Below are 55,553 nucleotides of genomic sequence, written 5' to 3' on the forward strand. Positions count from 1 at the left end.
CCCTGAACTGACCACCACTCGGGTGGGCATGCCCGGCCCCTACACAGAAGATGCCTGCTCTTCAGAAAGAGGACTACCGTCCAGTGCAGCCAGCTGCCCCCTGACCCAGTCGATGGCTTCCTCTTCGCTCTCGCAGAAATGTACCCCTTGAAATGGCAGGCCGGCGAAGACCCTGCTCGCCAGATACTGTTTGAAGCCCCCTTCCATCACCACCGCCAGAAAGGCGCAGCCGTTGGCGATGCACCAGTCAAACTGGCTGCGGAATCGGGCAAGCACCTCGGGCCCGGCGGCCTCAAACTCGGTCGCTATCTCGACGATGCCCCAAGGGGCCTGACTCAGGCCGGCGATCCGCCGACTGAATTCGGCCTCGTAGGCCATGGCCCCCGCCAGGTTGAACGCGCCAATCGGACGACAGAGCAGCACCCGTTCCCGCTGCTGCAACTCGAATTGACCGTGCGGTTGCAAATACACAACAACTTCCTCCTGGAGTTTCCGGTGCACCATTCACCCTTTCACTATGCCACAGACAAGCAATAACGTAATCAATCAACACTGTAATGATTACGACAATTATGATGTTAATCATATGATTAGAATTAACTTTGGCAGACATATTCGGCGGCAAAACGTCAATCCCTGACCGGCCAGCCGTGTTTTATTGCAGTTAACAAAACGTTGCTGCTATCATCCGCGCCAGCAAACCTTCCACCAGCTGCAACCTTTACCCCGACCGCAAGGATCAGAGATGAAAAACCACGACGCGAGTCATTACCAGCGGATCTGGCGCTGGCACTTCTATGCGGGGCTCTTCGTCGCGCCCTTCCTGATCCTGCTCTCCCTCACCGGCATGGTGTATCTGTTCAAGCCCCAGCTCGACAATCTCATGTATCCGGAGCTGATGAAGGTCGAGCCGTCGGCTCAGGCTCTGAGTGCAGACCAGCTGCTGGCCAAGGCGGTGATCGCCATGCCGGACGCCAGCCTGCGCAAATACTTTCCCCCGCTAGCCCCGGATGCGAGTGCCCAGATAGTGGTCGATCGCCAGGGCAGTGAGCTGACCCTCTTCATGGATCCCGCCAGCGGCGCCCTGCTCGGCACCATGGACAACAAGTGGAATCTGCAGGCGGTGGCGCGGGCCCTGCACGCCGAGCTGATGATAGGCACCACGGGAGACAGGCTGATCGAGCTGGCCGCCGGTTGGGGCATAGTGCTGCTCATCAGCGGCCTCTACCTGTGGTGGCCGCGCAAGGGGCCTGGCGTCGGCGGCATCCTCTGGCCCAGGGCGGGTCAGAAGGGACGACTCTGGTGGCGGGACCTGCACGCGGTGGTCGGCTTCTGGGGAGCCGGCTTCCTGCTGTTGCTGCTCTTGAGCGGCATGACCTGGACAGGCTTCTGGGGGGATCAGTTCGCCAACCTCTGGAATCGCTTCCCGGCCGCCATGTGGAACGAGGTGCCAAAATCGGCGCCGCTGGCCCGCAGCCTCAACCATGCCCATGAGCAGACGGTACCCTGGGCCATGGAGAGCACCCCCATGCCGAGCTCCCAACCCGCCACCGAGGGTCACGATCACAGCGCCATGGGTCACGGTGGCCACGAGGGCATGGTGATGGCCAGCCACCGCATCCCGCTGCAGCAGGTTGTCGACATCGCCAGCGAGCGCAAGGTCACCCCGGGTTACAGCATCACGCCGCCCTCGGGGGAAACCGGTGTCTACACCATAGCGATCTTTGCCGACGATCCGCGCAACGACGCCACCCTGCACATCGATCAATACAGCGGCAAGGTACTGGCGGATGTTCGCTGGCAGGACTACGGCCCGGTCGCCAAGGTGGTGGAGACAGGCGTCATGCTGCACATGGGCAAGATGTACGGCTGGCTCCACCAGCTCGTCATGTTCCTCATCTGCCTCATGGTGCTGTTGAGCGCCCTGAGCGGGCTCTGGATCTGGTGGAGCCGCCGCCCACAGGGTCGCCTCGCGGCCCCGCCGCTGCCCGCCAAGCTGCCCCCCATGCGTGGCGCCATCGCCGTGCTGGTGCTGCTCGGCATCGCATTCCCTCTGGTGGGGGCCTCCATGGTGGTCATCTGGCTGCTGGATACCCTGATCTTCTCCCGCCGTCCGGCGGGGATGACCCAGGCTGGCTGATCCTTCGGGCAGCATACTCATCAGCCAAGCAAATAAAGAAAGGGCTCCCATCGGGAGCCCTTATCGTTTCATCCCATCCTATTCTTCGGCCTCAACTATTCTGCCTCAATCAGGCGGACGATCTTGCTGGCCTTCTCGAAGTGGTCGAGTTCATGGGTCTGGATCCACCAGGTGGCCGCCTCCATCAAGAGCACGGGATCCTCATTCTTGTTGGCAAAGAAGGCGTAGAAGGAGACGCCCACCCCCTCCCCCTTCTGGGCGATTTTCTTCTGGCAGACCCGGATCATCTTCTCTCTCAGCGATGCACGCATGGGTGGACACTCCTCACTCCTGGGTCTGCAGAAAACCGGCGCGCAACTCGTCGATGGGCAGGTAGCGACCGATGATCACCAGCCGGGACTGCGGCACCTCATCCCCCCAGGGGGAGCCGTAGTCGAAGCCCACCACCCTGTGTATCCCCTGCACGATGAGGCGACGAGGTTCGCCGGCGATGGCCAGCACCCCCTTGTAACGCAGCATGTCGTTGCCGTGCCGCTCCACGCAGGACGCCATAAAGGTGCCGATCTTTTTCAAATCCAGCTCGCCCCCCTCGAACAACTGGGCCGAGATGGCGTCGTGCCAGGAGAGGGGCCGGGCCGAGAGCGGCGAGAAGGCCTCGAAACCCTGACTACTGCCCCGCACTATGCGCAGGCCAGAGCTCAGACCGAGCTCGTCGCTCAGGGTGAAGGCGTCCAGATCCAGCCAGAGCGCGGCCGGGCACTCCCCCTGCACGATGTCGAGGATCTGCGCCCTGGGATTGATCCCGTGGATGCGGGCGATGGCAGCCTGCTTGGTCGCCTCGTCCACCCGGTCCGTCTTGGTGAGCAGGATGCGATCCGCGAAGCCGAGCTGGGCCGCCGCCACCGGGTGTTCGTCCAGCTGGCGACCGATGTGCTCGCAATCCGCCAGAGTCACCACGGCATCCAGGCGCAGCGCGTCCCGCAACCCTTCTTCCACGAAGAAGGTCTGGATGATGGGGGCGGGATCGGCGAGCCCTGTGGTCTCGACGATCAGCCGCTCAAAGCTAAGCTCCCCCGCCGCCCGCCGGACCAGCAGATCGGCCAGGGCCGCGCCGAACTCCCCGCGCACGCTGCAACAGACGCAGCCATTGCTGAGCTCCACCACGCTGACTCCGGATCCCCCCTCCAGCAGGGCGCCGTCGATATTGGCGGCGCCGAACTCGTTCTCGAGGATGGCCACCGAGGCGTCGGCGTGATGGCGCAGATAGTGGTTGAGCAGGGTGGTCTTGCCGGCGCCGAGAAAACCGGTCAGCAGGGTGACCGCTACAGCCTGGGTCATGGTGGGAGTCCTGTGGTGAGGGAATAAGTAGCAGTGCCCGCTATCGCTCGCTGGCACCTAGAAAACCTATCAGTAAAGGGTGACCGCTACAGCCTGGGTCATGGTGGAAATCCTGTGGTAAGGGAATAAGTAACAGTGCCCGCTATCGCTCACTGGCACAGAGAAAATCTATCAGTAAAGGGTGACCGCCACAGCCTGCATCAGGGTGAGAGTCCTGGGATGGGAAGTCGTAAAACCTTAGCAGCAGCGCCCGCCATTCTTGCCGCCGTAGCGGGCATCCTGGCGTTCGCGAAAGAACTCGTCGTGGCTCATGGGGGTCTGCTCCGGATGGGTCAGCCGCATGTGCTGCACATAGTTGTCGTAATCGGGCACCCCCACCATGAGTCTGGCGGTCTGCCCCAGGTATTTGCCCGCCTTGGCCAGGGTATCGAACATGCTTGCTCCTTGTTCGCGATAAGGGCCGGCACCCCGGGGTGCCGGCCTGTCGAGTTACTTGAGGCTGGGGGCCAGATCACCGTCGTCGTCAGACTCGGACTGGGCCGCCCCCTTGCCCGCCGGCATCGGCTGGTAGGGCGTCTCGTTGGCGGTCGGCTGCGGGTTCTTCAGGGCCTTCATGGCCGTCTTCAGGGAGAAGAAGGCGAGGATCACCACCACCGCCATGAAGAACAGGGTCAGCCCCGCATCCAGCCGGTTGTTGAACACCAACTGGGCCAGCTGGGATTCGGTGTACTGGGCCGGAATGGTGCCGCTGTCGATCATGGCCTGGAACTTGTTGGCGATGGCCAGGAAGCCGAGCTTGGGATTGTCGCTGAAGGTCTTCTCCCAACCCGCCGACAGGGTGCAGATGAGCAGCCAGCTGGTGGGCAGCAGCGCCACCCAGGCGTAGGCCTGGCGCTTCATCTTCACCAGCACCACGGCGCACAGCATCAGTGCCATCCCCGCCAACATCTGGTTGGCGATGCCAAACAGCGGCCACAGGGTGTTGATGCCACCGAGGGGATCCACCACCCCCTGATGCAGGAAGTAACCCCAGGCCAGCACGCACAGGGCGGTGGCCAGCAGGTTGGCCGGCAGGGAGTCGGTGCGTTTCAGGGACGGGGAGATGACCCCCATCAGATCCTGCAGCATGAAGCGCGCGGCCCGGGTACCCGCATCTACCGCGGTGAGGATGAACAGGGCCTCGAACAGGATGGCGAAGTGGTACCAGAAGGCGACATTCATCAGGCCGCCGAGGGCACCGTGCAGTATGTAGGCCATGCCCACCGCCAGGGTCGGGGCGCCGCCGGCACGGGAGATGATGCTCTGCTCGCCCACCTCGCTGGCGATGCGGGTCAGGGTATCCGGGGTGATCTGGAAGCCCCAGCCGCTCACCACGGCGGCGGCGGAGGCCACCACGTCTGCGGTGCCCGCCGGTGCCAGCACCGCCATAGGGCTGTTCATGGCGAAGTAGACGCCCGGATCGATGACGCAGGCGGAGACCAGGGCCATGATGGCGACGAAGGACTCCATCAGCATGCCGCCGTAACCGATGAAGCAGGCCTGGTTCTCGTTGGCCAGCATCTTGGGGGTGGTACCAGAGGAGATGAGCGCGTGGAAGCCGGAGACGGCGCCACAGGCGATGGTGATGAACAGGAAGGGGAAGAGATCCCCGGCCCAGACCGGACCAGTGCCGTCCACGAACTGGGTCAACGCCGGCATCTGCAGGGTCGGCTGGGTCACCAGTATGCCGATGGCGAGGCCGACTATGGTGCCGATCTTGAGGAAGGTGGAGAGGTAGTCCCGCGGTGCCAGCAGCAGCCAGACCGGCAAGACGGAGGCGACGAAGCCGTAACCCACCAGCATCCAGGTCAGTTGCACCCCATCGAAGTCGAAGTAGGGGGCCCAGGTCTCGCTCTCGGCCACCCAGCCGCCGGAGACGATGGCGAAGATGAGGCACACCAGGCCTATGATGGAGACCTCACCGATGCGACCCGGCCTCAGGTAACGGGTGTAGATCCCCATGAAGATGGCGAGCGGTATGGTGAAGGCCACCGTGTAGGTGCCCCAGGGGCTGTGGGCGAGCGCCTTGACCACTATCATCGCCAGCACCGCCAGGATGATCACCATGATCATGAAGGTGGCCACCAGGGCGATGACCCCGGCCGTCGGCCCCATCTCCGACTTGATCAGCTCGCCGAGGGAACGACCGTCCCGACGGGTGGAGACGAACAGCACCATGAAGTCCTGCACCGCCCCCGCCAGCACCACCCCGGCCAGCAGCCAGAGCATGCCGGGCAGATAGCCCATCTGGGCCGCCAGCACCGGGCCCACCAAGGGGCCGGCGCCGGCGATGGCGGCAAAGTGGTGCCCGAACAGCACCTTCTTGTCGGTCGGCACATAGTCCAGACCGTCGTTGTGACGCACCGCCGGGGTCATGCGGCTGCTGTCCACCGCCAGCACCCGCTTGGCGATGAAGAGGCCGTAGTAGCGATAGGCGATCAGATAGACGCACACCGCTGCCACCACTATCCAGAGCGCGTTGATCTGTTCACCCCGATTGAGGGCGATATAGCCGAGGGAGCAGGCACCGGCCAGCGCCAGCAACCCCCATCCCAGATGTTTCCCTAACTTGTCCATTCAGTGCTCCCTCCATGGATTTTTTACACAAGCAGCCAGATACGGTTACATCTCTATAGCAATCGAGTGGGTGCCACAATCGGGCTCCGTCACAACTCCTGAGCCTGCCGCGGGAATTTCTCAATATTGCCGACCGGATCACGGCGAAGGGGATGAGGGCTGCACGGATGAGACTGAATGGATTGATAAAAACGACAAAAACGCCCATAAAAAAGGCCCCTCGCGGGGCCTCTTGTCGATCACCACTCAGGAGAGGGCGAGACCGATGGAGAGCAGCAGGCTGTAGAGGAAGGCGCTGATGGCGGTCTTCTTGAGGGCGCCGGTCAACACCTCCCCATCGAAGCTCAGCCGCAGGGTGCGGGCGGCATCGGTGAGGGGCTTCAAGGCGGGCAGGAAGATCCAGGGCCAGAGGCCGGCCTGCTGCGTCAGCAGGAAGGCGACGGTGGCCAGCAGCGCCGCCCCCAGCAGGGCCCAGTGGTAGGCGATGGCGCGGTTGCGACCGAGGCGCACCGCCAGGGTGATCTTGCCGCTGGCGGCGTCTGTCTCTATGTCCCGCACGTTGTTGATGTTGAGCACGGCGGTCGCCAGCAGGCCGCAGGCGGTGGCGGGCAACAGCAGATCCCACTGCAGGGTGTGGGTGAAGAGGTAGTAGGAGCCGAGCACCCCCAGCAAACCGAAGAACAGGAAGACGGAGATGTCGCCGAAACCACGATAGCCATAGGGGGTCTTGCCCACCGTGTAGGTGATGGCCGCGATGATGGCGGCCCCCCCCAGCAGGACGAACAGCAGTATCTGCTGCCAGGCCTCGCCGAAGGCACAGGCCAGCAGGGCGAGGCCGCTGACGATGGCTGCCAGCGCCGTCAGCCCCATGGCGATGCACATCTGCTTGCGGGTGATGAGGCCGGAGACCACGGCACGCTGGGGGCCGATGCGCTCGCCGTTGTCGGCGCCGGAGACCGCATCCCCATAGTCGTTGGCCAGGTTGGAGAGGATCTGCAGCAGGATGGCGGTCAACAGGGAGAGGCCCATGATGGCGCCATCGAAGGCACCCCGGCTGGCGGCCAGCCCCGACCCCAACAAGATGGAGGAACAGGCGAGGGGCAGTGTTCGCAAACGCGCCGCCAACAGCCAAACAGAGAAGGTATTTGTCATATTGTGATGGCCAAACAATCAGATATTGATCGTGTTAAGGGTTATCGAACCGGATTTCGGTATACTTGGGCTCCGTGGGGGTTTTGGGCTCCCTCGGGCAATTTACATGGAAGAATGGGCAGATAATATATAGGAAATCATCGCCCTTTGGCATCAACCTGCGCCATCCTCCCCCCGGAGCGATCGCCACTATCCGGCTCAGACAAGACATCCATGTTGGCCCAGACCCATATCAAGCAACAGCTGGACGCCCTGCGTCACGGCACTGTCAGCGGCTTCGTGCGGTTGCGCGTGGCGGTCGAGGTACAATCCTTCCTGGGCTGGCTGGCGGCGCAGACCCTCTATCCCCGCATCTACTGGCAGGCACGCAGCCCCCAGAGCCCGGAGTATGTGGCCCTCGGCTGTATCCACGAGCTGACCCGCCCCCAGGACATCCGCCGGGTCTGCGACAGCATCGACGGCGGCAGCGATGACAGCCCCCGCTACTATGGCGGTCTGGCGTTCGATCCCGCTCAGCCCGGCTGGCCTGGGTTCGGCCCCTGCCGCTTCGTGTTGCCGCGCATCGAGCTGGTGCGCCGGGGGGAATGTGTCAGCCTCTGCCTGAACCTCTGGTTGCCGACACGGGATGAGGTCGGCGCATTCGATGCCGAGCTGCGGGCCGCCGGATCGGCCCTCGATGCCCTGCTGCCGGAAGCCCCCCTGCCACCCCTTGGCAAACGGGCCTGGCAGCGGCAGGATTGCCCCTCACCGGCCCTGTGGCAACAGCTGGTCGAGACCGTCACCAGCCCGGCCTCCCAGGCCCACACCCCCAAGGTGGTGCTCTCCCGTGAGAGCAGCCTGGATCAGGCAGACGCCAGCCAGGCCCCCCTCTCCCCCTGGTCCCTGCTGGCCCAGTGGGCAGGTCAGGCCCAGGAGTGCTTCCACTTCGGCTTCCAGTTCAGCCCGGAGCAGAGCTTCATCTCCTGCTCCCCCGAGCGCCTCTATCGCCGGGAAGGCCGCCACCTCTTCACCGAGGCGCTCGCGGGCACCATTCGCCGCTCCGGGGATGCCGCCACCGATGAGCGGCTGGCGGCGGAGCTCCTGGCCGACAGCAAGAACCGGCTGGAGAATCGGCTGGTTCATGCGGACATCCTCAGCCGGCTTGCGCCCCTCACCAGCAATGCCAGCCTGACCGAGCCGCGCATCCTCAAGCTGCGGCTCTTGCAGCACCTCAAGTGCGACATCGAGGCCGAGCTCGGCCCCGGGGTGTGTGACTGGCAGTTGCTGGACGCCCTGCATCCCACCCCGGCGGTGGGGGGGGCGCCGCGCGAGTCGGCGCTCGCCTTTATCCGCGAACATGAGCCTTACAAACGGGGCTGGTACGCCGGGGCCTGCGGTATGCTGAGCCGGGAGACCTCGGAGTTCGCCGTCGCCATCCGCAGCGCCCTGGTGCAGGAGCAGAGCCTCCGCCTGTTTGCCGGCGCCGGCATAGTGGCGGGCTCCGAGCCCGCCGCCGAGTGGGCCGAGCTCGACAACAAGATAGCCAACGTGCTCTCCCTGCTGGGATAGCCTTTCTCATCGATTCCTCACTGCGAGAGCCCTATGTCTGCCAGCCAAGTGTCTGAGCACCGAGTGTTTGCCAGCCAGCACGCCACCTTCAACCACGTCTGGTCTTCCCTCCTGCTGGAGGAGCTCTATCGTCTCGGCGTGCGGGACATCACCCTGGCCTCCGGCTCCCGATCGGCCCCCCTCACCATGGCCGCCGCCGCCCACCCGGGCTTTCGCCGCCACCTGCATTTCGACGAGCGGGGTCTCGGCTTCATGGCGCTCGGCCTCGCCAAGGGCACGGGCCGACCGGTCGCCGTGATCATGACCTCGGGCACGGCGGTGGCGAACCTCTGGCCCGCGGTGGCCGAGGCCCAGCTGACCGGGGTGCCCCTCATCATTCTCTCGGCCGACCGGCCGCCCGAGCTCATCGACAACGGCGCCAACCAGGCCATCAATCAGCAGGGGATCTTCGGCCACTACCCCGTCTATCAACTCAATCTGCCGAGTCCGACCCAGACCATTCCCGCCGCCTTCGTGCTGAGCTCGGTGGATCAGGCGCTGGCCCAGCAGGCGCGCACTCCCGGCCCCGTGCACTTCAACTGCATGTACCCGGAGCCCCTCTACCCCGGTGATACCTATCAGGAGTTCGGCGACTACCTGGCGCCCCTCGGCGACTGGCTCCGCTCGGGCGAGCCCTGGAGCCCCTGGCAGCTGGGGGAGCCAGCCTGCCCCGTCCAGAGCGACTGGGCCGAGCTGAGAGGCAAGCGCGGCGTCATCGTCGCGGGCCGCATCCAGGATCCCGTGCAGGGCAAGGCGGTGGCCGAGTTGGCGGAGCGTCTCGGCTGGCCGCTGCTGGCGGATCTGCAGAGCCAGATCCGCTTCGATGAACGCAACCTCATCCACATGGATCTCGCCCTGCAAAACAGCTGCTTCGTGAGCGAGCTGGCCCGCGCCGAGGTGCTGCTGCAATTCGGCGCCCGCCTCGTCTCCAAGCGCCTCGGCCAGTTCATCAAACAGCACCCCTGGCAGGATTACTGGCTGGTGGATCCGCAGCCGGCGCGCCTGGATCCTGACTACCGGCTGCGCCGCCGCCTGCTGTGCGAGCCCACCGCCTTCGTCACCGCCCACCCCGTTCATGAGAGAGGGACAGAGACGCAGCAACCCTGGCACAGACTGCGGGAGCGCCACCAAGGGGCCAGCCAGCAGATCCACGCCGCCTGCGATCGCTTCTCCGAGCTCGGAGTCTGCCACCGCCTGAACCGGCTCATCGAAGGCCAGCTGTTCGTGGGCAACAGCATGCCAGCCCGGCTGATGGACATGCTCGGCGAGACCGGCAAGGGACCGAGCCGGGTGATGACCAATCGCGGTGCCTCCGGCATCGATGGCCTCATCGCCACGGCCTATGGTTTCGCCCAATCGCGCGAGGAGCCTACCACCCTGCTGCTCGGGGACTTGAGCGCCCTGCACGATCTCAACAGCCTGGCCCTGCTCGGCAAGGGGAGCCAGCCCCTGGTGGTGATCCTGCTCAACAACGACGGCGGCAGCATCTTCCGCATGCTGCCGGTGCCCACCGGCGATCGGCTGCTGGAGACCTACTACTGCCTGCCCCACGGCCTGCACTTCGAGCACGCCGCCGCCATGTTCGGCCTCCAGTACCGGGCACCGACCACCCTGGCCGAGTTCGAGCAAAATTACGCGCAGGCCCTGGAAAAGGGCGTAACTCTGATTGAAATCAAGGTGCCGAGCCAGGAAGTGGCCGAGGATCTGAAGACTCTGGGAAATGTGATTCGTGGTCACTGACATCGAGTCTTTCAGTGACGGCGAAGTGACCGAGGATCCAAAAACAGTGGGAAATGCGACGCGTGACTTCTAATCCAGACAATCGCGCAGTGCCGCTGGTACTGCTGCACGGTCTGCTCGGCGATGGTCGGGACTGGCAGGGGGTGATCGACGCCCTGCCCGGGATCGAATGCCACGCCCTGGATCTGCCCGGTCACGGCCGCAACCGCTCACATCGGGTCAGCGGCTTCGACGAGGCCAACGCCTGGCTCTGTGGCGAGCTCGCGGCTCGCGGCATCCGCCGCTACCGGCTGGCGGGCTACTCCCTCGGTGGACGGCTGGCGCTCTATCACGCCAGCCAGGCCCCCGCCGGGCTGCAGGCCCTGCTGCTGGAGAACTGCCACCCCGGCCTGCCCGCCGCCGAGCGAGCCGCCCGCATCGCCCACGACGAGATCTGGGCCCGCCGCTTCGAGGACGGACCCCTGGCCGAGGTGCTGGCGGACTGGTATCGCCAGCCGGTGTTCGCGGATCTCGACGAGAATGGACGGGCACGGCAGATCGCCAGACGCCTCGGCAATGATGGCCGGGCCGTGGCCGCCATGCTGCGGGCCACGTCGCTGGGCAAGCAGCCGGATCTCGCCCCCTGGCTCAGGACCGCCGCGAGGGCCGCCCCCCCCTTGCCGGTGACCTGGATCTCCGGCAGCCGGGATCAAAAATTCCACAGCCTGGCTTGCCAGCTGGTGGAGCAGGGTTGCAATATCAATCACTTGGCGCTGGATGGCGGCCATAATCTGCACGCCGACCAACCCGAACGCTTCGCCGCCTGCCTGCATGACTGGCACGGCAGCACCTGAGCCGGCCGCCCCGTCCGGCCATGAACCATCCCGGCCTGCCCCCGCGGGCCGACCAACAACAAGAGAGTGCACATGATTGAAGCAATGACGGAAGCGGAACTCTACGCTCCTATCGAATGGCAGGACTGTTCTGCCGGTTACGAGGACATCCTCTATCACAAGTCCCAGGATGGCATTGCCAAGATCACCATCAACCGTCCCCAGGTGCGCAACGCCTTCCGTCCCCGCACCGTCAAGGAGATGCTGCAGGCCCTGGCCGATGCGCGCTACGACGATCGGGTCGGCACCATCATACTCACCGGTTTCGGCGAGAAGGCGTTCTGCGCCGGTGGCGACCAGAAGATCCGCGGCGACTACGGTGGATACCGGGATGACGAAGGCACCCATCACCTCAACGTGCTGGACTTCCAGCGCGACATCCGCACCTGCCCCAAGCCCGTGGTGGCCATGGTGGCGGGCTACGCGGTCGGTGGCGGCCACGTGCTGCACATGATGTGCGACCTGACCATAGCGGCGGACAACGCCCAGTTCGGCCAGACCGGCCCGAAGGTCGGTTCCTTCGACGGCGGCTGGGGCGCCTCCTACATGGCCCGCATCGTCGGCCAGAAGAAGGCCCGCGAGATCTGGTTCCTGTGCCGCATGTACGACGCCCAGCAAGCCCTCGACATGGGTCTGGTCAACACCGTCGTGCCCCTGGCCGAGCTGGAGCGCGAAACCGTGCGCTGGTGCCGCGAGATGTTGCAGAACAGCCCCATGGCCCTGCGCTGCCTGAAGGCTGCCCTGAACGCCGACTGCGACGGCCAGGCCGGCTTGCAGGAGCTGGCTGGCAATGCCACCATGCTGTTCTACATGACCGAAGAGGGTCAGGAAGGGCGCAACGCGTTCAACGAGAAACGCCGTCCCGACTTCTCCAAATACAAGCGGAACCCCTGATGACACTCGCCCTCTATCGCTACCATCTGCCTTTTACCCAGCCTCTGACCTTTCACGGCAAGGTGGAGGCGGCGCGCGAGGGCTTGCTGGTGCGCATCAACGACGGCTGGGGGGAGATAGCCCCCCTGCCCGGTTTCTCCAGGGAGACCCTGGCCGAGGCACAGACCGAGGCCATCGCCTGCCTGACGCAACTGGCGAGGGGTGAAACCATTGCCCCCCGCCTGCCCTCGGTGCAATTTGGTCTGGACTGCGCCCGGCGCCAGTGGCCCGCACAGACCGCCAGCTTGCCCGAGCCCTATCCCCTCATACAGGGCTCCCCCCAGGAGCTGCTCAAGAACTGGAAGCTGTGGCTGCACGAGACCCCGCTCAAGGCCAAGCTGAAGGTGGCCCGCTACCCCATGCGGGATGAACTCGCGCTGATCCGCCTGCTGCTGGACAGACGCCCCAATCTCAAGCTGGTGCTGGATGCGAACCAGGGCTGGACCCGCGAGGAGGCCTGGGCCTTCTGCGGCCATCTGGACGCGAACCGGATCGAATACCTGGAAGATCCCTGTGCCCGCTTCGACGACATCGCCTTCGTGGCCGCCCGCACCAACATGCCGGTGGCCCTGGACGAGCTGCTGAGCCAGGGGGAAACCTGGCAACCCATCCCCCAGCTCAAGGCCCTGGTACTCAAACCCATGTTGCTGGGCAGCCTGGCCAACAGCGAGGCCCTGGTGGCCAAGGCCCGGGATCTGAGGCTCAAGGTGATCGTCTCCTCCTGCTTCGAGTCCGGCGTCGGCCTCGGCCAGCTCGCCCGCCTCGCAGGCGAATGGGCGCCGGATCAGGCGCCGGGCCTGGACACCCGCCGCTGGCTGACCGGGGATCTGCTGGACAAGCAGGGCCAGCCCGATCTGGCACAGCTCAAGCCCCTGTTCCACCGTGATTGAGGCCCAATCACCCGCTATCGGTCAGGCCACCGAGTCCTGCCCGGTCCGCCACTGGGCCCTGATGGCACCAGAGCGGATCGCCATCCACGCCCCCACGCCGCAGGGGCGCCCCCTCGACTACCGGCAGCTGGATCTGAGGCTAAACGCCCTCTGCCGGCAGCTGGAGTCTGCGGGCCTGCAGGCCGGAGACAGGCTGGCCGCCGTGGTACGCGGGGCCGAGGCAGACGTGCTGCTGGCCTGGGCCTGCATTCGCAGCCAGATCGTCTTCTGTCCCCTCAACCCCGCCTTCCCCCTGCCAAAACAAGCCGAGCTGGCAAGCCAGCTCGCCGTCGCCGCCTTCTGGTCCGAGACCGCGATCCCGGACGGTCCCTGGCAAGGGCTGAGGCTGGATTTCGGGGCCGAGCTGGACCAGGGTCAGCGCCCCCTGCCTCTGGCCCCCGAACAGCCGAGCAACATGATCCTCACCTCGGGATCGAGCGGTACCCCCAAGGCCGTGGTGCACCGCCTCGCCAACCATCTGGCATCCGCCAGGGGCTCAGGCGCCCTCATTCCTCTGGATGAGGCGTGCGGCTGGCTGCTCTCGTTGCCGCTGTTTCACGTCGGCGGCTACGCCATCCTGTTCAGAGTCTTCCTGGCGGGGGCGGCCCTGGTGCTGGACGACCGCAGCCGACCCCTCAAGGAGCGGCTGGAGCAGCAGCCCATCACCCACCTCTCCCTGGTGCCGACCCAGCTCTGGCGCCTGCTGGCCCAGGGCTTCGACCCAACCCGCACCCGGTTGCGGGAGCTGCTGCTCGGCGGCGCCGCCATCCCGGAGCCTCTGGTGAGCCGACTCCGCGCCCTGGGCCTCACCCCCAAGGTGAGCTACGGGTTGTCGGAGATGGGCAGCCAGGTCTGCACCGGCCAGCCCGCCGGCGCCGGCGTGGTGGGTCGCCCCCTGCCCGGACGGGAGATCTGCATCCAACAGGGGGAGATCTGCGTGCGCGGCGCCACCCTGTTCGCCGGCTACTTCAAGGCGGGCGAGCTGGAGCGGCCGCTGGACGCCGAGGGCTGGTTCCACACCCGGGACAAGGGTCATCTCACCCCGGACGGGGCACTGGTGGTGGAGGGGCGGCTCGACAACCTCTTCATCTCGGGGGGGGAGAACATCCAGCCGGAGACCATAGAGCAGCGGCTGGTGGATCACCCCGCCGTGGCCCAGGCGCTGGTGGTCCCCATCCCGGACGAGCAGTGGGGCCAGCGCCCCGCCGCCTTTGTCGACTGGCACGGGGAGGCCCTTCCTCCTGCCGAACTGGCGGCCTGGATCAGGCAGTCACTGCCCGGCTTCATGGTGCCGGATCGCTGGCTGCCCTGGCCGGATCTCGGCGGCAACCTCAAACCCTCCCGCACCCGGCTCGCCACCCTGGCCGCCGCATCCTGACCGCCCTGGTCGGGCGCGCCTTCCCCACCCCCGGTACGGGCCTCTCTCTGATGCTTACCCCCATATAGGGATAAGTCCTTGCTATCAATGCGGTCCCTAATGGGGCTGACTTTGCCATCTTGCATGTGAAAGGGATCATTGCCCCAGCCCAACTGGCCAATTGATATTCCTTTGGAGCCCACTACCCTCTCCGATCCCCCACACCCATTCATCCACCAAAGGGATCACCATGAACCACCTGGGTACCCGGCTGCTGTTGTTGGCAGCCCCAAGCCTGCTCGCCACCTCGGCGCTGGCCAACTACAGCGCCGACTGGCGGCACTACCAACTGAACGGCGAATCGAGCCGCCAGCTCGGAGACAGGATCACCGAAGTCACCTATGAGCTGGGCGCCCGCGACGCCGGCGCCCCCTATCAGCAGCTGAGGGTCTATCGCCGCTTCGACTGGCAGGCGGCCGATCTCGCCCCCCTGGCCGAACAGCAGTGCGGTGAGCCCAGGGTACGGGTCGAGCAGGGCTGGCAGATCCGCTATCTCAGCTGCGAAGAGGTCGTGCCGATGGGCAAGGCGGTGCCGGCCAGCAGCTATGACTTCGGCTATGGCCTGAAACAGGGGCGCTGGGAGCCCCTGGCGGGCACGCCGACCGCTCCGCGTCCGGATCACCTGCCCCTGGCGGAGCGGATCGTTCTGGGGCACAGCGAACGGGAGCTGGATCGCTGCGAGCTCAATGCCGAGGGTCGCTGCGCCGAGTCATCCTGGCAATATCAGCCGCAGAACTGGCAACAGCTGAGTGTGCTGGAGGAGACCCCCAACGAGCGGGATGGCCGACTCGAGCAGATCTTCTTCCGCCTGCAACCCGTGGCGGGCAGTCAGGCCGCCAGCCAGGTACGTGAGCTGCACGTCTGGCGCCAGTACAGCTGGCTGCTGGACGAGGCGAAAACCCAGCAGGAGTGCGACGAGCCCCAGACCCGCCAGGAGGGGGACAAGACCATCAGTTACCGGGTCTGCCGCCAGACCCTGCCCGCCGGCAGCGAGGTGCAGGTGGTCTTGAAAGACACCGGTTATCAATACCCGGTCGGGGGGAGCGAGTGGCAGGCCCTGCCGGAGACGGCCGAGTGGCAGGAGAGCCGGACTCTCAATCGTCCCATCATACTGGCCAGCAAGGAGGAGCAGCTCGACTGCCGCCGCGCCGATGGCCGGGCCTGCTCCGAGCCGGATCTGCCGGGTACCGAGCTGCTGGACGCCGAAGCGGCCAAGATAGTGCAGGATGCCAGCGGCCAGCCCGCCCCGGTGTGGCTGGAGAACTACGGCCACGACGACACCAAGCTGCTGGCGGTCTCCCGCGGCATCCAGAGCCTGCTGGCGGCCAATCAGCCGGCCCATCCGGCCATGAAGCTGCTGCTGGAGTACGTGCGCGCCCACAACTATCACAACTACGGCAAGCACAGGGAGGATGGCCCCGCCGCCGCCGAGGCCCTGGCCGAGGCGCTGACCGCCCTCGGGGCCCATCCCCTGCTCTATCCCGAGCAGGCGAGCGATGAGGTGGGGGCCGTCATCGGTGCCTGGAGCATCGCCCTGCACGGCCAGTTCAGGAGCCCGGCGGTGCAGAGCCGGTTCGGCACCCTGCTCGGCCAGTTCAACCAGATGCTGGCCTACAGCACCCGCCACGCCGGCGAGATCAACGGCCGCCACCCCTGGGCGACCGGCCTGTTCGATCTGCTGAACTTCATCGACTTCGCCAGCGACTACGCCACCCCCTTCGCCGCCGACTTCCGCCAGCAGGACGATGAACTGCGCAAGCAGTTGCACGCCATCGGCATGAGCGAGCTCGCCCTCTGGCAAGGACGGGACGGCGCCGATCTCTTCCTGCTCAACAACGTGCTGGACGCCTACACCCGCCTCTACCGGGTTGCCCGCTACACCCGCCCGGACGAGGCAGAAGCCTATCGCAAGCAGCTGGATGACTCCGTCATCGCCCAGATCCGTCACCACGGCCTGATCCCGGGGGGCAGCCAGAGCCCGGCGCTGCTGGAGGACATGTCCCTGACCCTCTCCACCTACTACCTGACCTACACGGATCGCACCAGCGAGGCCTGCATCAGCGGTGACTTCGCCGGCCTGTGCACCCCCATACGGGTGGAGGACGTGCTGCCGTTCGAGCACACCTGCTCCCCCACCCTGCGCCTGCGGGCCCAGGATCTGACCATGAACCAGGCGGAGGGGATCTGCCGTGAGCTCGGCGCCGAGGAGCAGCAGTTCCACCAGCAGATGCAGACCGGTGGCCAGCCGGTGGCGGACGATCTCAACGAGGCCCTGGAGCTGGTGATCTTCGACTCCTCCGCCGACTGGAAACGCTACGGCAGCGCCCTGTTTGGCGGCGTCTCCACCGACAACGGCGGCATCTACATCGAGGGGGATCCGGCGCGCCCAGGCAACCAGGCCCGTTTCTTCGCCTATGAGGCGGAGTGGAAACGCCCCGCCTTCCAGGTGTGGAACCTGCGTCACGAGTACGTCCACTACCTGGACGGCCGCTTCAACCAGTACGGCAGCTTCGGTCACTACCCCCTCAACCGCACCACCTGGTGGTCGGAAGGGCTGGCTGAGTTCATCGCCCACGGCCAGTGCTTCGCCCGCGGCCTGGACAACGTCGCCGCCCGCCCGGCGGGCGAGCGCCCCAGCCTCGCCGAGATCCTGCACCTGGATTACGACAAGGGGGGCGAGATGGTCTACTCCTGGTCCTATACGGTGCACCGCTTCCTGAACGAGACCGGCCGCGGCGCCAGCTGGCTGGCCATGGCCCAGGCCCTGCGCAACCAGGACCAGGCTCAGGCGATGGGGGCCTTCGAGGGTGAGCTGGACAACCTGATCGCCAGCGACAGCGAGGCCTATCAGGACTGGCTGGCAGGTGAACTGCTGCCCTGGTGGGAGGCCAACAAGGACTCCGAGGCCTGTCAGGGCAACGACTCAGCCCACTGAGTCTCCTCCTTGCCACCACAGGGGCGGCCATGCCGCCCCTGAATTTTCCCGCCAAGCCCCCTTCCTGCCAGCGACAGTCTCTGCCCGAGTGACATCCTTCGGGGCCATCAAGCCTGACGCCGGCAGCCAACTTGTAATAGAATGGCTCCCTGTCATCCCTTACTTCAGACCCGAATCGCACCGCGCATGAAGAAGTTTGCCAAGATCCTGCTCGCCTGCCTCTGCCTGCTGCTGGCCGCCGCCGCCGCGCTGCTGGGCTACAGCGAGTGGACCGTCTCGGACGCCCGTCACTACACCTATGACGACGTCGACGCCGTGCCCTACAACAGGGTCGCCGTGGTGCTCGGCACCTCCAAATACCTGATCGGGGGCAGCCCGAACCACTACTTCAAATACAGGATCAAGGCCGCCGCCGAGCTCTACAACAACGGCAAGGTGGACTACATCCTGGTCTCCGGCGACAACGCCACCGTGCAGTACAACGAGCCGCGCCAGATGCGGCGGGCCCTGATCCAGGCCGGCATTCCCGCCAGCGCCATCTACAGCGACTACGCGGGCTTTCGCACCCTGGACTCCGTGGTGCGGGCCAAGGAGGTGTTCGGCCAGTCCCGCTTCACCGTGGTCTCCCAGGCCTTCCACAACGAGCGCGCCATCTTCATCGCCCGCCACTTCGGCATAGACGCGGTCGGCTTCAACGCCCTGGATCCCAGCGCCTATCAGGGGATCCGCACCCGGGTACGGGAAGTGTTCGCCCGCCTGATGGGGCTGCTCGATCTCTATGTGCTGGACAAGGGCCCCAAGTTCCTCGGCGAGCCCATCGTCATCGGCGGCCCCATCCCCTGCCAGGCCCTGAGCACCCTGGGCGCCAGCCAGCCCTGCCTGCCCATTCCCGCGGCCAAGACGCCGGCCACGCCCGCGAAGCCATCTCAACCCATGCCCAGCGCGGCGGTAGCGACCTCGGCCAGTGCGGCCGTCACCACCCTGACCCCGGCCGCCTCCGCCAGCAGTGCGGCGGCCCCCACCAGTGCCGACGCGGCGACCGACTGAGTTCGGCGACGAAACATAAAAAAGAGACCCGCCAATTGGCGGGTCTCTTTTTTCATCCGTGACGGAATCACCTATGCCAGCGCCTGCTGGTAGCGACGCGCCACCTCGGCCCAATCCACGACGTTGTAGAAGGCGGCGATGTAGTCGGGACGCTTGTTCTGATACTTGAGGTAGTAGGCGTGCTCCCACACATCCAGCCCCAGGATGGGGGTGTTGCCCTGCATCAATGGGCTGTCCTGGTTCGCACTGCTCTCCACCTGCAACTTGCCGGCCTTGTCCACCACCAGCCAGGCCCAGCCACTGCCGAAGCGGCTCAGGGCCGCCTGGGTGAAGACCTGCTTGAAGGCATCCAGCCCCCCCAGATCCCGCTCTATGGCGGCCGCCAGGGCACCGCTCGGCACGCCGCCCCCCTGCGGGCTCATCACCAGCCAGAACAGGCTGTGGTTGGCGTGACCGCCGCCGTGGTTGCGCACCGCCCCCTGGATCTTGGCCGGCAGGCTGTCGAAACGGGCCAGCAACTCCTCCACCGGCAAGGCGGCGAGTTCGGGGGCCCCTTCCAGGGCGACGTTCAGGTTGGTGATGTAGGTCTGATGATGGCGACTGTGGTGGATCTCCATGGTCAGGGCATCGATATGGGGCTCGAGGGCATCGTAGGCGTAGGCAAGGGCGGGCAGGGTATGGCTCATGTTCGTCTCTCTTATCGGGTTAATGCAGTCGGGAAGCCGGCTCGGCCTGGCACAGGCATTGGCCGAGGCAGCGTTGAATGCCGTCGTGGCTACCGTGCCTGCGCACGAAGGCGAGCAGCTCGGTACGGGTGTTGTGGCTATGGCGCTGGGCGGAGGTGCGCAGGGACTGGGAGCAGGCCGGTGACTGGCTGGTGGCCAGCAGGCAGTCGTGAATATGGCACAAGAGATCCGCGGCCCTGTCCGGCAACGTCATGGCGATCAGCAGATCCGCCATGTTGTGATGGGCCACCACCAGGGCCGCCACCGCCTCGTCGGCATCCGGCCAGAAGGAGAACTGCTGGCGGGCCAGCCAGAGCGCCTGCTGGTAGCAGTCGAGGGCCTTGGCATGTTCTCCCGCATCGAAATGGCGGTTGCCGCACAGGGTCTGCTGCTTCCAGTGCGCCATGCTGTTGTCCGCGTCACTCGCGCCGACCCATCCCTTCACCCAGCTTGCTGTCATGCCTTGAACACCGAAATGATAATAATTATTATTTAACTTATTTGAGGGGGGAACACAAGGGATAGATTTGCCACTTCCTTCTGCCCATATGGGTAGTGTTTTACCGAGATGGCCGGTTTAGTGACCGCACCCACAGATACATTCGAGTTCAGCGACCATGCTGATGGGCACTGGCATGAGGCCGGTGGCTGCCAAGGGCAGTCTGTCGATACAAGGATGATGCAGATGAAAAAATGGCTTCTGGCGCTGCTCTGCGCCCTGCCCCTGCTGGCCCAGGGGGCCGGCTACACCCAGACCCGTTATCCCATAGTGCTGGTGCACGGGTTATTCGGCTTCGACAAGTTGCTCGGGGTCGATTACTTCTACGGCATCCCCCAGGCGCTGAGCCGGGACGGCGCCAGAGTCTACGTGGCCCAGGTCTCCGCCACCCAGAGTTCCGAGCTGCGCGGTGAGCAGCTGCTCAAGCAGGTGCAGCAGGTACTCGCCATCACGGGGGCGGAGAAGGTGAATCTCATCGGCCACTCCCACGGCGGCCCCACCATCCGTTACGTGGCCTCGGTCGCCCCCGAGCTGGTCGCCTCCGCCACCAGCGTGGGGGGTGTCAACCAGGGATCCGAGATAGCGGATCTGGTGCGCACCAGCGTCAAACCCGGCTCGGCGGCCGAGCAGCTGGCGGTGGCGGCGGCCTCGGCCCTGTCCGGAGTCATCTCCTTGCTCTCGGGGGGCAGCAGCCTGCCCCAGGATCCCCTCAAGGCCCTCGATGCCCTCACCAGCGCCGGCGCCCAGCGCTTCAACCAACGCTATCCGGAGGGACTGCCCGGCCAGTATTGCGGCGAGGGGCCGCTGCGGGCCGCCAACGGGGTCTACTACTTCTCCTGGAGCGGGCGCGGCAACATGACCAACATCCTGGATCCCGTGGATCCCACCCTGGCGCTGACCGGCACCTTCTTCAAGGAGCCCAACGACGGCCTGGTGGGGGTGTGTAGCAGTCACCTCGGCAAGGTCATCGGCACGGGCTACCGGATGAACCACCTGGACGAGGTGAACCAGTCCTTCGGCATCCACCACCTGTTCGAGACGGATCCCCTCACCCTCTATCGCCAGCACGCCAACCGCCTGCAGGGGTTGGGGCTATGAAGCGGGGGACGCTGATGCTGGGAGTGCTCGGCCCCACCCTGCTGCTGGCGGGGCTGGCCCTGTGGCCTGAGCCTGAACCCAGCCTCTCGGCCGCCCCCGAGCGCGGGGCCCTGCGCCATCAGCTGGCCCAGCGCATCGAGCAGGGAGAGACGGGCGAGGGGGACGCGCTGATGCGCCGATATCAGGGCTTCCTCGCGGCAGAGGGCAGCCTGACGGTGCCGGCGGATCCCGGCCTCGCCAGCCTGCAGCTGTTGTTCGACGAGCGCGAGCAGCTGCGCCAGCAGAGTTTCACCCCGGCCGAGCAGGATCAGCTGTTTGCCGAAGACCGGCTGATGGAGCAATGGACCCTGCGCCGCAAGGCGCTGGCGGAGGCAAGCGATGCCGACAAGCCGGGGCTGGCCACAGAGCTCGAGCTCTGGCTGGCGGAGCAGCCCCAGTGGTTCAGGGATGCCGACACCAATGGCCGTCTGCTCGGGGATCTGCAACAGCTGGAGCGGCTCCCCGAAACGGAGCGGGCGGCCCTGTTGCAGGAGCGGCTCGGGCAGGAGGCCACGGATCGCCTGCATCAGTTGGATCAGAGCCGGCAGGCGTTCGATCGGCAGTTGGCGGGTTATCTGGGGGAGCTGACCCCCCTTTCCCTCGATGAGAGGCTGGGACAGCAGCAGGAGATACTGGCCAAATGGTTCCAGCCAGAGCAATGGAAAAGGGTGGAGGCACTGACCAGGATAAGGCTCGGCGAAACCCCATAGGCAGGCACGGCGCGCTGCCTGTGACCAGAAACCCCGCGGGGGATATGAACGACAAGGGGGCCCAGGCCCCCTTGTCATTTGTCGGCCGCCTTATTGCGGTTTGTTGGCGGCGGGCATGGGCTGCCAGGTGAGGCGGGTCACCTGGGTGCCCTGCAGCTCGCAGGTGAAGCAGAGATCCTGCCACCCCTTCTCCTGGCGCAGGGAGACCTCCCCCTTCACCCCCGCTTCGCTCACCTTGATCTTCTGCGACTCGACTTCCACCTTGTCGCCCTCGGCCAGCGCCATCAGCTTGCTGCTGCACAGCCACTGGGCCAGCTCGGCCCCCTTCAGCTTGACGCCCCCCTTGGCGGCCTTCTGCTCAGCCTGACTCGGCACGAACAGCTGGCTCAGCTCGGCGGCCCGCTTGGTGAGCCACTCCTGACGCTGCTGCATGCTCATCTTGCTGACGAATTCCGCCGGTTGGCCCTTCTCATCCAGCCACTGGGTCAGGGAGCCCGCGTCGTCGAAGGCGAACTGGGCGGCGGGTTCCTTCACCCCGAACAGCTTGCCGCCCTTGAAATAGTAGCGGCTCTCCCCCTCCAGCTGGCCCAGCTCGTTCATGATGGGCACGGCTATGATGACGGGCTGGCCGTCGATCCAGGCCTTGATGTCCACTCCGTCGTGGCTGAACAGCCGGGTGTCGAGGGCACTCTCGGCCCCCTTCTCCATCAGGGTGAACTGTTCGGCCAGGGAGGCCGCGAGTGCAGGCAGGGAGCAGAGTCCCAGCGTAAGAGCGATCAGGGTATTGCGCATAAGTGTCCTGTGATGGCCAGGGGCCTTGGGTTAACGCTCTATCAACCAGGCCTTGAGTCCCTCTCTGTGCCGCTCGTCGAGCGGCCGGGACTGGCGGGTCTGGTAGTTGAAATGGATCAGGGTCGTCTCGCCGGTGACGGCCAGCTCCCCCTCTTGCCAGGCTTCCTGCCACAGGGTGAAGGAGCTGGTGCCGATGCGGCGCACCCCTGTCTTGATGGTCACCGGCTGGCCATAGAACAGCTCCCGTTTGAACTGCACCTCGTAGCCCGCGATGATCAGATGCCAGTCGCGCACGTCCAGCTCGGGAGAGAAGAGGCGGAACAGGGGATCCCGGGCCGACTCGAACCAGACCGCCGGCACTGTGTTGTTGATGTGGCCGAGGGCATCTGTCTCTTGAAAACGGGGTTGGATCTGCATTTCCAGCATGACTATTCGACTCCTTGTCGTTGGACCGGGCACAGGCTAGCGCGCCCGGGGTTGTGACTCAAGTCTGCCGGTGCCCCGCTGGGATCAGGCTCCCTTTTCTTACCCCTTCGTACTCTGCTCGGGTTTTAACCAGGCGCTGCGAAAATCGAACCAGCCGAGGGCCGTCATGCGCACCCCGTGCACCCCGACCCGGCTCTCCAGCTCCAGCCAGTGGTGAAACAGGGGCACGAAGCGGCCCTGTCGCTGCACCTCGGCCAGCAGGGCACGGGGGCCGGGCTCCACACCGCAGGCGCGCCACTGCGTCAGACCCTGCCACAGGCCCTGCTGGCCCGCCCACACCCGGCGCAGCAGAGGGGTGCCCTGCAGCCAGGCGTAGGGGGCGAAAGCCTGCTCGTGCTCCAGATTCAGGGTACCGAGCCAGAGATCCACGTCCTCATCCACCCCGCTCACCCAGCGGTCGTAATCCAGGGTGCGCACCTCCAGCGCGATCCCCTGCTCGGCCAGCAGGCTGGCCATGGCACGGCCACATTCGTTGAACTCCAGGTGCTGGCTGAAGCAGGCCAGCACCAGCTGGGTCGGCAACTCGGCCGGTTCGGGGCCGGGGTCGGCCTGGGCCTCCCGCCAGTGGGGCAGGAGGCCCAGGGCGCTGGTCCAGCCCCGCTGCAGCTCGGGGGCGACCCGTGCCATCAGGGCGATGGGGTTGAGCCGCTTGGCCAGCCACTGGCGCAGGGCCGGATCCTGCAGGGGGGCTGATCTGTCGTCCTGCAGCAGGAAGTAGCAGCCGGATTCCAGCTCGGATTCGCCCCACATGGTGCCGAGCTCCGGGCTGTCGCTGCCCAGCTGAAGATGGCTCTCCAGCCGCTCCGCCAGCTCCGGCAGCATCCAGATGTCGATCTCGTCCAGCAGGGCGCGCAGGCCGAAGTAGTCGTCGAAGGCGCTCAGGCACAGGTGCAGGGGGTCGTTCTCCGTCACCCGGTAGGGGCCCGTGCCCACGGGCTGCAGGGGGAATCCAGGCTCCCCCTTGAGCTCCCTCGGCAACACGGCCGCCACGGGTTCCGCCAGCAGATGGGGCAGCCAGGGATCCGGGCTGTCCAGATGCAGGTCCAGGGTGCGGGGCCAGGGGCTCTCCAGCCGCACCAGATGGGCGAACAGGGGGCGATCCCGCAGGGCCTGCAGGCTGTCGATCACGTCCTCCATCCCCAGCTCGCGGCCGTGGTGAAAGCGCACCGCCGGCCTCAGGTAGAAGCGCCAGTGGCAGGGGGAGAGGCACTCCCAGTGGTGGGCCAGATCTCCCTCGATTTCCCCATTTTCCTCATTTCGCCGGGTCAGTCCGTTGAAGATCTGCCGGCTCAGGTGCACCTCGGATCGGCGCAACGGCGCCGTGGGCAGCAGATGGGGCAACGGCCTGTAGTAGGGCACCCGCAGGATCTGGCGCCCTGCCCGGGTGGCCTGGCCGAGCTGCTCGATGAGCAGCGGGCTGAGCAGATCCAGCCTCTCCTCCGCCACCCGAACCGCCTGGGCCAGCAGCCCCTGCTGCAGCAGCTCCCGCAGCCGGCGCCGGATCAGCCCCTCCTGATTGTCGAGCAGGGTCAGCCGGGAGCGACGCCCCCGCCCCGCCTCGGCGGACCAGCTGAGCCAGCCCTGCTCCTGCATGCGTCTCAGCAAGAGGCGGGCGTTGCGCGGGGTGCAGCACAAGAGCTCGGCCACCTCGGCGAGGCTTATCTCCCGCTCGTCGGAACCCAGCTGCTGGGCGAGTCGTTGAAACTGCTGATAGAGGCGAGTACTGGGCATAAAAGAGGAAATCCATGGCAATGAAGTCGTCAGTTTTTACTTCCTCATTTTAGCCCAATACTGATGCCGAACATGAGCACAACCTCACAGGAGCACCATCATGAGCCAGGCATCTTCCCCCAAACCGAACCGGATCCAGCAAACCCTGCGCCGCTACTTCCAGCGGATCCTGCCGCGCCCACTGCCGCTGATCGAGGATCCCATGAGCCAGCTCAACCGCCTGATGCAGTGGGATATGACCCAGATAGACGATAGAGAGTACCGCCGCCGCCTCTGAGGCGGCCCGGGATCGGGGCCGGATCACATCGCCAGCAGAAGCAATAGCTTTGCCGGATCTGCCTGTTTACAACCGGGCAGAGGCTGTTAGATTGGACGTCTATCCATCTATAACAACGGCAACGTGAAACATCCAACAAGGAGTGTGTGATGAAAGATGCGACCCTGGCCCTGCACCACGGCTTTTCCAGCGACCCCACCACCAAGGCGGTGGCCGTGCCCATCTACCAGACGGTGGCCTACGAGTTCGACAGCGCCCAGCACGGGGCGGATCTGTTCAACCTGGCGGTGCCCGGCAACATCTACACCCGCATCATGAACCCCACCAACGACGTGCTGGAACAGCGCCTCGCCGCCCTGGAGGGGGGCATAGCCGGGCTGGTGGTGTCGGCGGGCTCCGCCGCCATCACCTACGCCATCCAGGCGCTGACCGCAGCCGGGGACAACATCGTCTCCACCCCCCAGCTCTACGGTGGCACCTACACCTTGTTCGCCCACATGCTGCCGAGCTTCGGGGTCGAGGTGCGCTTCGCCAAGGATGACAGCGCCGAGGCCATCGCCGCCCTCATCGACGACAAGACCAAGGCGGTCTACTGCGAGAGCATCGGCAACCCGGCGGGCAACATCGTCGATCTGGCGGCCTTCGCCCGGGTGGCCCACGCCCGCGGCGTGCCCCTCATCGTCGACAACACGGTCGCCACCCCGGTGCTGTGCAAGCCCATAGAGCACGGTGCCGACATAGTGGTGCACAGCCTCACCAAGTACGTGGGGGGCCACGGTAATTCCCTCGGCGGCGTCATCGTCGACTCGGGCAAGTTCCCCTGGGCGGATCACGCCGAGCGCTTCCCCCAGCTCACCCGGCCAGAGCCCTCCTACCACGGGGTGGTCTATACCGAGGCCTTCGGCCCGGCGGCCTTTATCGGCCGGGTGCGCACGGTGCCGCTGCGCAATACAGGCGCGGCGCTCGCCCCCATGAACGCCTTCCTGCTGCTGCAGGGGCTGGAGACCCTGAGCCTGCGCATGGAGCGCCACGTGGACAACGCCCTGCGGGTCGCCCATCACCTTAAAGGTCACCCCAAGGTGGCCTGGGTCAGCTATGCCGGTCTGCCGGGCCACCCTCACTACCCGCTGGCTGAGCAATACATGAAGGGCCGTCCCTCGGCCATCCTCTCCTTTGGCCTGAAGGAAGGGTACGAGGCGGGGGTGCGCTTCTACGATGCCCTCAGGATCTTCAAGCGGCTGGTCAACATCGGCGATGCCAAGTCCCTGGCCTGCCATCCCGCCTCCACCACCCACCGTCAGCTCGGCGAGGAGGAGCAGGCCAAGGCCGGGGTGAAACCCGAGATGATCCGGCTGTCGGTGGGGATCGAGGCCATCGAGGACATACTCGCGGATCTGGATCAGGCCCTGGAGGCCTGAGGCCAGTTTCCCCCAACAGTTACCCAGCAAAACGCCCCGAACTCGGGGCGTTTTCTATTGGAGCTGGAGCGACAGATCCGGCGGCGGCTCTCGGGATCCTCGGTCGGCTCCCGCCACTCAGCAAGCGTGGGAGAGGATCCTCGCCACCTTGTCGGGATCGATATCCTGGCGCTCCCCCGGCGCCGTCAGGCCGAAGCGCCTTGTCGATGAGCAGACCTCAGCAGGCGTGGGAGAGGATCCTGGCTACCTTGTCGGGATCGATATCCTGATGCTCCCCGAGGGCTGTCAGGCCGAAGCGTTTGAGGTTGGAGCAGATGCCCGGGATGCAGCGCGCGTCCAGCCCATAGTCGGCGAGCCGGGTGCCCACCCCCATCTGCTGGAAGAACTGCTCGGTACGGATGATCGCCTCCTCGATGCGCAGCGCCTTGTCCTCCCGGCTGGAGTGCCAGACCCGCTCGGCGAACTGGGCCAGCTTCTCCTGCTTCTGGGCAGCCTGCTCGCGCAGCAGAGAGGGCAGCACCACCGCCAGGCTCTGGGCGTGATCCAGCCCGTGCAAGGCGGTGAGCTGATGGCCGATGGCATGGGTGGACCAGTCCTGGGGCACACCGCGGCCGATGAGGCCGTTCAGCGCCAGGCTGGCGGCCCACATCAGGTTCGCCCGCACCTGGTAGTCGGTGGGGTCCACCAGCGCCCTGGGGCCGTTATCCACCAGCACCTGCAGCAGGCCCTCCGCCAGCCGGTCCTGCACCTCGCCGCCCACCGGGAAGGTGAGGTACTGCTCGGTGATGTGGACGAAGGCATCCACCACGCCGTTACCGATCTGGCGCACCGGCAGGCTGTAGGTGGTGGTGGGATCCAGCACGGCGAACTGCGGCAGCACCAGCGGGCTCATGAAGGAGAGCTTGGCCTCCCCCCGGCTCACCACGGCGGCGGGATTGCTCTCGGAGCCCGTGGCGGGCAGGGTCAGCACGCAGCCGAGGGGCAGCGCCGCTGAGACCTCGGCCTTGTGCAGCAGCATGTCCCAGGGATCCTCCCCCTCGAAGCGGGCGGCGGCGGCCACGAACTTGGTACCATCCACCACGGAGCCGCCCCCCACCGCCAGCAAGAAGTCGATGTCCTCGCGCTTCACCAGGGCCACCGCCTCCATCAGCTGATCGTACTGGGGGTTGGCACCGATACCGGGGAACTCCTGCCAGTCCATCCCAGCCAGGGCATCACACAGCTGCTGATAGACCCCGTTCTGCTTGATGCTGCCACCCCCGTAGAGCACCAGCAGGCGACTGCCCGCCGGAATGAGCTCTGGCAGGCTGGCTATCTGGCCCTCCCCGAAACAGACGCGGGTCGGATTGGCATATTGGAAGTTGTACACGGCAGAGCCCTCGGTTGAATGCATGCAGGGGGATTGTGCGCCCCCGGACGGGCGAGGTCAAAAAACGGGAACACCCTGCCAAATTGAGGGGAACCACGCGAAGGGGATGGTACTCAGGTGTGACTTTGCTATGGTGGTAACGGGAAGCGGCCACCCGGCCCTTGCCATCGTCGGCTCATCGCTGCCACTTCGCCATCGGGGCGCACCATTTTCTGGTCACAGGATCTTTATGATGAAACTGAAACACGCTTGGATTGCTGGTCTGCTCACCCTCTCGTCGGTCTCCCTCGTGCAGGCCGCCGTGGTCACCACCAATGTGGCCGTCACCCCCGGGGAGGCGAGCCTGGCGGAGGAGGTCACCGCCAAGGCGACGGTCACCGCCATCGACCTGGCCACCCGCAAGGTCAGCCTGAAGAATGCCGAGGGCAAGCCCTTCGATCTGGTCGCCGGGGAAGAGGTCACCAACCTGCAGAACATCAAGGTGGGGGACGTGGTGGCGCTGCGCTACCTGCAGCTGCTGGATCTGGAGCTGCTCAAGGGCACCGCCGGGGTGCGCAAACGCCTGGTGGAGGTGGAGGGCAGCAAGGCCGCCGCCGGGGATCAACCGGGGGCCGGAGCCGGCATGCAGGTGACCATCTACGCCGACGTCATCGAGGTCGACAAGGCGACCCAGACCATCAAGGTGAAGGGGGTGGACAAGACCCTCACCGTCAAGGTGAACGACCCGGCCCAGTTTGCCCTGATCGCCAAGGGGGATCAGATCAAGGCGGTCCAGACCACGGCCATAGGCATCGGGATTGAGCCGGAGAAAAAATAAGGCGCTGGCGGTTCAACCAAGAGAGGGAGGGGTTTCCCCTCCCTCTCATCTCACCGGTCCGGACGGGCAATCTCTTGCCTCCATGACACAGAAGATTGCCGTTTGGGTCATAACCCCCTAGGCGGTCGTCACTTCCGATTTATTGCCGGTGAGTTTCTCCATGGCCGCCTTGAGCATGGCATCACGTTGCTCGGTCAGGGCCTTGGTCTGGGCCTCCCGTTCCTCGCTCGACAGCTGCTTGTTGCCGGCCACCTCTTTAAGCTGGCTCTCGAGATCGTCAAATTTCTTGCGATCGAAGCCCAGGGCCTTGTCCACCAGCTGCTGCACCACCGCATTATTGGCGCTGCCACTCTGGCTCGCGTTCTTGCCGCTCCTGGCCAGATGTTCATAGGTCAGCACCTGCTGCGCCTTGCCGGTCATCACCTGGCTGGAGAGGCTGACCTGCTGATCCCAGCCGCCCCCCTGCGGGCTGTCGCTGGCGCTGAGGGTGGCCAGGGCCCGTTGCTGGGACGCGCTCTGGGCGAGTTGCTGACCATAGGGTTTGATATCCATGAGGGCTCCAAGCTGTCTGCCGGTCTTGCCGGCCTTCGGGGAGGCTTCCCCGTCATGGCCAGAGACCAGCAAGGAGCAGGCCAACTTGTTCGAGTCCCCGCCATCTGCCGTTTTCACTCTTGATGAGCTGCTGTTTACACTGCCTTTGCCTGCCAGCACCACAGATGTTACCACCTCCTCCCAGTTTTACCGAAGGAAGTGCAAGAATGAACCGCAGATCACAAAACAAACAACCACAGAGGCATACCATGCCAGCGCACAATACGGTCAGGACGCGGTATTGTGGATGAAGTGTTTGCAATATCAATAAGATGCAGACCAATCTACCGGCATCCCCAGGTTGCCGCCCAAGGCCTGCGGCAAGCCCCATCTCATCACCCTGCCTGACTCACACTCACTATCAGCTTCGGGCACCCCAATGAAAAGACACACCTTGAGTCTCCTCTCCGCCACCCTGCTCAGCCTGCTCGGCACCAGCGCCGACGCCTGCACCGGCCTCATCGTCGGCAAGGGCGCCAGCGCCGATGGCAGCATCATGATCGCCAGAAACGAGGACTTCGGCGTCAACAACTGGAACAAGCACCTGGTCTTCCACCCCGCCCAGCAGAACGAGGGCAAGCAGTGGAAACTCGGCAACGGGCTCGAGGTGCCCATGCCAAAGGCCTTCCTCGCCTACTCCGCCATCCGTGACTGGGATGCCGCCACCAGCGATCCCGCCGGTAAGTACTACGAGGAGCGCGGCATCAACGAGGCCAACGTCGCCATCTCGGCCACCACCAGCGCCGAGGTCAACGAACGGGCCCAGAAGGCCGATCCGCTGATCGAGACCGGGGTCATCGAGGCCGTCATCCCCACCCTGATCCTGCCCCAGGCGAGGAGTGCGAAGGAGGGGGTCGAGCTGCTCGGCCGCTACGTGGAGACCCATGGCGCCGGTGAGGGCAACAGCCTCTATCTGGCAGACGTGAACGAGGCCTGGCTGATGGAGATTGGATCTGGCCACCACTGGATCGCGGTGCGGGTACCGGATGACAGCTATGCCATGGTGGCCAACGGCCTGCGCATTCACGGGGTGAACCTGGACGACGCCGATGTGCTGCACTCCCCCAAATTGCTGGAGTTCGTGCGCGAACACAAACTGCTGGATAACGCCGATCCGAAAGATTTCAACTTTGCCAAGGCGTTCGGGGTCATCGCCGATCCCTACAACGTGGACAGGGAGTGGCTCGGCCAGCAGCTGCTGAGCGCCTCCCACAAGCAAGCCACCCGTCAGGCGCAATACCCCCTGTTCATGAAGCCGGACGCCCCCATCGCCGTGCCGGACGTCACCAAACTGCTGAGCGCCACCTATCAAGGCACGCCCCTCGATGGCAAGGCGGAGCGGCCCATTCGCATCGACCGGCAGCTCGAGTCCCACATCATCCAGCTGCGCAAGGAGATGCCAAAAGAGCTGCAGGGCCTCATCTGGCAGAGCTACGGCGTGCTGGCCGAGTCGGTGATGATGCCCCTCTACAACACTCTGGAGTCCTATCCCCTGCCCTATCGCAGCGGCAGTGACAGCTACTCCGACGACTCCGCCTACTGGCAGTTCCGCAGCCTGACCGCGCTCGCCAACACCAACCCGGACAAGTACCTGCCGCTGCTGCGCGGGGTCTGGGACAAGGAGAGCCAGAAGCTCTATCAGGAGGTGGCGGTGCTGGACAAAACCCTCAAGCAGACCTACGCCAGCGACAAGGCCACGGCGCTGGGGCTGGCATCGGATTACTCCTACGGCCAGCTGGAGCAGAACTATCAGCTGGCCAAAGAGCTGCGCTACAAGCTGATGACGGATCTCACCAAGAGCAGCGAGAAAAAGTACTCGGAGGCGGAATTCAAGAAGATCATGAGCCTGTAGCTCAAAACTTCAGCATAAAAAAGAGGCACCCCAGGGTGCCTCTTTTCATCTCGGCAATGAACCAGCCCTCAGCGACGGCTGATGTGGAGCGGACCGAAGGTCTGGGCCACCGGCATGATCTCTATGCTGTTGATGTTGACGTGGGCGGGCTGCTGGCTGACCCAGAGCACTGTGCCTGCTATGTCTTCCGGCTGGATGGCCTGCACCCCCTGATAGACGATCGCCGCCTTGGCGTCGTCGCCGTGGAAGCGCACGTTGGAGAACTCGGTGCCACCGCACAGGCCCGGCTCCACGTTGGTGACGCGGATGGCGGTGCCCGCCAGATCCGCGCGCAGGTTCAGGCTGAACTGCTTCACGAACGCCTTGGTGGCGCCGTAGACGTTGCCGCCCGGATAGGGATAGGTGCCGGCGATGGAGCCGATATTCACCACGTGGCCGCGGTTGCGTTCCACCATGCCCGGCAGCAGCAAACGAGTGAGCAGGGTCAGGCCGCTGATGTTGGTGGCGATCATCTGCTCCCAATCCTCCAGATCCGCCTTGTGGGCGGGCTCGAGCCCGAGCGCCAGCCCGGCGTTGTTGACCAGCAGATCCACTTCTGACCAAGCGGCGGGCAGGCCAGCGATGGCGGCCTTGGTGGCGGCTTTGTCCTGTACGTCGAACACCAGGGGCAGGAACGCCTCACCGAGCTCCTCGGCCAGGGCGGCCAGCCGGTCGGCGCGCCGACCCGTACCGATCACCTTGTAGCCCGAGTTCACCAGCAGGCGACTGATGGCCTCACCAAAACCGGACGAGGCGCCCGTTACCATTGCAATCATCTGAACCTCCATTGTCATCTATCTTGTTGATAGCTAAAAGTAATTCAATTATCTCGTCCAGGATCAGCGAACCGTCGCCAGAGAAACGCCAGCAGGTGCAGCCCGAACAGGCCCGAGCCCCCAAGGGCGAACAGCAGGGCGGTGAGGGCATTGACCGAGGCATCGGCCCCCAGCCACCACCAGGCCAGCCAGCCGACCAGGCCAATGGCGAAGGTCTGGCCGGCGCAGACCGGGCAGCGGCCCAGCCTGGCGCGGATGGCGGTGGCGAGGCAGTCATCACAGCTCATGCCCGATCCCGCTTCGCGGGCCGCAGTGACAACACCAGCCGGTGTGCATGCTGGCCCGGCCCGTAATAGTCCGGCAGCCTGAGCCGGGAGCGAAATCCCAACCCATGGTAGAGGGCACCGGCCTCGGTATTGGCATCGGATACCTCGAGGCGGATGGCCCCCCAGCCTGCGGCCCTCCCCTCGGCGATCACCTGCTCCAGCAGGCGGCGAGCCCAGCCCTGGCGGCGCACCGTCCAGCGGATGGCGAGGGTCTGGATGGTGAGCCTGTCCCAGCCCCTGTGCTCCAGCACGCACAGATAGCCCATCAGCTGGGCCTTGTCGTCTTCCAGCAGCAGGGTACGGCCCCTGGCCTGATTGAGCAGATAGTGCCAGCGGCTGCGGCCAAAGGCGACCTCGGGGGGAAAACAGTAGCGCTCCAGCCGGGTGATGGCGCCCAGATCGTCGGGTTGGGCGGCACGTAGGGTCAACAAGGCGTGTCCTCGTTCGGTTATTTATCCTCAGCACCAAAAATGCGACTTGTATCACAAGTTACCAAGGCAGATAGTAGGCACTGTAACCTCTTGTTTCCCCTCGCGCCATTGTCGTGCTTGTCGGTGCATCGAAGCCCACTGGGGAGACTGCCATCCGGGCAGTCCTTTTTGTGGAGCCGAAAATATGAGTACCTATGTCATCGTCGAGGAGTTGGGCGACTGGCCCTGCCATGCCGACTACCTGCTGACCGCCCGCACCTACCTGCAGCACGGCCTGCCCACCACGGGGGGGCGTCCCCGCATCATCAACCTCTGTCGCAGCCTGGAACACCTGAGCGCCGGCTACTACTGCTCCCTGCTGGCCCAGGCCCGCAGCCACCACTGCCTGCCCGGCTTGCAGGCCATCAGCCAGCTGCAACCCCAGCAGCCGCCGGCCAAGCTGTGGCGCAAGCTGCAGGGCTGGCTGAGCCGCCAGAGCGAGGACAGGATCCGGGTACGCGCCATCTTCGGCCAGTGCGAGCAGAGCGAATTGGCGGGGCTGGCCCGCTACTACTACGGCCTGAGCCAGTTGCCGCTGCAGGAGCTGACCCTCAAGCGCGGCCGCCACGGCTGGTCGGTGCGCCAGCAGCAGAGCCTGTCACCGCTTGAGCTGAGCCAGGGCGAGAAGGAGCTGATGCTGCAACACGCCCAGGCCCTGGTGGGGGCCAGCGACGAGGAGCAGGCGGCGCCGCTCTACCAGCTCGCCATCCTGGTGGATCCCAACGATGGCCGTGCCAGCAGCGACGAGCTGGCCCTGGGCCGCTTCATCCAGGCCGCCGCAGCCCAGGGGATCCGGGCCGAGATCCTGGCCCCCTCGGCCATAGAGCGGCTGCCGGAATTCGACACCCTCTGGCTGAGATCCGAGACGGCGGTGGGCCACTACACCTTCGAGTTCGCCCGCCGCGCCGAGCAGCTCAAGATGCCAGTGATCGACAGCTCCCGCGCCATCCTCGCCTGCAGCAACAAGCTCTATCTCTACGAGCTGATGGTGCGCAGCGGCGTGCCCATGCCCCCGACCATGGTGGTGACCCGCCGCGGTCGCCACCATGTGGACGAGCTGGTGCAGCGGCTCGGTCTGCCGCTGATGGTGAAGGTCCCCGACGGCGCCCAGGGGCGGGATCTCGCCATGGCGAGTGACGAGCAGCAGCTCGCCCGCCTGCTGGACGAGGGGCTGGGTCGCTCCGCCCTGCTGCTGGTGCAGAGCCGGATCCCCGCCGAGTTCGACTGGCGCATCGGCTTCCTCGACGGCTCGCCGCTGTTCGCCTGCCGCCGCTTCCGCCCGGAGCCCGGCAACCGGATCCGCCGCCGCAAGCACCCCCTCGACCTGAGCCGCATCGAGGCGCTCCCCCTGAACGAGGTGCCGGAGCGGGTGCTGCAGACCGCCCGTCGCGCCGTCCATCAGCTCGGCAACGGCCTGTTCGGGGTGGACCTGCGCCAGCAGGGGCGAGACTGCGTCTTGCTGGAAATCATCGACAATCCCTGGATACGTGGCGATATTGAAGACAAGGAGGCGAAGGACCTCTATGAGCGCCTGGCCAGGGCCTTCCGGCAACGACTGGAGAACCGGGGGCAGGGCACGGCCGGATAACAAGATCGAATGCAGAGGTGAACATGATGACAACGCAGTGGTGGGACATAGCGCCCCTCGGCTGGGAGAACATCCTGGCCTGTCTGGTGTGCGGCGGTCTGGTGGGGCTGGAGCGCCAGCTCCACGGCAAGCCGGTCGGCATTCGCACCTCCTCCCTCATCGTGCTCGGCACTTACTGTTTCCTCGCCATCGGCGCCGCCGTCAGCACGGTAGCCGCCGATCAGGCCCGGGTGCTGGGCCAGCTCATCACCGGCATCGGCTTTCTCGGTGCCGGCGTCATGATGACCCGGGATGGCCAGGTATTGGGAGTCACCTCGGCCGCCACCATCTGGATGCTGGCGGCCCTCGGCGCCCTCATCGGCATAGGATTGCTGCACCAGGCCCTGCTGCTCACCGGCGTCACCCTGGGGATCCTGGTGGGAGTTCACTACCTGGAGACCAGCTTCAAGAGCCTGCGCCGCGGCGTGCACGACAGGCTGGAGAGCTGGCGCAACGGCAATGGCCATCCCCCTGCCGGCAACCACAGGGACGAACTCGGCAGCGGCATCGAGAAGTAGCAATGCCTCGAAGTCGGATCAAAAAGGGCTCCCATGGGAGCCCTTTTTGATGCCTGATACCCCCCGTTATTGCAGCAGCAGGAAGCGACCCGTCAGAGGCGGCAACTCGACCGTCACGCTGCTGCCGCCGATGCTCAGGCTCTCGCCGCTTTGCAAGTCCAGCAGGGCGCTACCGCTGCGCAGCTTGCCGACCGGCAGGCTGTAGCTCTGGGGCGTGCTGGAGACGTTGAGCAGATAGACGATCTGCTCGGCAGAGGTCTGCTTGATGTCCCCGTAGACGCTGCCGTCTGCCACCAGCTTGACCCGTTCCCCCTGATAGAGGGCGGGGTGAGCGGCACGCAGGGCCAGCAGCCTGCCGAGCCAGGCCTTGAGATCCGCCTGCTCGCCGCTCGGTACGAAGCCGGTGACGCCCGGTACCTTGCCATCGCTGCGGGCCACGTGATCGTCGCACAACCCCTGGGCCGCACAGTCGCCGCTCACCGCCTTGGCGAAGCCCGGTACCTCGTCGCCGAACTCCTCCCCGTAATAGAGGGTGATGGGACCGGAGCGGGCCGCGAGGAAGCTCAGGGCCGCCTTGTGGCGCAGCCAGTAACCCGCCGGGTCGAAGTCGCCGCGCTCCAGCAGGTCGCCGAAGCGCACCAGATCGTGGTTGCCCAGCATCAGGTTCGGCATGGCGTGGTTCGGGTAGTTCTCCACCTTGTTCCAGCTGGCATCGAGTACGCTGGCCCCCTGCCCACCCTTGCCGGATTCCTCCACCGCCAGGGCCTGCACCAGGCCGTAGCGCAGGGGGAAATCGAACGCAGAGGGGAGCGCCGGCTTGTCGCTCGGGCCATAGGCCTCATTGCGGATCTCGTCCGCCCCCTTCCACACCTCGCCCACAAGGTAGCCCAGGGTACCCCACTGCTGGCCGGCGGCCTTGCGGGCCGCGCTCGCCTGCTCCACCTCGGTGCGGATGGCGCGCCAGTCGTCCAGACCCAGCTGATAGGCCTGATCGAGACGCCAGCCGTCGATGCCGTACTGCTCGATCCAGTGACGGGCCACCTCCCTGAAGTAGGCGAGGCTCTCGGGCTTGCCGTAATCCACCAGCTGGCCGGGATAGCCGGCGCCGCCGCTCTTGAGGGCTGGCAGACGCCCCTCGGGAGAGGGCTTGCTCACCCCCACTTTATTTACGTGGCCGAACACACCGTCGAGCAGGACATAGAGGCCCCGCTTGTGGGCCTCGTCCACCAGGGTCTTGAGCTCGGCATTAGTGCCGAAGTTGGGGTCGACGTTGAAGAAGTCACAGGCGAAGTAACCGGTGGCGTCCAGCCTGTCGTCCCCCCCCTGACCGGCGCAGGAGTCGAATACCGGGGTCAGCCAGAGGGCGTTGACGTTGAGACTCTTGATGTGGTCCAGGCTCTGGATGATCCCCTGCAGATCGCCGTTGTGCCGGGAGGGGCCATAGCCGACCCCGTAGTTGGCACCGCCGTTCCCGTCGACGAAGGATTCCACCATCACCTGATAGATCCTCAGGTTGCAGGCGGCCAGATCCGTGCCATAGCAGGCCCGGGCGGCCGCAGGCGGAGGTGAATTGACCACGGGCGGCTGGGTCTCGGCATTGGAACCGCCGCCGCCACTGCCGCACGCGGAGAGGAGCAAGGCTGCCCCCAATAGAGCGCCATGGCGCAACTTTCCCTGTTTCATTGTTATCTTCCCGCTGTGGAGGTGCAGGCGCAGGGTGCGCCGTACTGCTGCCATAATAACCAACGTGCAGAAGGGGGTCTGTGACTGAAAACGTTATCTGGTTCAGCGTGTTAGCACAGCCGGTTCAATGCAGGTTGCGGCTGTTGAACGCCTCACGCTCGTCGATGGGGGTGATGAGGTGATAGACCTCGTGGGCGGCCAGCACGCAACCGCCCGGCCAGGCCAGCTGATGGCGGTCGTTGATGAAGACCCGGGCACAGCGCCGTTCGGTGGTCAGGGTGGCGAACAGGGGCTGGTCGCGCCAGGGGGTCAGATCCAGCGCCCCCGTGGTGCCGTCGGAGAGCACCACGAACAGGCACCACCCCTGCAGATACTCCACATCCAGAAAGACCGGCATGATCTCGGCTCCATTCGAGAGATACCGGCGCCATTATAGAGAAGCCAGCCCCCGGCTTGGTGATGGCAGTCACATTTCAATCAGCCGTTTATACCGTCGACTCACCAGGAAATGACGGTAAAACAGCGAGATGGCTCCCCGATACACATTTTTCCTGCCCCCGGCCGCAACCTTCCCAAGGGGCCGATGTCATAGTTTTGCAACACAATAAAAAGTGGCCCCGGATGGGCTCTAAAAACAGGCTTTTTTCAGGAAAAACAATGACAAGGATAAGGAATTGGATGGGACCTTTTTGGCCCATAGCCGTGTTTTCGGCGATCGCGCTAATCGCCCTCTCCGCGAGCCGGATAGGCCTGGGACTCTGGCAGCAGGAGCGGGTTGACGCCGTCGACGGCTGGTCACAGCTGTTGCTGCAAGGCCTGAGGGTCGATTTCGCTACCCTCTGCTGGGTGTGGGGCGTGCCCGCCGTCTTCACCCTGCTGCTGGCCGGCCCCCACGCCCTCGGTCGGCTCTGGATGCAGTTGATCCGGGTCTGGCTGACCCTGGGACTCTGGCTGATGCTGTTCCTCGAGATCTCCACCCCCTCCTTCATCACCGAATACGGGGTACGTCCCAACCGTCTCTACGTCGAATACCTCATCTACCCGAAAGAGGTGCTCGCCATGCTGTGGGCCGGGCGCAAGGGAGAGCTGCTGCTCGCCCTGGTGTTCAGCACAGGCGTACTGGCCGGCGGTTGGTGGCTCGGCGGCCGCCTGATACGGGATCTCAGCTTCCCGCGCTGGTACTGGCGGCCCGCCTTCGCCCTGCTGATCCTGGCCGTCGGCTTCCTCGGCGCCCGCTCCAGCCTGGGCCATCGCGCCCTCAACCCCGCCATGGTGGCCTTCGCCAGCGATCCCCTGATCAACGCCCTGGTGGTCAACTCCTCCTACTCCCTCTTCTTCGCCATCAAGCAGATGGGGGCCGAGGAGAATGCCGGCGAGCTCTACGGTGAGCTGCCCCGGGAGCGGATCCTGGAACTAGTGCGTGAGGAGAGCGGCCGTCCGAGCCAGGACTTCAGCTCTGAGACCCTGCCGAGCCAGAGCTTCAACGAGGCCAGCCATACCGGCAAGCCGAAGAACCTGGTGATCCTGCTGCAGGAGAGCCTGGGGGCCCAGTTCGTCGGCTCCCTCGGCGGTCTGCCCCTCACCCCCAATATCGATGCCCTGTCGAAGGAGGGCTGGGCCTTCAACCAGCTCTATGCCACCGGTACCCGCTCGGTACGCGGCATCGAAGCGGTGCTCACCGGCTTCACGCCGACGCCGGCCCAGGCCGTGGTCAAGCTCGGCAAGAGCCAGACCAACTTCTTCACCATCGCGGACTTGCTCAAGCAACGGGGCTACAACACCAGCTTCATCTACGGCGGCGAGAGCCACTTCGACAACATGCGCAGCTTCTTCCTCGGCAACGGCTTCAGCCACATCGTCGAGCAGAAGGACTTCGAGAACCCTGTGTTCGAGGGCTCATGGGGTGCCTCGGACGAAGATCTGATGACCAAGGCGGACGAGACCTTCCGGGCCTTGAGCAAGGCGGGCAAGCCCTTCTTCAGCCTGGTGTTCAGCTCGAGCAACCACGACCCCTTCGAGTTCCCGGACGGGCGCATCGAACTCTTTGAGCAGCCCAAGCAAACCCGCAACAACGCCGCCAAGTATGCGGATTACGCCGTCGGCGAGTTCTTCAAGAAGGCACGCCAATCGGATTACTGGAAGGACACCCTGTTCCTGGTCATCGCCGATCACGACAGCCGGGTCGGTGGCGCCAGCCTGGTACCCATCCCCCGCTTCCACATCCCCGGGGTCATCGTCGGTGAGGGCATAGCCCCCCGCCAGGATCCGCGCATCGTGAGCCAGATAGACATGGCGCCGACCCTGCTCTCCCTGATGGGGATAAGTGCCGACTACCCCATGCTGGGCAAGGATCTGACCCGGATGCCGGCGGACTGGCCGGGGCGCGCCCTCATGCAGTACGACAAGAACTTCGCCCTCATGCGGGGCAGGGACGTGGTGATACTGCAGCCGGAGCGGGATGCGGAGGGCTATGTGTATGATCCGGCCAGCCAGCGTCTCACCCGGGCGCAGCAACCGGAGGCCATGAAGGAGGCGGCACTCGGGCTGGTGCTCTGGGGCAGCCTGGCCTATCAGCAAGGGCTCTATCAAACCGCGCCGGACAACTTGACCGTGCTGAACTGATGAGGGTCCACAGACAAAAAAACCGCCAACTGGCGGTTTTTTTGTCTCTTGCGCGGCTCAGGGCTGGGAGAAGCAGGGCAATGAGCGGCTGAACTTGTGCTCGAACACCAGGGAGGTCTCCAGATGCACCACCTCCTCCCGCGCGGTGAAGTGATCGAACACGAAGTTGCGCAGATGTTCGGTATCGGCGACGCACAGATGCACCAGGAAGTCGTCCTTGCCCCCCATGTGGAACAGGCTGATCACCTCGGGCAGGGCCAGGATGGCGTCGCGGAAGGCGTCGATGATCTGCCGGCTGTGGCGGGCCAGTTGCAGGGACACCATGGCCTGGATATGACCACCCAGCGCCTGATAGTCCACCTCGCAGTGGGCCCCCTTGAGCACCCCGTCCTGCTGCAGTTTGCGGACCCGCTCCAGACAGGTGGACGGAGCCACCCCGACCAGGGCGGCCAAATCCTTGTTGGTCATGCCCGCATCGCGAAACAGATGGGCCAGGATGTCCAAGTCCAGTTGATCCAGGTTTCTCATCTTCACTCCTTGCATCGCTCGATTTTTTTAAGACTCTGCCCGTAAACCGGGCCGAACACAACGCTCATTGACATGGCAATCACTGTCTCTATGCTTTGCCGCACTCGGGCCCGGCGCCGACAGATCCGTTCAACACCAAGCCACCCTCACAAGGAATCCCATGCACCCCTCCCACCCCTTCTGGAGCCTGGAAGTCCCCCGTCTCGACGGCCAGTTGCTGCTGACCCCCTGCCCCGGCACCCAGCAGGTCCCCGCCCCGCAAGCCTTGAGCCAGCTGCAACTGGCCGGAGCCCGGGCACTCATCACTCTGGTGACGACTGATGAACTGGAGGCCCTGAGCCTGAGCCGGCTCGGTGCCGAGGCAAACGCCAGGGGCATGGGCTGGTTTCATCTGCCCATTGCGGACGACGAGGCACCGGATGCCGACTTCGAACAGGCCTGGCGCCGGCTGTTGCCGGAGCTCATCGCCCTGCTGCGGGACGGCAAACAGGTCGCCATTCACTGCCGCGGGGGGAGTGGTCGCACCGGTCTGGTGGCGGCCGCCCTGCTGATGGCGCTGGGCCAGCCGCAATCGGAGGCCATGGCCGCCGTCCGGGCCCGTCGGCCCAAGGCCTTCACCCTGGCCAGCCATCGCCTCTGGCTCGATGGCTGGGCAAGGAAGCTGGCCGACTGAGAGCATGACTCCTTGGGCTGTGGGCAGCTGAACAGCTTGCCGATGTTCCTCGCCTTGTCACGGACAAGCCAACCCGATGACCTCTAGGGCTTGGGCTGCTCGTAGGTGAACACCTTGCCGATGTCCTCCACCTTGTAGCTGGTGAGCTGGTAGACGTAGTAGTTGAGCCAGTTGGAGAACAGCAGGTGGCCGTGACTGCGCCAGCTGGCGCGGGGCGTCCGGGTCGGATCGTTGGCCGGGTAGTAGTTGACCGGCACGGCTGGGGTGAGCCCGGCCGCGAGATCCCGCTGGTACTCCCCGTCCAGGGTCGAGGCGTCATATTCCGGGTGCCCGGTGACGAACACCTGGCGACAATCCTTGGTCGCCGCCAGATAGACCCCCGCCTCCTCGGATTCGGCGAAGATCTGCAGATCCGTGTGGGCGCGGATGAGCGCCCCGTCGAACGCCGCATAACGGGAGTGGGGGGCGACGAACTCGTCGTCGAAGCCCCGCAGCAGCGGCTCGTGCTCATCGAGACGATGATGGCGATAGACCCCTGACAGTTTCTCGCCGTGGGTCTGCTTCTCCATGCCATACAAGGCTTTCAGCGCCGCCTGCACCGCCCAGCACAGGAAGAGGGTGGAGGTCACGTGCTGATGGGACCACTCGATGATCTCGACGATGCGCGGCCAGTAGACCACCTCCTCGAACTCCACCAGCCCGAGCGGCGCCCCCGTGATGATCATGCCGTCGTAGTTGTTGCCCCGCACCTGCTCGAAGTCGTGATAGAAGTTCTCGAGGTGAGCCTGAGGGGTGTTCTTGGACTCCCGATCGTCGATGCGCAGCAGATCCACGTCCACCTGCAGCGGCGAGTTGGAGAGCATCCGCATCAGCTGGATCTCGGTCTCTATCTTCTTGGGCATCAGGTTGAGGATGAGCACCCGCAGGGGGCGGATGTTCTGGGTGACGGCCCGGGATTCCGTCATGACGAAGATGTTCTCTTCCCCCAGCACTTCGGCGGCGGGCAACTGGTCCGGGATCTTGATCGGCATGCTGACTCCCTGTACTGCATCGGTAAATATGTCTGGACATCTAGAAGCCTATAATAAAGCACCCGCCCTGTCATCAGATACCTTTTCTTCATTCCACCCTTTGACTAGCATACGACTTCACTCTGTTTCTCATGCCCAAGCCCATGACAGGTATCAAGATCTCGGTAGATCGGCTACAAGTCGGCAATTATGTCTCCCTGCCACTGGGCTGGCGCGAACACCCCTTCCTGTTCTCCAGCTTCAAGCTCAAGAACGAGCAGGAGATAGCGCTCATCCGCCGGCTCGGCCTCAAGCTGGTGACCATCATCCCCGACAAGAGCGACACGCCCCCCAGGCCCGTCGACCAGGTCAGGGCACCATCGACCGACGGCGGCGCCCTCGCCAGCCGTCAGCAGGAGATGCAGCAGGAGAAAGCCAGGCGCATCGAGCAGCTGCAGCGCTATCGCCGGGATCTGCAGCAGTGCGAGAAGCACTTCCAGCAATCCCTGGCCCAGGTGCGCAGCCTGATGGGCAAGATCCAGTCCCGCCCCCTCAACGCCATCGGCGAGGCCAGGGAGCTGATCAACGCCATGACGGAGCAGTTGCTGTCGGTGGACGAGATGGTGCTGCACCTGGTGTCGGGCAGCGAGGATGACAACAGCCTGCAGTTCCACTCCCTCAACGTCAGCGTGCTCAGCATGCTGCTGGCTCGTGAGTGCAAGCTGCCGGCGGAGGCGATCCGCCAGGTCGGCATGGGGGCCCTGTTCCACGACATCGGCAAGCTGAAGCTGCCAAGCCAGTTGCTGCGAAAGAGCGGCCCTCTAACCAAGCCTGAGCAGAACCTGATGGCCCAGCATCCCCGCTACGGAGTGGATCTTCTGAGTCACGCCAGGGATTTCCCGGAGCAGGCCAGGAGCATAGTACGCCACCACCACGAGTACCTGGATGGCAGCGGGCCAGAGGGGCTCAAGGGGGTGCAGCTCGATCCCCTGACCCAGATAGTCTCCCTGGTCAACGAGTACGACAACCTCTGCCACCTGAAGGCCAAGGTGCCCTACTCCGCCCTCGGCAACCTCTACAAGTTGCGCAAGGGGCAGTTCAACATCGACTACCTCGGCATGCTGATCCGGCTGATGGGGATCTACCCGCCGGGCAGCGTGGTACAGCTCTCCAACGGCCAGGTCGGGCTGGTGATGTCGGTCAACAGCGCCCGCCTGCTCTACCCCGCGGTGCTGGTGTACGATCCCCGCATCCCGCGCCAGGAGGCGGCCATCATCGATCTCGAGCAGGCCGAACTCACCATCGCCAAGGTGATCCACCCCAAACGGCTGCCGCCGGCTGTGTTCGAGTATTTGAACCCGCGCACCCGGATCAGCTACTACTTCGAACACGGCAAGCCCTGAGCAGGGCACTCATCTTTGACCTCAGGAGTCTGCATGCGCATCGAGATAATCAGCACGGGGGATGAAATCGTCACGGGGCTGGTGGTGGACACCAATGCAGCCTGGCTCAGCGCCCTGCTGCTGGAGCAGGGCTGGCAGGTGCGTCGCCGCGCCACCGTCGGCGACAACCTCAAGGACCTCAAAGCCGTGCTGCAAGAGAGCAGCGAGCGCGCCGAGGTGGTACTGGTGTGCGGGGGGCTTGGGCCCACCGCCGACGATCTCACCGCCCAGGCGGCCGCCGAGGCGTTTGATCAGCCGCTCACCCTCCATCCGGACTGGCTCGCCACCCTGGAGGCGCGCTATGCCGCCCGGGGCATCCCCATGCCCGCCAGCAACGCCAAGCAGGCCAATCTGCCCCAGGGCTGCGAGATCCTGGACAACCCGGTGGGCACCGCCTGCGGCTTCCTGGTCCGCCATCCAGCCAGCCACGGCCTGAGCCAGCTGTTCTTCACCCCGGGCGTGCCGTTCGAGTTCAAGCAGATGGTGTGCGAGCAGATCATGCCGCGCCTCAAGTACCTGGCCGGAGAGCAGACCGACACCGAGTTGCGCCGCTTCTATACCTTCGGCATCTCGGAATCGGCACTCTCCGACAGGCTGGATGCCGCCCCCTGGCCGACCGGCATAGAGCTCGGCTATCGCTCCTCCATGCCGCTCATCGAGTTGAAGCTCATCGGCCACGGGGCGAGCGTGGTAGACATGGATGCCGCCGAGGCGCGCCTGCTCGGGGAGATCTCGCCCTGGTTGGTGGGGCGGGGGAACCAGGAGCCGGCCAGCCAGATCCTGACCCTGTTGGGCGAGCGGCCGCTCACCCTGATGGAGGGGGAGAGCCGGGGCGCCCTGCTCGGTCTCTGCCACGACTATCCCCAGCTACAGGCCCATTTCGACCCTCAGCTACCCAGCGAGCTGGCCCAGCTTGCAGGTTCAGGAGCTGGGCTCAGCCTCACCATAGGCAGAGCGGGAGCGGACGGTGTACCCCTGCTGCTGTGTGCCGATGGCGAGTCCATCGGCCAGACCCTTAAGGTCCGCCACCCGGATCCGGGCAGCGGGCGAAAGATCCTCGCCTTCGCGGCCCTCGACATGCTGCGCCGCCACCTCTCTGGGCTGCCGGTGATCGCGGACTACCTCACCTTGCCAAGAAGCGCCGAACGCCGGCGTTAGCCTCCGTCAACGCCAGTGACCCCGGGCTCAGAGGATCGGCAGCAGGGATGCCAGGGTTCCCAGCCCCTGGCCACCCTGAACCCAGTAACCGGCCAGCGCCAGGGTCAGCAGGCAGAAGGCCGCCTCGTAACCGCCCCCGCTCTTGAGGGGCAGGCCGGGCAACCGAAAGCGCCGACGCAGGGGCCAGAACAGGGGGATCCCCGCCGGGGTCAGCCAGTCCCCCAGCAGATGGCTGAGGTAGCCGATGATGAGGGCATCCTTCACCGCCACCGAGATAAGGCCGGGCCCCTGAAACTGCGCCAACCCCCAGACGCCGGCCCCCACCGCCAGCAGGCTGTGAGTGAACCCCCTATGGCCGAACAGCCGCGACAGCGGCCCCGAGATCCAGGGCAAGCGCCGGCCGAGCAGGGACTTGGGGTGATCGAGATCCGGCAGCAGGGCGCTGCCCAGGGCCAGCGGCACCAGTTGCCAGAGGCTGGCATCCGCCAGGGCCGGGGTCAGCTCCAGCTTGTGGGCGATCAGGGTGCAGGTAACGGCAAACAGCAGGTGGCCTTGGGCGGTCATGATAGGGATCGATGGAGCAAGGGATGGACGGATGGGGTGCAGGTCCGGCGAGACCGGGCGGCCGATTAGAATCCCTCTGGCCGCAATGAGCAAGACGAATGTTGATCAAACCTCACTTTCACAGTCATTTATTCCACAAAACACCTATCCCACACGCCACTAGCGACTCATTCAACGCCAATCTCACCATCCGACAAGGAGGTCGGCCAGCCTGAGGAGGCCAGCCGACCCGGATCAATCCAGGCTCTTCTTGAAGCGGCGGGCGGCCAGGGTCAGCATCAGCAGGGTGAAGCCCGCCAGCCAGAGCACGTCCGGCAGCAGATCCCCCATGTCGCCGCCCCTCAATACGATGCCTCTGATGAGCCGCATAAAGTGGGTGGCGGGCAGCACCTCGGCCACCCACTGGGCCGGCACCGGCATCCCCTCGTAGGGGAACATGAAACCCGACAGCAGGATCGACGGCAGCAGGATGAACACAGTCATCTGCATCGCCTGCAACTGGGTCTGGGCCAGGGTGGAGATGAGCAGCCCCAGGGTCAGGCTGGCGGCGATAAACAGCAGGGTCGCCAGCAGCACCTGGCTCAGGGCACCGTTGATGGGTACCGCGAAGATGAGGTGGCCGAGACCGAGGATGATCACCACCTGGATCAAGCCCACCACTATGTAGGGCAGGATCTTGCCGATCATCAGCTCCAGCGAGCTGACCGGGGTGGTGATGAGCAGCTCCAGGTTGCCGCGCTCCCGCTCCCGCACTATGGCCGCCGAGGTGAACATGATCATGGTCATGGTGAGGATCACCCCGAGCAGGCCGGGCACTATGTTGACCGCCGCCCGGCGGGAGGGATTGAAATAGAGCACGGTCTCGAAGGTGGGGGGGGCGCTCTCGGCCCCCGGCTTGAGTCCGGTGAGAGGCATGGCGCGCAGCCCCAGCAGGGCGCCGGCGATCACGGTATCCGAGCCATCCACCAGCCACTGGCCCGCACTCTCCCCGTCGCTCAGGCGACGACTCAGATCCCGGGGCAGCACCAGCACGGCGCGCACCTCCCCCCGGGTCAGGGCGGCCTCCGCCTCCTGCAAGCCCACGTAGCGCCGCTCTATCTGCACCACCTGGGTGGCTTTGACCGCCTCCACCAGCAGCCGCCCCGGCACGCTCTCGCTCATGTCCACCAGCCCGGCCGGGATCTGGCGCACATCCGTGTTGATGGCGTAACCGAACAGCAGCAGTTGCAGCAGGGGGATCATGACCACCATGCCGAAGGTCAACCTGTCCCGCGCCAGCTGCCTCAGCTCCTTCTGGGTGATGGCCCAGAGCCGCCTCAGACTGTTCATGCCCTGCGCTCCTGTCCGGTACAGCTCACGAACACATCCTCCAGGCTGGGTCTGACCGGAGCCAGGCTGGCATCCGCCAGGGCCGGGCAGGCCTGCCGCAGCCAGGGCACGGGATCCGCCAGCTCCTTGTCCACCAGCACCCGCAGCCGCTGGCCGAGCTGGGCGGCGGAGCGCACCGGCGCCAATTGCAACAACTGCTGCTTGAGCAGCCGCAGATCATTGGCCTGCACCTCCACCACCCGGGTGCTCATGGCCTCCATCAGCGCCTGGGGGGAGCCCTGGGCCCGCACCTTGCCCGCCTCCATGATGGCGAGGCCGTGACAGCGCTCCGCCTCGTCCATGTAGTGGGTGGTGACCAATATGGTGGTGCCCCCCTCGCTGAGATCGAACAGCTTCTCCCAGAAGTCGCGCCGGTTCTGGGGATCCACCGCCGAGGTGGGCTCGTCCAGCAGCAGCAGATCCGGGCTGTGGATCACCGCCGCCGCCAGCGCCAGCCGCTGCTTCTGGCCGCCGCTCATGGCCCCGGCACGGCGACGTGCCAGCGGGGCCAGCTCATAGGTCGCCAGCAGCTCGTGCAGGCGGGCGTCGAGGGCCCGGCTCCCCATGCCGTGGATCCGGCCCATGAACTCCAGGTTTTCCCAGGCGGTGAGCTCGTCGTAGAGAGAGAACTTCTGGGTCATGTAGCCGATGCGCCGGCGCAGCGCCTCCGCCTGTTTCGGGATGGCGAGCCCCAGCACCTCTATCTCCCCCTCGGAAGGGGTGAGCAGGCCGGTCAGCATGCGCAGGGTGGTGGACTTGCCGCAGCCGTTGGGGCCGAGGAAACCCTGTATCTGCCCCCTGGGCACCGCCAGCGCCAGCCCGTCCACGGCGAGGAAGTCGCCGAAGCGGCGGCTCACCCCGCGGGCACTGATGGCGAGCTCCCCCAAGGATGCGTCACTCATGGGCCGGCTCCGCGCCATCGGCAGGCTCCGCCTGCACCGGCAGGCCGCTCGGCAAGTCCTTGGCGGCCGGCAGATCGATCTCCGCCAGATAGACCAGCCGGGCCCTGTCCTGCTCGTTGAGGGCGTAGTAGGGGGTGAAGGCGGGCTCTTGGGAGATCCAGCGCAGCCGCCCGCTCAGGGGATCCGCCAGGCCGTCTACCCGCACCCGCATGGTCTGGCCCACAGGGTAATTCGCGAGGGCCGTCTCCGGCACATAGACACGGGCATAGGGGGCGCTGTCCGCCTGCAGGGCCGCCAGCACGGCGCCGACCGGTACCCGTTCGCCGAGGTTGTAGGGCAGGCTGTCGAGGCGTCCGCTGCGGGTGGCCACCACGGTGAGATCGGCCAGTTCACGCTCGGCCAGCACCACATCCGCCCTGGCCGCCTCGAGTTTGGCGGTGGCTTCGTCGATGTCTTCCGCCCGCACGCCCCGGGTCAGCTTGTCGAGCTGCTGACGGGCACCGTCCCGCTCGGCCAGGGCCCCATCCCGCTCGGCGCGCGCCTTGTCGAGTTCGGAAGGGCTCTGCAGCTTCTGCCGCACCAGTCGCTCGGTGCGCTGGAAGCTGCGCTCCGCCTCCCTGAGATTGGCCTCGGCCTTGTCGAGGCTGGCGCGGGCCGCGGCTATGTCTTCCGGCCGCTCCCCGTTGGTCATCCGGGCCAGGGCCGCCCGGGCGCTCGCCTCCTCGGCGCGGGCCCGGGCCAGCACCGCCTGCTGGCGGCTGTCGTCGAGCCGGGCCAGCACTGTGCCCTCCTCCACCCGGCTCCCCTCCGCCACCGGCAGGTCTCGGACTATCTCGTTGGCGGTGGCGGTGAGCAGCACCCTGTCCCGCTCCAGGGTGCCGAGCGCCTCGCCACGGCGATCGGGCTGGCAGGCACCCAGCAGACCCAGCAGGGGGATGAAGAGCAGGCAGTGACGCAGCATGGGGGCTCCTTGGCGCGGCTCCCGGGTCTGGCCCGGAACGAGTATTGATGCATGACTGTCGCCAGCATACCCACTGTCAGCTTATTTTTCCTCAAGCCAGCTCACCCATTTGCACCGAGCTCGTTGACCTAAAAAGAAAAATATCAGAATACTGCGGTTCAGGGCCGCCCAGGCGGTATCCCTTATGGCCCCGCCGTCGGGAGAGGCAGGGAGAGACAAGGAGGTTCCCGGTGTTAGACAAAGCGTGGTTTCAGCTGTCGGCGGACATGACCTATGTCTGCCTGCGCATCGCTCCCGGCCTCACCAGCCCCGTCACCGAGCGCGATGTACTGAGCCTGCTGCGGGCCTCCAACTGCCGCCGCTACCAGCCTCTCACCGAGGGGATCCGGCAGGCGGTCGCCCTGCTCGGTGCCCTGCACGACAATCCCGATGCCCCCTCCCACGCCCCCGTGCCCATCGCCCAGCGCCAGGACGCCCGCCTCTTGCTGCTGGTGGAGAAGGACCAGATGAGTGCCAAGGCCCAGATCACCGCGGATTGGGGGGGCAAGCCCCTGACCCTGGAGCAGTTGCAGCAGGCCCTGGCGGCGAGCCAGATCAAGCGGGGGGTGGATCCGGCCAGGCTGGTTGCCGCCGTGCAGGCGGCCAAGGAGGCGGATCCCGGCGCCCAGCTCAACCCCGTCATCGCCCTGGGCCAGGCCGCCGAGCACGGGCTGGATACCCGGCTGGAGCGGCTGGTGGAGACGGCGGCGGAGCGGATCCTCAAGCCCCAGGAGCGGGATCACGGCAAGGTGGACATGCGCGACCTCGGTACCCTGCTCACCGTCAAGGGGGGCTCCCAGCTGATGCGGCGCCACCCCGCCACCCGGGGCATCGACGGCTTCACCGTGACGGGTCAGCCTTTGCCCGCCAAGGCCGGCAAGGAGAGCACCATGGTAGCGGGGGAAGGCACCTGCCTCTCCCCCGAGGATCCGGATCTGCTGCTGGCGACCCGGCCCGGCCTGCCCTGCCAGGAGCGGGCCGGCATGCGGGTCGACGAGGTGCTGAGCGTCAAGCAGGTGGACATCCGTCACGGCCACGTCATCTTCGAGGGTTCCCTCCTGGTCACCGGGGACGTCATGCCCGGCATGCGGATCAAGACCAGCGGCGACGTGGTGATCGGGGGCTTCGTCGAGGGGGGCCATATCGAATCGGGGGGCACCATCACGGTGCGCGGCGGCGTCATCGGCCGCAAGCAGGAGAACGACGAATACCTCTGCCACCTCTACGCCGGCGGCGAGATCCATGCCAGCTACGCCCAGTACGCCCGGCTGGAGGCCGATGGCGACATCCATATCCAGAGCCAGCTCAGCCACAGCTATTGCCGCAGCGGCCAGGATCTGAAGGTGGGGGACAGCGCCATGCGCAAGGGCCACCTGATCGGGGGCATCAACATCGCCAACCGGCTGATCATGGCCCCGGTGCTCGGTGCCTCGGCGGCGAACCGCACCCGGCTGCAGATCCTCGGCGGCTACTTCAGCCACAAGGAGCAGGAGCAGGCCCTGCGCCAGCGCAAGCAGGCCTGTCGGGAGCAGCTCGACAAGCTGCAGGATCTCATACTGCGGCTGCTGCAACTGCCCCGGGAGAAGCGCAACCCCGAGACCCTGCAGAAGATCAAAGAGCTACGCACCCGCCAACTCGACGAGAGCCAGTCCCTCGACGAGCAGCTGGCGGCGGCCCAGCTCGAGCTGCAGGCCCTGATGGCCAAGATGGACATCATCGCCACCCAGCGCCTCTTCCCTGGTGTCGAGGTGGAGATGGCCCACCATCACAACAGGGTCGACATAGAGCACGGCCCCATCCACTTCGCCATCCGGGACGATCAGCTGCAACTGAACCCGTACCAGGGTCACCGCTGAATCCGGGCCCCCTCTTCAGGGAACCCGTGCCACCGGCTTGACGTGATCCCGGCGGCGATCTTCGCTACACTCGACCCCCCATTGGCCCCATGGGGCGGGCCAGCCAGACTCAGGTAGTGAGAGATGTACAAGCTGATCGCATTGGATATGGATGGCACCCTGCTGAACCCGCACGGTCAAATAACCCCCCGCACCCAGGCCGCCATCACGGCCGCCCGCGCCAGGGGCGTCACCGTGGTACTGACCTCGGGTCGGCCGCTGGAGGGCATGACCCCCTATCTGGCAGAGCTCGGCCTCACCGGCCCCGATGACTACGTCATCTGCTACAACGGCGCCCTGGTCCAGAAGGTGGCGGATCAACGCATCATCCGCAGTCAGCTGCTGACCGGCAAGGACGCCAGCGCCATCGCCCATCTGGCCGATGAACTCGGGGTCAACATCCACGGTTTCTCCGTGCGCCAGGGCCTCATCAGCCCCAGGGTCAGCACCTATACCGAGCACGAGTCCCAGCTGGTGGACATGCCCATCAACCTGGTGGACTTCGCCACCCTGCCGGCCGACGAGCAGATCATGAAGGTGATGATGATAGACCCCGAGCCCCAGCTCTCCCGTGCCATCGCCCAACTGCCTGCCGAGCTCTATGAGCGCTATACCGTGGTGCGCAGCTCCCCCTACTTCCTCGAGTTCATGAACAAGCTGAGCAACAAGGGCACAGGGGTCGCCGCCCTGGCCGAGCACCTAGGCATCACGGCAGACGAGGTGATCGCCGTGGGGGATGCGGGCAACGATCGCCACATGATCGAGTACGCCGGCCTCGGGGTTGCCATGGGCAACGCCACCGACGAGATCAAGGGGCTGGCTCAGCACATCACGGCCCGCAACGACGACGACGGGGTCGCCAGGGTGATAGAAGAGTTCATCCTGAACCCTTGATCCTGACCGGGGCACCACAGGGTGCCCCGCATTTTTCACCATCGAATCTGCATGTTTAATATATCCACCACGATTACCCACTCATCTCACAGCATCTCCCCTACAGCCCCCTGATAACGGGACTCAAGCTGGCTCAGGCCTCGTGAAAATTAACATAATAGCATCATTTCGTTTGACATATTGAACGGCCTTGGCAGACTGGGATCAGGATCCAGGCTGTCATCGCCCAGGCTGACCGACGATTCTGGCACCCCGGCACGACCCCGGATCCCATGACCATGCCTTGAGGCATGCCCTTGCCGCCGAGACGCGGAAAGGGCCTTCCCAAGGCGCAGGATGAGACCGCCAAGGATGCGACCTATGCCCAACCCCTCCCGATCCCATGCCAAACCCGTCGTGCTGATGACCATGGGAGCCCAACCCCGCAACGGCCACCCCTATCAGGTGATGACCCACAAATACATCAAACCCCTGGTGGAGATCAGCGGCTGCGTGCCTCTGCTGGTCCCCACCTGCTGCGGCGCCGAGGATCTGGAGCAGTATCTGGATCTGGCGGACGGCGTCTATCTGAGCGGTGCCGGCTCCAACATAGACCCCGCCCTCTACGGTCAGGAGAACCTGACGCCGGACAAGCCCCAGGACAGGGACAGAGACTTGTTCGACATTCCCCTGGTGCGCGCAGCCATCGACAGGGGCCTGCCGCTGCTCGGCATCTGCCGCGGCATGCAGGAGATCAACGTGGCCCTCGGGGGCGACATCCATCAGAAGGTCTATAGCGAGCCCGGCTATGCGGATCATCGGGAGGATGCAGAAGATACGGTGGAGGATCAATATGGCCACAGCCACCAGGTCAGCCTGGTGCCCGGCAGCTGGTTCGCCGAGCTGATGGGGGAGGATAGGATCCCGGTCAACTCCTTGCACGGTCAGGGGATCAAGACGCTGGCCAAGGGGCTGGCCCCCCTGGCCTATGCCGAAGATGGCTTGATCGAAGCCATCCATGCCCCCGAACTGCCCCAGTTCACCCTGGCGGTGCAGTGGCATCCGGAGTGGAAGGCGAGCGAGAACCCCCACTCCATCAAGCTGTTCGAGGCCTTTGGTGCCGCCTGCCGTGAGCGCAGGCAGCAAGTGAGCTAGTCGCCAAAACCCTTGGTCTTCAGTCTCGGCAGCGCCCCGCGATCGGGGCGCAGGGTGCGGCACACATCCAGCCCCTTGAGCCCCCGCTGGATGTGATCCGGGGCCTGGCCGAGCACCATGCCGTTGCCGCGATAGAGCCTGGTCTCTTCCAGTTCGAACAACTCACCGCCGATCAGGAGTTGCTCCCGGCCGTCCACCACCTTGCCCCACTTCAGGGGCAGGGTCATGTCCACCAGGATCTCCCCGGTGGCACAGCCCTCGCGCCAGCTCGCCTCATCCGAGAAGGGGGAGAGGGTGATCTCCCGCCAGGAGCCATCCCTGAATTCCATCCGGTAGTGATCCCTCAGCAGATCGCACCCCGCCAGCACCATGGGGATCGCCAGCCAGAAGATGTTCTTTATCCCGCTCAAACGTTTCACTCCCTCGTCAACTTGCGCCAAGGATAAAGAAAAACCCGCATCCCCGCATCCCTTGCGAAGGCAGGCGAAGGGATGGCAAGAGGGCCGCTCACTGCGCTAGCATGGGCACCTTCCCCTCTGCGAGACAACACCATGTTACTGATGGCCATGGCCCTGGGCGCCAGCCTGCAATTTGACTGCCCACCCCGGATAGAGAGCCGCCAGCAACTGCTGAGCACACACTCGGGTTGGCAGGGAGTGAGCCGGGTTCTGGCAGGCCAGCCCGCCGAGCGGCTGAGCCATCGCCTCGACAACCTCTCCCTGTTCGACGGGGATCCCGCCGAGCTGGCACAGCTCAAACCGGACAACGGCGACAGCAGCGAGACCCACTACTGGAGCCTGGACAAGCGCAATCCACGCCCCTTCTATCTGGTCTGCCACTATCAAGACAGTGCCATCACATTGCAGCAGGCGCTGCCCTCTGGCATCAGCCATTGCCGGGTCAACGAGACCGGCCCTTATGAGCCGATCGGACTGATCTGCCGCCGATGACCCACACTCCCCCTCAGAGCAACAGCTCGGCCAACTCGCTCAAGCGGCTCAGCTCCACGTCCGGCAACAGTCGCAGGCTCCGGGCGGACTGATCGGTCTCGTTGAGCCAGGCGGCCCGAAAACCGTGCCGCCTGGCCCCCAGCACATCGCTCTCGGGGTGATCCCCCACGTGTAGTATCCGCTCGGGGGTCAGCCTGAGGGCCGCCTGCACCGCCAGGAACATGTCGGGAGCCGGTTTCATCCTGGCGCCCAGCCCGGCCTTGCAGACCAGGGTGAAGTAGTCCGCCAGTCCGGCCTGCTCCAAGTCCAGGTTGCCGTTGGTGATCACCACCAGGGGATAGCGCGCCCCAAGGCGGGCCAGCAGATCGTGGGTGTCTCTGCTGATCTCAATTTTCGAACGCTCGGCGAGGAAGGCGCCAAACACCCGCTCGGCCTCTTGCTGCGCCTGATCCGCCCCCATGCCCCCCTGCACCAGGGCCTCGCGGATCCCCTGCTGACGCGCCAGGCTGACGTCGTCGCGCAGCTCGGGGCGGGTCAGCAGCAGGTCGCGCTTGAGGGCGAGCCAGCTCGCCTTGTCGAGCATGGCGGTGGCCAGGTATTCGCTGCGCAGGTGCGCCAGCATCCACTGTTCCGCACGGGCGATGGCGGGGCCGTTGTCGTAGAGGGTGTCGTCGAGATCGAACGAGATGGCGGCCACCGGCTGCCAGCGGCGATAGAACTGCATGGGCTCTCCTCTGGGCGGCATGCTGCCCCCTATTCGTTTTCCTCTGAACCCGGATCCCGCTTGGCTCTGGGATGAGCGCCGTCATACACCTTGGCCAGGTGCTGGAAGTCCAGGTGGGTATAGATCTGGGTGGTGGAGAGATCCGCGTGGCCCAGCAGCTCCTGCACAGCCCGCAGATCCCCCGAGCTCTCCAGCATGTGGGTGGCGAAGCTGTGGCGCAGCTTGTGGGGATGCACGTGGGCATTGAGCGCCTGCTTGTTGCCCCAGCCGTCGAGGCGCTCCTGCACGGAGCGCGCCGACAGCCGCTGTTTGCGCTTGGAGACGAACAGCGCCTCTGTCTCGTCCCCCGCCAGCAGGGGGCGTACCTTGAGCCACTTCTGCAGCCACTCCACCGCCATCCGCCCCATGGGCAGCACCCGCTCCCGGGATCCCTTGCCGGTCACCCTGAGCTGGCGATCGCCGAGCTTGATGTCCGCCAGGTTGAGCCCCACCAGCTCGGCCAGACGCAGGCCGGAGGAGTACATCAGCTCCATGATGGCGCGATCCCGCACCGCCAGCGGATCCTGCTCGTCGGTGATGTTGAGCAGCTGGTACATCTCGTCCACGTCGAGGTTCTTGGGCAGGGGCCGCCCCTGCTTGGGGGTCACTATGCCCCGGGCCGGATTGGCCACAAGCCGCCCCTGGCGCACCTGCCAGTCACAGAAGCTGCGCAGGGCGGAGACCTTGGTGGCCAGCGAACGGGGCGCCAGCCCCCCCTTGTGCATCCTTGTCACCAGGCTGCGCACCTGGCTCGCCTCCAGCCTGGCCCAGTCGGTCAGGCCGAGGCGCACCAGCTCGGCGGTCATGGCTTCCAGATGGGCCTGGTAGTTGCTGCGGGTGTGGGGGCTGAGCTGGCGCTCCACCCTCAGGTATTCGATAAAGGCCGCCAGTTCGTCCGCCAGCGCGGCGGGCAGAGGCTCGGCGGCAGGGGGCTGCGCCTTGGTGGCTGATCTGGCCGGCCCCTTAGCCACGGGCCAGCTCGGGCAGGCGCAGTTGCAGCAGACGGCCGAGCTGACCCAGCAGCAGGGTGTCGTTGTGGGGGGCGAAGTGACTGGGATCCGAGCTCGCAAACGCCAGTACGCCGAGATCGCCAATGCGCATCAGGGCAACGGAATTGACCAGCACATCGCTGCCAAACAGCGCCTGTTTCTCGCTCTGATTGAGCCGGCCGAAGTAATAGTCCGTTCCCGGCAGGCGCTGGCCCAGCAACTGATCGAGTTGTTTGCCGTCCGCGAGGAAACGCTGCTCGGGGCCGCTCAGCGGGCACTTCTTCGGGCTCAGCCAGAGGCGCACCCCGGTCAGGCGCAGCCGCTGCACGAAGGCCTTGCCCATGACGGCGCTGACTTCGAACAGGCTCTGGCAGCCGTACAGCTCACCGTAGAGGTCCGCATAGATCTTGAAGATCCGCTCGTTCTCGCTGGCGATCCCCATGAGCTCGGTGATCTCCTGCTCCAGCTGCTCGATACGCTCCCGCTGCCTGTCCATCTGCCGCTCCACCAGGGAGACGCTGCCCTTGCGCTCATGGGGAATGCGAATGCGGTCCAGCATGGCGGCGTGGCGCTGGAAAAACTCGGGGTAACGGGCCAGGTACTCCAGCACTGTGGCTTCGTCCATCAGTGATTCCTGCCGTTTGAGTTCGCTCATAACTTGGTTGATCCATCCGAAAAAGGGGCACAAGGCCCCGACATCTGCTTGTGGTAGAGGGGCTTGCCGCCCCCCTTCATGATTCCGTCTACAGCTCTATCTGGCCATCGAACACGTGCTCGGCCGGCCCCGTCATGTAGACCGGCTGACCCGGCCCCTTCCAGGCGATGGTCAGCTTGCCCCCCGGCAGGGTGACGGTGACCCGCTCCTTGAGCTTGCCCTGGCTGATGCCGATCACCACGGCGGCGCAGGCGCCGGTGCCGCAGGCGAGCGTCTCCCCCACCCCGCGCTCGAACACCCGCAGCTTGATCTCGCTGGCGTTGACCATCTCCATGAAGCCGACGTTGACCCGCTCGGGGAAGCGCTCGTGGCGCTCCATGATGGGGCCCAGGGTCTCCACCGGGGCATCGGCCACCGAGGGGACCTCGATGACGCAGTGGGGATTGCCCATGGAGAC

General features: G+C 65.4%; 55 protein-coding genes (2 of these 55 cut by a window edge). 26 read left to right on the forward strand and 29 right to left on the reverse strand.

Annotation, left to right across the window (positions count from 1 at the left end; translation table 11 throughout):
- A protein-coding gene (locus ACRCYW_RS19250; protein WP_438551608.1) for a YkgJ family cysteine cluster protein crosses the window boundary here: on the forward strand, positions 1–11 show its final stretch. Its footprint begins 280 nt before the window's first position; the window shows 11 of its 291 coding nt (coding positions 281–291); its start codon lies beyond the left edge, outside the window; its stop codon occupies positions 9–11.
- A 28-nt stretch (positions 12–39) separates the two neighbouring features.
- Here ACRCYW_RS19250 and ACRCYW_RS19255 read toward each other — a convergent pair whose 3' ends face one another.
- Positions 40–471 (reverse strand): hypothetical protein, encoded by a 432-nt coding sequence (locus ACRCYW_RS19255; protein ID WP_438551609.1) that lies wholly within the window; start codon positions 469–471, stop codon positions 40–42.
- A 274-nt stretch (positions 472–745) separates the two neighbouring features.
- Here ACRCYW_RS19255 and ACRCYW_RS19260 point away from each other — a divergent pair, with 274 nt between their 5' ends.
- On the forward strand, positions 746–2,140 hold the full coding sequence (locus ACRCYW_RS19260; protein WP_438551610.1) for a PepSY-associated TM helix domain-containing protein: 1,395 nt from the start codon (positions 746–748) through the stop codon (positions 2,138–2,140).
- Between the two features lie 95 nt (positions 2,141–2,235).
- Here ACRCYW_RS19260 and ACRCYW_RS19265 read toward each other — a convergent pair whose 3' ends face one another.
- From ACRCYW_RS19265 to ACRCYW_RS19285, 5 genes are all read right to left on the reverse strand, one after another.
- The gene (locus ACRCYW_RS19265) at positions 2,236–2,451 is read right to left on the reverse strand and encodes a DUF6500 family protein (protein WP_438551611.1); all 216 of its coding nucleotides are present in this window, start codon (positions 2,449–2,451) and stop codon (positions 2,236–2,238) included.
- A 13-nt stretch (positions 2,452–2,464) separates the two neighbouring features.
- Positions 2,465–3,478 (reverse strand): CobW family GTP-binding protein, encoded by a 1,014-nt coding sequence (locus ACRCYW_RS19270; RefSeq protein ID WP_438551612.1) that lies wholly within the window; start codon positions 3,476–3,478, stop codon positions 2,465–2,467.
- A 237-nt stretch (positions 3,479–3,715) separates the two neighbouring features.
- Positions 3,716–3,913, reverse strand: coding sequence for a YbdD/YjiX family protein (locus tag ACRCYW_RS19275; RefSeq protein ID WP_025325546.1), 198 nt, complete (start codon positions 3,911–3,913; stop codon positions 3,716–3,718).
- Positions 3,914–3,967: 54 nt separating this feature from the next.
- Positions 3,968–6,094 (reverse strand): pyruvate/proton symporter CstA, encoded by a 2,127-nt coding sequence (gene cstA / locus ACRCYW_RS19280; protein WP_438551613.1) that lies wholly within the window; start codon positions 6,092–6,094, stop codon positions 3,968–3,970.
- A 246-nt stretch (positions 6,095–6,340) separates the two neighbouring features.
- A complete protein-coding gene (locus ACRCYW_RS19285) occupies positions 6,341–7,246 on the reverse strand; it encodes a 1,4-dihydroxy-2-naphthoate polyprenyltransferase (RefSeq protein WP_438551614.1) in 906 nt (301 codons plus the stop codon).
- A gap of 213 nt (positions 7,247–7,459) precedes the next feature.
- Here ACRCYW_RS19285 and ACRCYW_RS19290 point away from each other — a divergent pair, with 213 nt between their 5' ends.
- From ACRCYW_RS19290 to ACRCYW_RS19325, 8 genes are all read left to right on the forward strand, one after another.
- Positions 7,460–8,794, forward strand: coding sequence for an isochorismate synthase (locus ACRCYW_RS19290; protein WP_438551615.1), 1,335 nt, complete (start codon positions 7,460–7,462; stop codon positions 8,792–8,794).
- Between the two features lie 63 nt (positions 8,795–8,857).
- Positions 8,858–10,573, forward strand: coding sequence for a 2-succinyl-5-enolpyruvyl-6-hydroxy-3-cyclohexene-1-carboxylic-acid synthase (gene menD, locus ACRCYW_RS19295; RefSeq protein ID WP_438551772.1), 1,716 nt, complete (start codon positions 8,858–8,860; stop codon positions 10,571–10,573).
- Between the two features lie 53 nt (positions 10,574–10,626).
- Positions 10,627–11,406 carry a 2-succinyl-6-hydroxy-2,4-cyclohexadiene-1-carboxylate synthase gene (gene menH / locus ACRCYW_RS19300; RefSeq protein WP_438551616.1) on the forward strand — a complete coding sequence of 260 codons (780 nt, stop codon included), beginning with the start codon at positions 10,627–10,629 and terminating at the stop codon, positions 11,404–11,406.
- Between the two features lie 72 nt (positions 11,407–11,478).
- Entirely contained in the window at positions 11,479–12,339 is an 861-nt protein-coding gene (menB, locus tag ACRCYW_RS19305; RefSeq protein WP_438551617.1) for a 1,4-dihydroxy-2-naphthoyl-CoA synthase, read from the forward strand.
- The gene (gene menC, locus ACRCYW_RS19310; RefSeq protein WP_438551618.1) at positions 12,339–13,268 is read left to right on the forward strand and encodes an o-succinylbenzoate synthase; all 930 of its coding nucleotides are present in this window, start codon (positions 12,339–12,341) and stop codon (positions 13,266–13,268) included. The genes menB and menC overlap by 1 nt, the downstream gene beginning before the upstream one ends.
- On the forward strand, positions 13,261–14,685 hold the full coding sequence (locus tag ACRCYW_RS19315) for an AMP-binding protein (protein WP_438551619.1): 1,425 nt from the start codon (positions 13,261–13,263) through the stop codon (positions 14,683–14,685). Before menC ends, ACRCYW_RS19315 begins: the two co-directional genes overlap by 8 nt.
- Positions 14,686–14,914: 229 nt before the next feature.
- A complete protein-coding gene (locus ACRCYW_RS19320) occupies positions 14,915–17,659 on the forward strand; it encodes a collagenase (RefSeq protein WP_438551620.1) in 2,745 nt (914 codons plus the stop codon).
- Positions 17,660–17,800: 141 nt separating this feature from the next.
- A complete protein-coding gene (locus tag ACRCYW_RS19325; RefSeq protein WP_438551621.1) occupies positions 17,801–18,706 on the forward strand; it encodes a SanA/YdcF family protein in 906 nt (301 codons plus the stop codon).
- 71 nt (positions 18,707–18,777) lie between these two features.
- Here ACRCYW_RS19325 and ACRCYW_RS19330 read toward each other — a convergent pair whose 3' ends face one another.
- The gene (locus ACRCYW_RS19330; RefSeq protein ID WP_438551622.1) at positions 18,778–19,392 is read right to left on the reverse strand and encodes a superoxide dismutase; all 615 of its coding nucleotides are present in this window, start codon (positions 19,390–19,392) and stop codon (positions 18,778–18,780) included.
- A 19-nt stretch (positions 19,393–19,411) separates the two neighbouring features.
- Positions 19,412–19,837: a hypothetical protein gene (locus ACRCYW_RS19335; protein ID WP_438551773.1), complete on the reverse strand. Its 426-nt coding sequence runs from the start codon at positions 19,835–19,837 to the stop codon at positions 19,412–19,414.
- A gap of 279 nt (positions 19,838–20,116) precedes the next feature.
- Between ACRCYW_RS19335 and ACRCYW_RS19340 the strand changes: the two genes are divergently transcribed.
- Positions 20,117–21,028, forward strand: coding sequence for a lipase family alpha/beta hydrolase (locus tag ACRCYW_RS19340; protein WP_438551623.1), 912 nt, complete (start codon positions 20,117–20,119; stop codon positions 21,026–21,028).
- Entirely contained in the window at positions 21,025–21,777 is a 753-nt protein-coding gene (locus tag ACRCYW_RS19345) for a lipase secretion chaperone (RefSeq protein ID WP_438551624.1), read from the forward strand. The genes ACRCYW_RS19340 and ACRCYW_RS19345 overlap by 4 nt, the downstream gene beginning before the upstream one ends.
- Before the next feature lie 90 nt (positions 21,778–21,867).
- On the opposite strand, the gene ACRCYW_RS19350 is transcribed toward ACRCYW_RS19345, so the two are convergent.
- The 3 genes from ACRCYW_RS19350 to sgrR form a co-directional block, all read right to left on the reverse strand.
- Positions 21,868–22,569, reverse strand: a complete 702-nt coding sequence (locus ACRCYW_RS19350) for a hypothetical protein (protein WP_438551625.1) — start codon at positions 22,567–22,569, stop codon at positions 21,868–21,870.
- Positions 22,570–22,599: 30 nt separating this feature from the next.
- The gene (locus ACRCYW_RS19355; RefSeq protein ID WP_438551626.1) at positions 22,600–22,995 is read right to left on the reverse strand and encodes an acyl-CoA thioesterase; all 396 of its coding nucleotides are present in this window, start codon (positions 22,993–22,995) and stop codon (positions 22,600–22,602) included.
- A 99-nt stretch (positions 22,996–23,094) separates the two neighbouring features.
- Positions 23,095–24,786: an HTH-type transcriptional regulator SgrR gene (sgrR, locus tag ACRCYW_RS19360; protein ID WP_438551627.1), complete on the reverse strand. Its 1,692-nt coding sequence runs from the start codon at positions 24,784–24,786 to the stop codon at positions 23,095–23,097.
- A gap of 100 nt (positions 24,787–24,886) precedes the next feature.
- Between sgrR and ACRCYW_RS19365 the strand changes: the two genes are divergently transcribed.
- Complete coding sequence (locus tag ACRCYW_RS19365) at positions 24,887–25,063, forward strand: hypothetical protein (protein ID WP_438551628.1); 177 nt, start codon at positions 24,887–24,889, stop codon at positions 25,061–25,063.
- Between the two features lie 149 nt (positions 25,064–25,212).
- Positions 25,213–26,481, forward strand: coding sequence for an O-acetylhomoserine aminocarboxypropyltransferase/cysteine synthase family protein (locus ACRCYW_RS19370; RefSeq protein WP_438551629.1), 1,269 nt, complete (start codon positions 25,213–25,215; stop codon positions 26,479–26,481).
- 217 nt (positions 26,482–26,698) lie between these two features.
- Here ACRCYW_RS19370 and ACRCYW_RS19375 read toward each other — a convergent pair whose 3' ends face one another.
- A complete protein-coding gene (locus tag ACRCYW_RS19375) occupies positions 26,699–27,874 on the reverse strand; it encodes an iron-containing alcohol dehydrogenase (protein ID WP_438551630.1) in 1,176 nt (391 codons plus the stop codon).
- 208 nt (positions 27,875–28,082) lie between these two features.
- Here ACRCYW_RS19375 and ACRCYW_RS19380 point away from each other — a divergent pair, with 208 nt between their 5' ends.
- Positions 28,083–28,667: a hypothetical protein gene (locus ACRCYW_RS19380; RefSeq protein ID WP_438551631.1), complete on the forward strand. Its 585-nt coding sequence runs from the start codon at positions 28,083–28,085 to the stop codon at positions 28,665–28,667.
- A 117-nt stretch (positions 28,668–28,784) separates the two neighbouring features.
- Here the strand turns inward: ACRCYW_RS19380 and ACRCYW_RS19385 are convergent, their stop codons facing one another.
- Positions 28,785–29,219, reverse strand: a complete 435-nt coding sequence (locus tag ACRCYW_RS19385; RefSeq protein WP_438551632.1) for a hypothetical protein — start codon at positions 29,217–29,219, stop codon at positions 28,785–28,787.
- Between the two features lie 418 nt (positions 29,220–29,637).
- Here ACRCYW_RS19385 and ACRCYW_RS19390 point away from each other — a divergent pair, with 418 nt between their 5' ends.
- Complete coding sequence (locus ACRCYW_RS19390; RefSeq protein WP_438551633.1) at positions 29,638–31,110, forward strand: C69 family dipeptidase; 1,473 nt, start codon at positions 29,638–29,640, stop codon at positions 31,108–31,110.
- Between the two features lie 68 nt (positions 31,111–31,178).
- On the opposite strand, the gene ACRCYW_RS19395 is transcribed toward ACRCYW_RS19390, so the two are convergent.
- Genes ACRCYW_RS19395 through ACRCYW_RS19405 form a run of 3 tightly spaced genes read right to left on the reverse strand, consistent with a single transcriptional unit; the run spans position 31,179 to position 32,682 of the window.
- Positions 31,179–31,925: an SDR family oxidoreductase gene (locus ACRCYW_RS19395; protein WP_438551634.1), complete on the reverse strand. Its 747-nt coding sequence runs from the start codon at positions 31,923–31,925 to the stop codon at positions 31,179–31,181.
- Between the two features lie 44 nt (positions 31,926–31,969).
- Complete coding sequence (locus ACRCYW_RS19400) at positions 31,970–32,212, reverse strand: DUF3624 domain-containing protein (protein WP_438551635.1); 243 nt, start codon at positions 32,210–32,212, stop codon at positions 31,970–31,972.
- Entirely contained in the window at positions 32,209–32,682 is a 474-nt protein-coding gene (locus tag ACRCYW_RS19405) for a GNAT family N-acetyltransferase (protein WP_438551636.1), read from the reverse strand. The genes ACRCYW_RS19400 and ACRCYW_RS19405 overlap by 4 nt, the downstream gene beginning before the upstream one ends.
- A gap of 184 nt (positions 32,683–32,866) precedes the next feature.
- Between ACRCYW_RS19405 and ACRCYW_RS19410 the strand changes: the two genes are divergently transcribed.
- Both ACRCYW_RS19410 and ACRCYW_RS19415 read left to right on the forward strand, forming a co-directional pair.
- Positions 32,867–34,309: a RimK family protein gene (locus ACRCYW_RS19410; protein ID WP_438551637.1), complete on the forward strand. Its 1,443-nt coding sequence runs from the start codon at positions 32,867–32,869 to the stop codon at positions 34,307–34,309.
- Between the two features lie 23 nt (positions 34,310–34,332).
- The gene (locus ACRCYW_RS19415; RefSeq protein ID WP_438551638.1) at positions 34,333–34,866 is read left to right on the forward strand and encodes an MgtC/SapB family protein; all 534 of its coding nucleotides are present in this window, start codon (positions 34,333–34,335) and stop codon (positions 34,864–34,866) included.
- Positions 34,867–34,932: 66 nt separating this feature from the next.
- Here the strand turns inward: ACRCYW_RS19415 and ACRCYW_RS19420 are convergent, their stop codons facing one another.
- Entirely contained in the window at positions 34,933–36,549 is a 1,617-nt protein-coding gene (locus ACRCYW_RS19420; RefSeq protein ID WP_438551639.1) for an alpha-amylase family glycosyl hydrolase, read from the reverse strand.
- Between the two features lie 124 nt (positions 36,550–36,673).
- On the reverse strand, positions 36,674–36,946 hold the full coding sequence (locus ACRCYW_RS19425) for a DUF2442 domain-containing protein (RefSeq protein WP_438551640.1): 273 nt from the start codon (positions 36,944–36,946) through the stop codon (positions 36,674–36,676).
- Between the two features lie 260 nt (positions 36,947–37,206).
- Here ACRCYW_RS19425 and ACRCYW_RS19430 point away from each other — a divergent pair, with 260 nt between their 5' ends.
- Complete coding sequence (locus tag ACRCYW_RS19430) at positions 37,207–39,171, forward strand: LTA synthase family protein (protein ID WP_438551641.1); 1,965 nt, start codon at positions 37,207–37,209, stop codon at positions 39,169–39,171.
- Positions 39,172–39,228: 57 nt separating this feature from the next.
- Here the strand turns inward: ACRCYW_RS19430 and ACRCYW_RS19435 are convergent, their stop codons facing one another.
- On the reverse strand, positions 39,229–39,699 hold the full coding sequence (locus tag ACRCYW_RS19435; RefSeq protein ID WP_438551642.1) for an Lrp/AsnC family transcriptional regulator: 471 nt from the start codon (positions 39,697–39,699) through the stop codon (positions 39,229–39,231).
- A 160-nt stretch (positions 39,700–39,859) separates the two neighbouring features.
- On the opposite strand from ACRCYW_RS19435, the gene ACRCYW_RS19440 reads away from it, so the two are divergent.
- The gene (locus tag ACRCYW_RS19440; protein WP_438551643.1) at positions 39,860–40,372 is read left to right on the forward strand and encodes a phosphatase domain-containing putative toxin; all 513 of its coding nucleotides are present in this window, start codon (positions 39,860–39,862) and stop codon (positions 40,370–40,372) included.
- Positions 40,373–40,455: 83 nt separating this feature from the next.
- On the opposite strand, the gene metA is transcribed toward ACRCYW_RS19440, so the two are convergent.
- Positions 40,456–41,403 (reverse strand): homoserine O-succinyltransferase MetA, encoded by a 948-nt coding sequence (gene metA / locus ACRCYW_RS19445; protein ID WP_438551644.1) that lies wholly within the window; start codon positions 41,401–41,403, stop codon positions 40,456–40,458.
- A gap of 143 nt (positions 41,404–41,546) precedes the next feature.
- Here metA and ACRCYW_RS19450 point away from each other — a divergent pair, with 143 nt between their 5' ends.
- Positions 41,547–42,785 carry an HD-GYP domain-containing protein gene (locus tag ACRCYW_RS19450; RefSeq protein ID WP_438551645.1) on the forward strand — a complete coding sequence of 413 codons (1,239 nt, stop codon included), beginning with the start codon at positions 41,547–41,549 and terminating at the stop codon, positions 42,783–42,785.
- 33 nt (positions 42,786–42,818) lie between these two features.
- On the forward strand, positions 42,819–43,982 hold the full coding sequence (locus ACRCYW_RS19455; RefSeq protein WP_438551646.1) for a CinA family nicotinamide mononucleotide deamidase-related protein: 1,164 nt from the start codon (positions 42,819–42,821) through the stop codon (positions 43,980–43,982).
- A gap of 27 nt (positions 43,983–44,009) precedes the next feature.
- On the opposite strand, the gene ACRCYW_RS19460 is transcribed toward ACRCYW_RS19455, so the two are convergent.
- The 4 genes from ACRCYW_RS19460 to ACRCYW_RS19475 form a co-directional block, all read right to left on the reverse strand.
- Positions 44,010–44,546, reverse strand: coding sequence for a metal-dependent hydrolase (locus tag ACRCYW_RS19460; RefSeq protein WP_438551647.1), 537 nt, complete (start codon positions 44,544–44,546; stop codon positions 44,010–44,012).
- Positions 44,547–44,780: 234 nt separating this feature from the next.
- Complete coding sequence (locus tag ACRCYW_RS19465; protein ID WP_438551648.1) at positions 44,781–45,875, reverse strand: ABC transporter permease; 1,095 nt, start codon at positions 45,873–45,875, stop codon at positions 44,781–44,783.
- On the reverse strand, positions 45,872–46,801 hold the full coding sequence (locus ACRCYW_RS19470) for an ABC transporter ATP-binding protein (protein WP_438551774.1): 930 nt from the start codon (positions 46,799–46,801) through the stop codon (positions 45,872–45,874). The genes ACRCYW_RS19465 and ACRCYW_RS19470 overlap by 4 nt, the downstream gene beginning before the upstream one ends.
- A 7-nt stretch (positions 46,802–46,808) precedes the next feature.
- Positions 46,809–47,777, reverse strand: coding sequence for an HlyD family secretion protein (locus tag ACRCYW_RS19475; protein WP_438551649.1), 969 nt, complete (start codon positions 47,775–47,777; stop codon positions 46,809–46,811).
- Between the two features lie 230 nt (positions 47,778–48,007).
- Here ACRCYW_RS19475 and ACRCYW_RS19480 point away from each other — a divergent pair, with 230 nt between their 5' ends.
- The 3 genes from ACRCYW_RS19480 (at position 48,008) to ACRCYW_RS19490 (ending at position 51,739) form a co-directional block, all read left to right on the forward strand.
- Positions 48,008–49,672: a FapA family protein gene (locus ACRCYW_RS19480; protein ID WP_438551650.1), complete on the forward strand. Its 1,665-nt coding sequence runs from the start codon at positions 48,008–48,010 to the stop codon at positions 49,670–49,672.
- A gap of 123 nt (positions 49,673–49,795) precedes the next feature.
- The gene (gene yidA, locus ACRCYW_RS19485; RefSeq protein WP_438551651.1) at positions 49,796–50,605 is read left to right on the forward strand and encodes a sugar-phosphatase; all 810 of its coding nucleotides are present in this window, start codon (positions 49,796–49,798) and stop codon (positions 50,603–50,605) included.
- A gap of 360 nt (positions 50,606–50,965) precedes the next feature.
- Positions 50,966–51,739 carry a gamma-glutamyl-gamma-aminobutyrate hydrolase family protein gene (locus ACRCYW_RS19490; protein WP_438551652.1) on the forward strand — a complete coding sequence of 258 codons (774 nt, stop codon included), beginning with the start codon at positions 50,966–50,968 and terminating at the stop codon, positions 51,737–51,739.
- Here the strand turns inward: ACRCYW_RS19490 and ACRCYW_RS19495 are convergent.
- Positions 51,736–52,110, reverse strand: a complete 375-nt coding sequence (locus ACRCYW_RS19495; RefSeq protein ID WP_438551775.1) for a hypothetical protein — start codon at positions 52,108–52,110, stop codon at positions 51,736–51,738. The two genes, ACRCYW_RS19490 and ACRCYW_RS19495, sit on opposite strands and share 4 nt — an antisense overlap.
- Positions 52,111–52,290: 180 nt before the next feature.
- On the opposite strand from ACRCYW_RS19495, the gene ACRCYW_RS19500 reads away from it, so the two are divergent.
- Complete coding sequence (locus ACRCYW_RS19500; protein ID WP_438551653.1) at positions 52,291–52,689, forward strand: STY0301 family protein; 399 nt, start codon at positions 52,291–52,293, stop codon at positions 52,687–52,689.
- Positions 52,690–52,702: 13 nt separating this feature from the next.
- On the opposite strand, the gene ACRCYW_RS19505 is transcribed toward ACRCYW_RS19500, so the two are convergent.
- The 4 genes from ACRCYW_RS19505 to dapF all read right to left on the reverse strand — a co-directional run.
- Positions 52,703–53,413, reverse strand: coding sequence for an HAD-IA family hydrolase (locus ACRCYW_RS19505; protein WP_438551654.1), 711 nt, complete (start codon positions 53,411–53,413; stop codon positions 52,703–52,705).
- A 29-nt stretch (positions 53,414–53,442) separates the two neighbouring features.
- Entirely contained in the window at positions 53,443–54,423 is a 981-nt protein-coding gene (xerC, locus tag ACRCYW_RS19510; protein ID WP_438551655.1) for a tyrosine recombinase XerC, read from the reverse strand.
- Positions 54,416–55,096, reverse strand: coding sequence for a DUF484 family protein (locus ACRCYW_RS19515; RefSeq protein ID WP_438551656.1), 681 nt, complete (start codon positions 55,094–55,096; stop codon positions 54,416–54,418). Before ACRCYW_RS19515 ends, xerC begins: the two co-directional genes overlap by 8 nt.
- Positions 55,097–55,184: 88 nt before the next feature.
- Positions 55,185–55,553 carry the end of a diaminopimelate epimerase gene (dapF, locus tag ACRCYW_RS19520; RefSeq protein WP_438551657.1) on the reverse strand. It continues 462 nt past the right edge of the window, so the window shows 369 of its 831 coding nt (coding positions 463–831); the start codon falls outside the window, past its right edge; the stop codon is at positions 55,185–55,187.

This window comes from Aeromonas sp. (assembly GCF_051657805.1).
In the GTDB taxonomy this organism is placed as follows: domain Bacteria; phylum Pseudomonadota; class Gammaproteobacteria; order Enterobacterales; family Aeromonadaceae; genus Aeromonas.

Coding starts and splice junctions, on each gene's coding strand:
- ACRCYW_RS19260 (WP_438551610.1), top strand. CDS start 746: ATGAAAAACCACGACGCGAGTCATTACCAGCGGATCTGGCGCTGGCAC.
- ACRCYW_RS19265 (WP_438551611.1), bottom strand. CDS start 2,451: ATGCGTGCATCGCTGAGAGAGAAGATGATCCGGGTCTGCCAGAAGAAA.
- ACRCYW_RS19270 (WP_438551612.1), bottom strand. CDS start 3,478: ATGACCCAGGCTGTAGCGGTCACCCTGCTGACCGGTTTTCTCGGCGCC.
- ACRCYW_RS19275 (WP_025325546.1), bottom strand. CDS start 3,913: ATGTTCGATACCCTGGCCAAGGCGGGCAAATACCTGGGGCAGACCGCC.
- cstA (WP_438551613.1), bottom strand. CDS start 6,094: ATGGACAAGTTAGGGAAACATCTGGGATGGGGGTTGCTGGCGCTGGCC.
- ACRCYW_RS19285 (WP_438551614.1), bottom strand. CDS start 7,246: ATGACAAATACCTTCTCTGTTTGGCTGTTGGCGGCGCGTTTGCGAACA.
- ACRCYW_RS19290 (WP_438551615.1), top strand. CDS start 7,460: ATGTTGGCCCAGACCCATATCAAGCAACAGCTGGACGCCCTGCGTCAC.
- menH (WP_438551616.1), top strand. CDS start 10,627: ATGCGACGCGTGACTTCTAATCCAGACAATCGCGCAGTGCCGCTGGTA.
- menB (WP_438551617.1), top strand. CDS start 11,479: ATGATTGAAGCAATGACGGAAGCGGAACTCTACGCTCCTATCGAATGG.
- menC (WP_438551618.1), top strand. CDS start 12,339: ATGACACTCGCCCTCTATCGCTACCATCTGCCTTTTACCCAGCCTCTG.
- ACRCYW_RS19320 (WP_438551620.1), top strand. CDS start 14,915: ATGAACCACCTGGGTACCCGGCTGCTGTTGTTGGCAGCCCCAAGCCTG.
- ACRCYW_RS19325 (WP_438551621.1), top strand. CDS start 17,801: ATGGCTCCCTGTCATCCCTTACTTCAGACCCGAATCGCACCGCGCATG.
- ACRCYW_RS19330 (WP_438551622.1), bottom strand. CDS start 19,392: ATGAGCCATACCCTGCCCGCCCTTGCCTACGCCTACGATGCCCTCGAG.
- ACRCYW_RS19335 (WP_438551773.1), bottom strand. CDS start 19,837: ATGGCGCACTGGAAGCAGCAGACCCTGTGCGGCAACCGCCATTTCGAT.
- ACRCYW_RS19340 (WP_438551623.1), top strand. CDS start 20,117: ATGAAAAAATGGCTTCTGGCGCTGCTCTGCGCCCTGCCCCTGCTGGCC.
- ACRCYW_RS19345 (WP_438551624.1), top strand. CDS start 21,025: ATGAAGCGGGGGACGCTGATGCTGGGAGTGCTCGGCCCCACCCTGCTG.
- ACRCYW_RS19350 (WP_438551625.1), bottom strand. CDS start 22,569: ATGCGCAATACCCTGATCGCTCTTACGCTGGGACTCTGCTCCCTGCCT.
- ACRCYW_RS19355 (WP_438551626.1), bottom strand. CDS start 22,995: ATGCTGGAAATGCAGATCCAACCCCGTTTTCAAGAGACAGATGCCCTC.
- sgrR (WP_438551627.1), bottom strand. CDS start 24,786: ATGCCCAGTACTCGCCTCTATCAGCAGTTTCAACGACTCGCCCAGCAG.
- ACRCYW_RS19365 (WP_438551628.1), top strand. CDS start 24,887: ATGAGCCAGGCATCTTCCCCCAAACCGAACCGGATCCAGCAAACCCTG.
- ACRCYW_RS19370 (WP_438551629.1), top strand. CDS start 25,213: ATGAAAGATGCGACCCTGGCCCTGCACCACGGCTTTTCCAGCGACCCC.
- ACRCYW_RS19375 (WP_438551630.1), bottom strand. CDS start 27,874: ATGCATTCAACCGAGGGCTCTGCCGTGTACAACTTCCAATATGCCAAT.
- ACRCYW_RS19380 (WP_438551631.1), top strand. CDS start 28,083: ATGAAACTGAAACACGCTTGGATTGCTGGTCTGCTCACCCTCTCGTCG.
- ACRCYW_RS19385 (WP_438551632.1), bottom strand. CDS start 29,219: ATGGATATCAAACCCTATGGTCAGCAACTCGCCCAGAGCGCGTCCCAG.
- ACRCYW_RS19390 (WP_438551633.1), top strand. CDS start 29,638: ATGAAAAGACACACCTTGAGTCTCCTCTCCGCCACCCTGCTCAGCCTG.
- ACRCYW_RS19395 (WP_438551634.1), bottom strand. CDS start 31,925: ATGATTGCAATGGTAACGGGCGCCTCGTCCGGTTTTGGTGAGGCCATC.
- ACRCYW_RS19400 (WP_438551635.1), bottom strand. CDS start 32,212: ATGAGCTGTGATGACTGCCTCGCCACCGCCATCCGCGCCAGGCTGGGC.
- ACRCYW_RS19410 (WP_438551637.1), top strand. CDS start 32,867: ATGAGTACCTATGTCATCGTCGAGGAGTTGGGCGACTGGCCCTGCCAT.
- ACRCYW_RS19415 (WP_438551638.1), top strand. CDS start 34,333: ATGATGACAACGCAGTGGTGGGACATAGCGCCCCTCGGCTGGGAGAAC.
- ACRCYW_RS19420 (WP_438551639.1), bottom strand. CDS start 36,549: ATGAAACAGGGAAAGTTGCGCCATGGCGCTCTATTGGGGGCAGCCTTG.
- ACRCYW_RS19425 (WP_438551640.1), bottom strand. CDS start 36,946: ATGCCGGTCTTTCTGGATGTGGAGTATCTGCAGGGGTGGTGCCTGTTC.
- ACRCYW_RS19430 (WP_438551641.1), top strand. CDS start 37,207: ATGACAAGGATAAGGAATTGGATGGGACCTTTTTGGCCCATAGCCGTG.
- ACRCYW_RS19435 (WP_438551642.1), bottom strand. CDS start 39,699: ATGAGAAACCTGGATCAACTGGACTTGGACATCCTGGCCCATCTGTTT.
- ACRCYW_RS19440 (WP_438551643.1), top strand. CDS start 39,860: ATGCACCCCTCCCACCCCTTCTGGAGCCTGGAAGTCCCCCGTCTCGAC.
- metA (WP_438551644.1), bottom strand. CDS start 41,403: ATGCCGATCAAGATCCCGGACCAGTTGCCCGCCGCCGAAGTGCTGGGG.
- ACRCYW_RS19450 (WP_438551645.1), top strand. CDS start 41,547: ATGACAGGTATCAAGATCTCGGTAGATCGGCTACAAGTCGGCAATTAT.
- ACRCYW_RS19455 (WP_438551646.1), top strand. CDS start 42,819: ATGCGCATCGAGATAATCAGCACGGGGGATGAAATCGTCACGGGGCTG.
- ACRCYW_RS19460 (WP_438551647.1), bottom strand. CDS start 44,546: ATGACCGCCCAAGGCCACCTGCTGTTTGCCGTTACCTGCACCCTGATC.
- ACRCYW_RS19465 (WP_438551648.1), bottom strand. CDS start 45,875: ATGAACAGTCTGAGGCGGCTCTGGGCCATCACCCAGAAGGAGCTGAGG.
- ACRCYW_RS19475 (WP_438551649.1), bottom strand. CDS start 47,777: ATGCTGCGTCACTGCCTGCTCTTCATCCCCCTGCTGGGTCTGCTGGGT.
- yidA (WP_438551651.1), top strand. CDS start 49,796: ATGTACAAGCTGATCGCATTGGATATGGATGGCACCCTGCTGAACCCG.
- ACRCYW_RS19490 (WP_438551652.1), top strand. CDS start 50,966: ATGCCCAACCCCTCCCGATCCCATGCCAAACCCGTCGTGCTGATGACC.
- ACRCYW_RS19495 (WP_438551775.1), bottom strand. CDS start 52,110: ATGGTGCTGGCGGGGTGCGATCTGCTGAGGGATCACTACCGGATGGAA.
- ACRCYW_RS19500 (WP_438551653.1), top strand. CDS start 52,291: ATGTTACTGATGGCCATGGCCCTGGGCGCCAGCCTGCAATTTGACTGC.
- ACRCYW_RS19505 (WP_438551654.1), bottom strand. CDS start 53,413: ATGCAGTTCTATCGCCGCTGGCAGCCGGTGGCCGCCATCTCGTTCGAT.
- ACRCYW_RS19515 (WP_438551656.1), bottom strand. CDS start 55,096: ATGAGCGAACTCAAACGGCAGGAATCACTGATGGACGAAGCCACAGTG.